Source organism: Hydrogenophaga sp., from assembly GCF_030656115.1.
GTDB lineage: Bacteria > Pseudomonadota > Gammaproteobacteria > Burkholderiales > Burkholderiaceae_C > Hydrogenophaga.
This window is the reverse complement of record NZ_JAUSOO010000152.1, coordinates 1-55500: the sequence shown is the minus strand read 5'-3', so window position 1 is coordinate 55500 and position 55500 is coordinate 1. Positions and strand designations below refer to the sequence as shown.

Sequence of the window (55500 nt, the reverse complement as noted above, 5' to 3'; positions counted from 1 at the left end):
TTCTCCCTGGCTCTACAACGTGCGCGCCAACCTGCGCGACGAGGTCCAGAAAATGGCCCAGCACCTGGCCACCATCGGCATCACCCGCCTGGGCGTGCTGCACGAAGACGGCCCCGGCGCCGAAGCGCTGGCCACCACCGTCGAAGGCATCGCGCGCGCCGCTGGCCAGCAGGTGCAACTGCGCGCCACCTACGCGGCCGGCACCACACGCGTCACCTCGGCAGTGGATACGTTCCTGGCCAAGCCCCCGCAGGCCATCCTCATCCTGGCATCGGGCGCAGCCACCGCCGCCTTCATTGAGGAATACCGCATTTCCGGCGGAGCGGCGCAACTGTTTGCCCAGTCCGGCGCCGATGTGGAACAACTCGCGCGCCGACTGGGCGAGGACACGCTGCGCGGTGTGGCCATTGCGCAAGTCACACCCAGCCCCTACCGCCTGGTGGGCCGGCTGGCCAAGGAGCTGTCCGACGCCGTGGGGGCGAACAAAGAGCTGGAGCCCATGGTCAGCTACGCCATGATGGAAGGCTACATCGCCGGCAAGGTCATTGCCGAGGCCGCCCGCCGCATGGGCGCCCAGGCCAGCCGCGAAGCCTTTGTGACCGCGCTGGACAGCATCGACGCTTACGACCTCGGCGGCTACCGCATCGGCTACCGCAACGGCCAGCACCAAGGCTCACGCTTCGTGGACATGACCATCCTCAGCGCCACTGGGCGGGTTCGGCATTGAGGTGGCGACAAGGCCTGTTCGGCCCCTCTCTCCACGATCCCAAACAGACAGCATGAATGGCTTGGGGCTGCGGAGGTTCAGGCGGACAAAGCCAGCTCGTTCAATTCCCGCCGTGCCTCCATCCACCCCGGGTAGTGCTGGTCAAGCAGTTCCACAAAACGGCCGCTGTGCGTCGGTACCAACAGGTGCAGCATCTCGTGCACCACCACGTATTCCAGCAAATCCTTGGGCTTCTTCACCAGTTCCGTGTTCAGCCGGATGTTGCCGGCCCGGTGGTTGCAACTGCCCCACTTGGTTTTCATGCGCTGTAGGTAGTAGCCGTTGACTTTCACGCCGAGCTTGTGCTCCCACTTGCTGATCAGGCCCGGCAATTCGGCGTGCAATATCGCCTTGTGCCATTCGTGCATAACCTCCGCTTTCTTGGCCTGATCTGCCCCCGGCCGAACAAACAGGTGGATGCGGCGGTGGTCCAGCTTCACGTAGGGTTTCACATCGGCCTCGGCCACGGTCAGCAGGTAACGACGACCCCAGACATGGTGGCTTTCCCGGGTCACAAACTGGCGTGGCTGCTCACGCTGCTGCTCGAAAAACAGCTTCTGCTGTTGCCGAATCCAATGCAGGCGAGAAATCGCGTAAGCCCTGGCCACCTCCGTGCGCGTCGTCAGCGGCGCCACCAAGGTCACCCGGCCATCGGGCGGATGCACCGTCAGGTGCACGTTCTTCACCCACTTGCGTGTGAGGCTGATGGTGATGTCGCCCAGTTCGAACACTTCGCTCATCAGTAACCTGGCTGGTTTTTGACGATCTCGAAAACGGCCAATACGACCGCTTTGTTTTTGCCCAGAATGGGTGCAATCGCGTTCAGCACCTGCGCCTCACGCGCCGGGTCGCCCTTCCAGCCTGCGGGCGCGTGTGCGCGAATCGCTTTGTCCAGCTTCAAGGCCAGGCCCAGACATTCGTTGCCCCAGCTTGGGATCGGCTCGGCAGCCATGTGTTCGGGCACGTTCGGCGCTGCAGCAGCCAGGACCGTGGGCAGGTTGTTGTAGAGCACCGTGGCCTCTTTGTTGCCGTGCAGCTCGGCGGGCACGTTGTTTTCCCCCCGGCCTTGGCCCAGCTGTTTGGCAAGCGCTTCCGCGTCCTTCAAGAACTGCTCGTAAGAGGCGGTGTCGCCACGTTTCTGCTGAATCAGGTCTTCCAGCAGCTGGGACATCTCCGCGTAAAACATCGGGTCCGTGAGCTGGTCGCGGATGATGGTCTTACGCACGTTGTTGATGATGGTCTCGGCGATGGCATTCTTTGACAGCTTGCCCTTCTCGTTCAGCTTCTTCGCGATCGCATCGTGGATGCCCGTGTGGATGATCAACTCGGTCAGCGACAGCTCGCTCAGGTCACCCAGCAAGTCCGCCGGATCGGCCTGGATGTAGGTGTTGATGAGGTGGCGCATGTCCGCCTCAAACGGCTTGATGTCCAGCTCTTCGCCCGCGTGGTTCTTGATGGCCGCGCGCACCTCGACGTAAAACTGCGTTTCTTGCTCAAAGACTTTCACCTGAGCAGCGCTGTAGCCCGCCTCTTCAAGATGGGCCGCCAAGTCGGCATAGGCGCGCACAAAAGCCGCCACCGCCTTGTAAAACGAGATGCGCAGCGGCTCCGTGTCGTTCAGCGCCGTGGGGTTGGCAACATCACCGCAGAAATACCGAATGTGTTGCTCCATGCCCTGCGGCTGCATCACCGGCGCACACAAATACATCAGCGCCTCGCGTGCTGCGTCCAATTGGGCTTTCCCCTCTTCGCGCCAGTCCTTGACGATCACATTGCCATCGTCGCCCACGGTCTCGGTGTCCAGCTCGTCCGAGGTGTAGACCGCGATCGCGTCCTGCACCTTGCTGAACAGCTCCTTGTAGTCCACCACATGGCCGTAGTCCTTGTCGTCACCGTCCAGCCGGTTGGTGCGGCAAATGGCCTGGAACAGGTTGTGGTCGCGCAGCGCGTTGTCCAGGTAAATGTAGGTGCAGCTCGGCGCGTCAAAACCCGTCAGCAACTTGCTCACCACAATCAGCAGTTTCAGGTTGGCAGGCTCTTCAATGAAGCGGCGCTTCATCTCGGTTTCGTACTGTGTGGTGGTCTGGTCTTTGGCCAGTACGTGCTGGGTGTAGGTGTCGAACTTGTAGCGCTCGTCGCTGTGGGGTGGCTCTTGCGAAATCGCGTTGTGGTTGGGTTCGTAAGACGTGATCAGCCCGCAGTGCACGCCCAGCGGCGTGTGCTGGAACAGCCGAAAGTAGTGGCAAGCGTCGTAAATGCTCGCCGCCACCAGAAGGGCCGTGCCGCGCCCGTTGTTCAGCCGGGGCAATACGCCGAAATCGTGGTTGATGTTGGCGATGATGCGTTGCTTGCGCTCGCCCGAACTCATCAGCTCTTCCATCGTCGCCCAGCGCTTGCGCAGCACCGACTTCTGAAAGTTGTTCAGGCCCTGGGTCTTGGTTTCGAACCAGTCGTCAATGGCCTGGCGCGAGGTCAGGCGCTGCGGCACATCGCGCGCCTCGTACTTCAAATCCAGCACCACCTTGTCAGCCACCGCCTCGTTGAACTTGTAGGTGTGAATAAAGGTGCCAAACACGTCGCGCGTGGTCTGCTTGTCGCGGCGCAGCAGCGGCGTGCCAGTGAAGCCGATGAAGATGGCGCTGGCCAGCCAGCGCTTCATCTGCTTGTTCATGTCACCACCCTGGGTGCGGTGGCATTCGTCCACAAACACATAGAAGCGGCCGGCGATCTTGGGCGGTTCGCCCTTCAGGTCGGCCACGTCGATCTTGTGGATCAACGCACACATCAGGCGCGGCGACGCCTGGCCCAGCTTCTCCACCAGATCCTTGCGAGAGGTGATGCGTGGCGATGGCGCATCGGCGCCAATCACCCCCGCGTTTTTCATCACGCCCACGATCTGCTTGTCCAGCTCATCCCGGTCGGTCACCACCAGGATGCGCGCCTCCGGGTCGTGCTCCAGCAACCACTTGGCAATCAGCACCATCAGGATGCTCTTGCCGCTGCCCTGGGTGTGCCAGATCACGCCGCCCTCATGGCGCTGAATGCGCTCCTGCGCGGCCTTCACACCCTCAAACTGGTGCAGGCGCGGCACCTTCTTCTGGCCGGCATCAAAGATCACGAAGTTGCGCACCAGGTCCAGCAGCCGCGCGGGCGCCAGCATCTGCGTCAGAGGCCCGTCCAGCAGCTCGCCCACGGCCAAGGTTTCATCGGCACTGCCTGGTTTGTGGTGCTTCCATTCCACGAAGAACTTTTCGGGCGTGCCCGTGGTGCCGTAGCGCAGGCCCTGGCTGTCGCTGCCCGCCAGCACCAGCTGCACCGTGCTGAAAAAGCCCTGGTTGAAGATCGCTTCCTGGTTGCTGATGAGCTGGCGGATGCCGTTGGCCACGTCCACCGAGCTGCGCTTGAGCTCCATCACCACCACCGCCATGCCGTTGATGTACAGCACGATGTCGGGCCGCCGCTCATGCCCGCCCGATGTGCCGCCCGAGTTGCCGTGTTTCAGCGTCACCTCTTCGGCCAGCGCAAAGTGGTTGTTCGTTGGCGTGTCCCAGTCGATCAGGTGCACCGTCTCGTGCGGCGCACCCGCCGCCACCTGCACCGGCACGCCATAGCGCAGCAGCTGGTAGGTGCGCAGGTTGGCCTGGTAGAGCGTGATGCCGGTCGCGTCTGCCACCGCCATCAGCTTTTGCAGCGCCTGGGCGATGTGGGCCGGGCTGTAGCCGCGCTGCTGCAGGTGGGCGCGCAACAGCTCGGGCTCAATGCAGCGGTTGCCCTCGCGCTGGCTCCAGTCTCCCATGTAGGCATAGCCCAAGCCGCCTTCGGCCGCAGTGGCGGTCAGGCGGGCAACCACACGGTTTTGGGTGGCGCGCTCTGGGCGCAATGATTGCGCTCACGCGCAAACCCCTTGTTTGTCAGTCAACATCGTCGCCTTCAAAAGCATCCCACAACGCGGCCTTAAACCAATGTGGCGCTTCATCGGTTTTCATTTCCAGCTCACAGCCATCCGTCACCTCGGCCAGCCACACCTTGTCTTCGCCCGAGTTGTCAAACACGTAGGCTCGGTCTGTGCAGGCCACAGCCTGACTGAGCAAGGCCAGGGAGCGGTGATAACGGCTGATGATTTTGTCTTTCGGCACCGGGTGCCCACCCGTCGCCACGCGGTGCTGCACCCGTGACACATTGATGTCGGGGTCCTCTGTGGCCACGAAATACAGATAGGTGCGAAAGCCTGACTTCTGCGCCTTGCACAAAAAGTCCACCTTGTCCTGCGACGACATCACCGTCTCGAAAGTGAACGAAGTCCCATCACTCAGCAGCTTGTGGCGAATAAAGTCAGCCAAGACCGAGGCGTGGTAAGAATTGACAGCCAAGGCTTGAAACAGCACGCGCCCACCTTGCAGCACCATGCGGTCGGCATCCGCCAGCAAACCCTGAGACCGCAGCAACGTGGACTGCGCCAAAAAGTCGCTCAATTCTGCTGCCGTGGCTTTAATCGAAAACTCACCCAGCGAGAGATAGCCATCGGCGCGGATGAGTTTTTCAATGTCATCGGCATTGACATAAACGCCCAACAAGCTCTCAGGCAATACATCTTTGAGCGTGCTTTTGCCAGAACCGTTGGGGCCAGCAAACACACGCAGTCTGGGTTGGCTGACGCTCATGCGCGTGTCACCTTGCGAACCCGCTTGACGCCTGCCTGCACCCGAAACGATGGCTCAACCGACTTGATCACACGCACCGTGCCTTCAGCGCTGAGCTCCACCAAGCACCCCTCAGACACCTGCAACACCTTGCCGCTCACGGCCAGTGCCTTTAAATGCGCTTGCGAAAACGCCGCCTGCGCCATCTGTGGAATGCGGGATTCCAGAGACTCCAGGGCCTTTTCAGAAAACTGTTTTTTGGGCTTCATGGTGTGTCCTTATTGAAGCTGGTGAGGGTGATTTTGCCTACTGGCGTCAGCCGATATCTTTGCTTGCTGCTTTGCGGCTTATCGGGAATGGTCATCTCCACCCAGCCCGCCGCCAGCGCAGGCAGCAGATAGCTGGCCATAAAACTGTCGCGGTGCTTGAGGCCCAGCAGCGCTTGCAGTTCGCTGCGGCTGTGCTCGGCCACCATGACGGCGAGCAAGCGCCGAACTTGCCCGGTGACTTGCCCGGTGACTTGCCCGGTGACTTGCGGGGTGTCTACCGAAGTCGCCGCCGAAGGCTGCGCCACCCGCCACACCACCGCCCGGAACTGGTTCGCTTCACGCTCGTCCACCAGATCGATCTTCGGCCAGGCTCCCAGCGCGCGCGGCACCCCGGTGCCCAGCCCCCGGTACGGCAGGATGTGCGCCGCGTGCTCGGCCAGCACCTTGTTGCGCCGGTTGGAAACGCCGGTGCGAATCTGCTCCGGCGTCAGGCTGTCGGGCAAATGGCCGGGGCTGATGATCTCAACCCGGTCGGTGAACACAAACAGGCGAATCGTGGCGCTGACAAAAAAGTCCCGGTGTACCAGCGCATTCACCAGCAGCTCCACAAACGCTTCTTCCGGCACCTCCAGCTGCCCCAGCGTGTTGAAGCCCCTGCCGGCTTGCACATGGTGCAGGCTGCGCTTGATGAAGGCCATGCCGCGCTGAAACTGCTCTTCCAGCGTGCCGTCGATGTTCTCGCTGTCCAGGTAGCGCGTGTCGCCCAGAAACGTGCCCGGGAACCACACCGCGCCGATCTGGCACACCTGCAGCAGCCGCTGCGGTTGCTTGCCAAACAGCAGCAGCCCCGCCAGGTTGGGCACGCCGTCCTGCGCCAGTTGCAGGTTCTCCATCAGCTGCACCACCGGCAAGCCCGCAGCGTCCAGGCTCTGCCCGTAGCGGCGCTCGAAGTAGCGGCCAAAAGCCCGCTCGTCAATGTCCGCCGCCGTGGCGTTGTGCACCGGCACCTGGTCGGCCTGCAACAGCCCCGCGCGCTGGAACATGCGCTGCATTTCCTCGCGCGCCGTCACATGCCGCTTGTCGGCCCCGCTCTTCACCCACACGCGGCCTTGCAGGTCCATGTAAGGCTTGTTCAGCCCGTCCGGCACCTGCACCACCATCACCAAGCCCTGCGCCGTCTGCACGTTGTGGCTCACTGGGGAGAGCGGCGGGCGCACATGCTGGCTGGCCGCGTTGCTGAGCAACTGGTTCAGCCGCCGCACGGCTGCGGCGTCCAGCCCCAGCACCGAACCATCGTCCGCCACGCCCAGCAACACACAACCACCCCCGCTGTTGGCCAGCGCCGCCAACTCGGCGGCCAGGCTGTCGGCGTTGCTGGCATCGCGCTTGAACTGGTGGCGGCTGTCTTCGCCACAGGCGAGCAGTTGGAGGAGTTCGGTTTCAGTCATTAAAAAAACCGCATATACAAAATTTGGTGCGGAGAGGGGGAATCGAACCCCCTGCATTCACTCTTGGACGGACACACAAATACATAAACGCTAATCCCTCGTTTGGGTTGGAATTTTCTCACCAGAGACTCCGCAGGAATGCACCAATTCCGCACCAAACACATGCCATTACCGAAGTAAATACAGCGAATGAATTTTTCATAAACACCTCCATAACGATTGCAATAAAGCCAAAGACAGAAGCGGAGACTTCCAACCCAAACAAGAAAACGACGTTTACTTCAATGTGTACCCGTACCTCCAAGCCTTTTGTGCTAGCAAAAATGTAGTGCCAGCTTAGAAATTGTCAAAATTAACGATATCAAAACCCCTTAAATATCAGCGAAATACCCAACCTTTGATTGACTTCACACCAAACGAGTCCTTCCCGTCAACAATTCCTGCATCATGCCCTGCTTGATGGCGCGGGTTTTGGCGAGGCGGGCTTCTAGGGCGGAGAGGTCGGTGTCCATGTCGAATAGAACGGTGGCGATGGCGGTTTGTTCTTCTTTCGCAGGGAAGCTGAACTCAAGCGACATGACACTTGCAGGCGACAAGTTGTTGATGCTTGAACCTGCCAGCAAATTGTTGATGTAGTCACGGTAGCGACCGGTTTGAAAAAGGTAGAAGACAAACCGGCGCTCAGCGACATCTGCGCGCCTGAACACGCCCATGAACGCCCCGAAGGTGTATTCAAAACCATCCTCGCGGTCAAAGTAACCAGCCTTGCCTACCAAGGACTTGCTGCCATTGGCCATGCAGATGAGCACATCCCCCGCGCGGAGAATTTGGTGTTCACTGACACAAGCGGCATTCACGAACTGGACATCTGTTGCGACGACCATTGCGTCTTGGACGTTGTTTGACCGAAGCAAGCGTTTGGTCTGCTCAGTGTCATGCGGAAACAAGTCTGCATCACCACGATAGGCAACGCCGCGCAGGCAATGGCCGACATCACCTAGCCGCTTTACTGTCCAAGCCCCACTGAACCCCGGCAGGCGGGTTTGGCCGGTCAGGAGTTGCTGCATCGCGGCCTGTTTGATGTTGCGCTTCTTGGCGAACAGCCGCTCCAGCCCGGCGATCAGGGCATCGACGTCGGAGAGGGCGGTGGCGATGGCGCGTTGTTCGTCAGGTGTAGGACGTGGGATAGGAACCGCAACAAACTTCTCTTTGGGGAGGTGCGCAATGCTGGTTTGAGTGACATAGTTTGCAAGTACCCCACGGCTTGCCCATAGCTGTAGAACGGCAAGCATCAGCCGCGGTTCGTATCCGCGAATCGGTCTCAGACGGTGTAATGCCTTCTGGTAGTAGCACTCGATGAGTGGGGCATCCCAAATAGCGGCTCTACCAACTTCCCCGCCTTCGCAGACCAGCAAGTCGCCAGACTGAAGGCGGAATTTCTCCAAATCGGCTCTGGACATGCGCATGGTCTGTGTCTCGGAGACCTCCACGCGGCCCCATTGCACGGCCTTGTTTCCAAGATACGGCTTTTCTATCCCCACATTCCGCTCAGCGTCCAACATTTTTCCCAACTGGACATTGAATTCGGCGCCAACTGTGGACAGGGTCCAATCGCGAGGGATTGGTCCGATCTCGGAGGGTTGGAAATCCATCTGCAGCAAATACTTCGCCGACGGCTCGCGAACATCCGTATTCATCGCCACGCCACCCCCATGCGCTGCAAGTGCGCTTCCACCCGGCCCGACAGGGCCTCCACCTCGTCCGCTAACTGCGGCAGCGGCGCGACGTAGCGCTCAGCCAGCTCCCGAATCCGCCGCGTCAGGGTCTGGCTCACGCGGTCCAGATCGGCTTGCAGGCTGGCGTTCAGGGCATGCAGCCAAAAGTGCAACGCAGCTTTGCACGATTTAAATTTGTGCGAAGCCTTCGCACAAATTGCCGCTGGCTGAGGCACCAGCTTGCGCGCCCCCATGCGAGGGTCTGCGCTGTGTGATGCTCCGACGTGGCGCAGGGGTGCCGCGTACAGGCCCAACATGTTGAGAAAACCACCATTTTTGATGCACGTCACCGCAACGCACATCAAAAAACCTTGTTTTTGGTGTGTGTTCATGGCGCTTCACCTCGCATCAAGCGCTCGCCTGCACCGTCGAGCAGTTCGTACAACTGCACGTTGAAGTAATAGTTGTCTTTGCCCAGCTTGTGCTTGCTGAGCAATCCGATTCCCACCAAGGCCTCTAGATAGCGTATGGCGGTGCTGCGATGCACCAAAAGGTCTTGTTCGACAAACTCAATCTTGGTGTAGGGGTGCTTGAACAGGTTGTTGACCAAGTCTTGGCTGTAGATTTTGGGCAGTTCACTGCGGATGCGCAGTTTGGTGCTTTGCATCTGGGCTTTGATTTGTGTGATCAACAGGGTGGTTTGTTGGGAGGTTTGGACGACGCCTTCGAGCATCCACAACAACCAAGGCTCCCAATCACCGGTTTCGCGTACGCTTTGCAGCAGCCGGTAATAGTCGGCTTTGTGGCGGTTGATGTAGCGCGACAGGTAGAGCACGGGCGTGTCTTGCAGGCCTTGTTGCACCAAATACAAGATGTTGATGATGCGGCCTGTGCGTCCGTTGCCGTCATAAAACGGATGGATGCTTTCAAACTGGTGATGAATGACGGCCATTTTGACCAATGGGTCCCAGTCGCACTGCTCGGGCTGGTTGATGAAAACTTCCAAATTGCCCATCAGCGCGGCAATGTCTTCGGGGTGTTGCGGTGGGGTGTAAATGGTTTCGCCGGTGTGGTCATTTTTGAGCGCAGTGCCCGGCAATTTGCGCAGGCCAGCGCGGTTGTGCTCGATGCCTGCCTGGATGTTGAGCACATCGTTGAGGGTGAGCAAGCCGGTGCGTTTGACTTGCTCAAACCCGTCACGCAATGCGGCGGCATAGTTGTGCACTTCTTTGGCGGCGTAGGTGGCAAATTGCTGTTTGGCAAAGTCGCTGCGGTACAGCTCGTCGTGGGTGGTGACGATGTTTTCAATTTCGGAGCTGTCTTTGGCCTCTTGCAATGACAGCGTACCCACCAAAATGCCTTGATTGGGCATGGAAGCAGCAACACCTTTGAGTTCGGCCAAAGCGGCATGCGCTTTGGGTAAGAGCTTCAAAACGGCGCGGGTTTCCACATCGCCCAAGGCGTGCGGCAACAGGGGCAGGCCAGCCCTGCTGTTGCTGCTGGTGTTCAGTGCCATACCACCCCCATGCGCTTGAGGTGTTCTTCCACCCGGGCCGACAGGGCTTCCACCTCGCTGGCCAGTTGCGGCAGCGGCGCGGCATACCGCTCAGCCAGCTCCCGAATCCGCCGCGTCAGCGTCTGGCTCACGCGGTCCAGCTCGGCTTGCAAATCTTGCCCCAGCCGGGCCAGCCATTTGTCGTGGATCGTCAAGACTTGGATTTCCACCAGGCTGAGGCGGGCGTACTGCTCAAAGGCTTGGCGGTCCAGCTGTGCATCGAGTTCTTTCACGGCTTTCTTCAGGGCGGCTTCATCGGCGCTGAGCTTGAGCCATTGCTTCAACACCTTCAGCTCGTCGGCGGCTTCCGGGTCGGCGGCAACTTCTTTGATGCGCTCTTTCACGCTGGCGGCGTTCACTTTGTCCAGGCTGGCGAATGCGCCTTCGTCGCCGGTGTGCTCTTCTTCCAGCTCGGCCAGTTGGCTGCTCACCACGTCCAGCGCGGCCTGTTGGGCTTCCAGTGCGGCCTGCTCGGCGGCAAAGTAGCGCGCCACCACGTAGGACTTGGGCAGCAGGTCGCAGGCCCAGCCCTTATCTTTCTGTTTGCCTTTCTTGTCGGTTTCCACCACGCGCTGGGGTTTGGCCACCCAGCCGTCCAGGGCGATCAGGTAGGCGTCGTCCTGCATGGCCTCGGCCCAGTAGTCCATGAGCTGCTGGTACACGGCGTATTCGTCCACCAGCGGCGCGGCCTTGAAGCTGGCCAGCAGGTCTTCGGCCAGGGCTTCCACCAAGGCCTTGGGGTGGTCGCCTTTTTTGAAGGCCATGAGGCGCGGGGTGTGGCGGGTGCGCCAGTCGTCAAACAGGCTGGTGGCTTGGGCGTGGAAGGCGGTGAATTCGGCATGGCCCAGGATGGCTGCCTTCACCTCGGTTATGGGTTGCTGCAGTTGGCTGTAGCCGGGGCGCAGGGGTTTGAAGAGCGTGGCGCGCACGCTGGGCATGACCTGCCAGTAGGCGGCCAGCGCGTCCAGGTCGCGGGTGGGGATGCCGCCTTGCAGGTGGGCCGTCAGGTCTTGAATGTCTTCGGGCTCGCTGCTGTCGATGTAGCGCGGCAGGTTGAGGTTGAAGTCGTTTTTGTCGCTGGCCATCTCGTCCAGCGGCACGAGGCGGGCATAGCCGGGCACGTCTTCGCCTTTGCGGAACGCGTCCACCATGCGGTGGATGTCTTGCTCGCGCAGGCGGTTTTTGTTGCCGTCTTTGATGAAGCCTTTGCTGGCGTCGATCATCATCACGCCCTTGCGGGCGGCGGCGTTGTCTTTGTCCAGCACCAGGATGCAGGCGGGAATGCCGGTGCCATAGAACAGGTTGGCGGGCAGGCCGATGATGCCTTTCAAGATGCCGCTGCTCACCAGCTGCCTGCGGATGACGGCCTCGGCATTGCCGCGAAACAGCACGCCGTGCGGCAGGATGCAGGCGGCTTTGCCATTGGCTTTCATGCTGCGCACGATGTGCAGCAGGTAGGCATAGTCGCCCTGTTTGGCGGGCGGCTCGCCCCAGGTGAAGCGCTGAAACGGGTCAGCGGCGGGGGTGAGGCCGGTGCTCCAGGCTTTGTCGGAAAACGGGGGGTTGGCCACCACGTAGTCGTAGGCACGCAGGTGTTGGCCGTCCAGAAACTTCGGGTTGCTCAGCGTGTTGCCGCTGAGGATGTTGGCGGTGGGGAAGTCGTGCAGGATCATGTTCATTCGCGCCAGGCCAGCGGTGGTCACGTCCTTTTCCTGCCCTTCCAGCGTGATCTTGTTGCCGGCCTCAGCGGCCACTTTGAGCAGCAGCGAGCCCGAGCCGCAGGTGGGGTCGTAGGCGGTGGTGCTGGCCTTGGTGTTGCGGGGGCCAATGCCGATCACCTTGGCGATCACGCGGCTCACTTCGCTGGGTGTGTAGAACTGTCCCTTGCTCTTGCCGCTTTCGGTGGCGAAGTGGCGCATGAGGTACTCATACGCATCGCCCAAGATGTCGTCGTGCTCAGCGCGGTTGTCTGAAAAGTCCAGCTCGGGTTTCTGGAAGATGGCCACCAGATTGGTGAGCCGGTCCACCATCTCCTTGCCCTGGCCGAGCTTGTTGGGGTCGTTGAAATCGGGGAAATCGCTGCGCGCCAGTCGGGCGTTGGCGTCGATCAGCGGCTGGATGATCTGGGTGTTGATCTTGTCGCCGATGTCGCCCTTGCCTTTGAGGGTCACCATGTCCTGGAAGCTGGCGCCCTGGGGGATGATGACCGGCGGCGCGAAGTCGTCGGAGTTGGCGTATTTGTCGCTGATGTATTTGATGAACAGCATGAACAGGACGTAGTCCTTGTACTGGCTGGCATCCATGCCGCCGCGCAGTTCGTCGCAACTGGCCCACAGGGAGGAATAAAGATCTGACTTTTTGATGGCCATTGGAAAAGCTCGGTAGCGCAGGCGTGTTGGGCAAAATTTTGCTGACGCTTGACGATAGCAGAGCACCCGACGCCCTTTTGGGCACACAAAAAGACACGGCGTTCAGGCCGGATTGTGCCGACCTGAGCGCACCCTCCCCCTCACCCCAACATATCAAACCCCTGCGTTTCCACCGCCAGAAACGCCCGCGTGAACCCCGCGAGTGCGGCGTAAAACCTGGCTTTGGGATGAGCGGCCACGGTGTCGCACATGGCGCTGACCCAGGGTTGCATGTGCACGGTAAAGAATTTTTGTTGTTGGCTGAGGTTGGCCACTTCGACGTCTTCGCCTGCAATGAGGTAGCGCATGACTTCGCACAGGTAGGCGAAATGGTCTTCGGTTTCTGACATGGTGTCGTCGCGGCCCAGGCCAAGGGCGGCCAGGTCGGTGCGCAGGGCGGCCAGGGGTTTTTCGTTCAGGAAGCCGCTGAGGTAGTGCGAGCCGAACAGGTAAATCTCGGGCTTGCCGACGCCACCAAACAGGGCGTCGAATTCCGCAGCCACGGCAGCGTCGCTCACGGCGCGGGCGGCGGCCACCACCTCGCGCCAGGGTTCTTCCAGAAAGCCGCCGGCGGTAGGCGCTTCGGTGACGGCCACGCGCAGCTGCGCCATGAGTTCGGGCGTGGGTGGCGCGTAATACAGCGCGGCCAGCAGGCCGTAGACCTCGGCGCGGGCGGTTTCTTCGTCGAGGGCGGAAGAGACGGGGATGGAGTCGTTCATGGTCACAGATCGCTGATGCGGGTTTCGCCCGGATTGGAATAGATGTCCACCACGCGGCAGTCGCCGCACATTTTCAGGCGCTCCAGCGCTTCGCCTTTGAACATGGCGTGGCCGGCGAGCTTGCCCAGCATCACTTCAATGCCTTTGAGCGTGCCAAAGGGTTTGCTGCAGCGGATGCACTGGTAGGGCTGGGCTTCGTTGAGCACGCGCAGTTGTTTGCGCTGCTCGCTCAGCAGCAGGCGCGGCGTGAGCGTGATGGCGTTTTCGGGGCAGGTGCTGGCGCACAGGCCGCACTGCACGCAGTTTTTCTCGATGAAGCGCAGCTGGGGGCGTTCGGTGTTGTCTTGCAGGGCGCTGGCCGGGCAGGCGCTGACGCAGCTCAGGCAGAGCGTGCAGGTGTCTGGGTTGACAGCGATGGTGCCCAAGAGCGAGGCGGCGGGCAGCGCCAGCGCTTCGCCGGCCTGGGCGCGCTGCGGATGGGTGGCGCTGTCTTGCAGCAGGTGGTCAATGGCGAGTTCGACGGTGGCGCGTTTTTCGGCTTGCACGGCAAAGCTGGCGCGGCGTTTCACGCCTTGTGCCGGGGCTTGGCCCAGGGCAGCGTCGAGCGCCATGAGGTCGCGGGCGTCGCGGGCTTCGATGAGCTGGAAGTGCTGGCCGCTGTAGCCCAGGCCGCTGACGATGGCTTGGGCCACCGCCATGTGCTCAACCACGGCGTCGCGGTATTGCGGCGCTTCGTCGCCGGTCATGAGCACCCACACTTGCGAGGCGCCGTAGGCGAAGGCGGTGAGCCACACATCGAGCCCGACCGAGGCGGTGTGCCACAGCGGCAGCGGGATGACGCGGGCGGGCACGCCGCGCACGGTTTTGTCCAGCGCGGCGGCGCGGCCCAGGTCGCTGATGAGGGCGGCGCCGGCTTCCTGGCTGTGCAGCAGCAACGCGGCGTTGTGGCCGCCGGCTTTGGCGTAGGTGGCGAGCAGGGTGCGCAGTTTCACGCCCTGCTCGCTGGCGCGGGGGTAGGCGTAGCTGAGCGCGCCAGTGGGGCACACGGTGGTGCAGGCGCCGCAGCCCACGCACAGGTTGGGGTTGACGGCAATCTGGTTGCGCTTCACGTCGCTGCTGATGGCCAGCGCCGAGCAAATCTCGACACAGGCGTTGCAGCCCACGGTTTCGTTGCGGCTGTGGGCGCAGATTTTTTGTTTGTAGGTGAAAAACTTGGGCTTTTCGAACTCGCCCACCAGGTCGCGCAGTTGGATGAGCACCTGCATGGCGGCCGCGTCGGTCAGGCCGCCGGGCAGGTGCACGTAGCCTTGCGGGTGCGCGTGCTGGCTGAAAGCCGGCCCGTATTGGCCCCCAACCCTGGCTGCGCCAGGCCCCCCGAGGGGGTGCCGTCGGTCTTGGGGCGGCCCGGCGACCGACGGACGCAGGTCCAGCACCAGGTCGAATTTTTCGCTGTGGCTTTGGGGCGCGCGCTGGAAGTTGATGGCGCCCACGGCTTCGCAGGCTTTCACACAGGCGCGGTGCGACTGGCAACGGCCCATGTCGATCTGGTAGTCCAGACCGATCGCGTCTTCGGGGCAGGCGGCCACGCAGGCGTTGCAGCGGGTGCACAGGTCCAGGTCGATCGGGTTGCGGGTGGTCCATTGCACGTCAAACGCGCCGAGCCAGCCGCGCACCTGGGGCAAGTCGCCCGCAATGACCGGAAAACGCCGGGCCTGCATGCCGGCGCCGCCGGTGGCGAACAGGGTCACGTCGAGCACGTCGGCCACCAGGGCGGCGGCGCGCTCGGCGTCTTCCAGCGCGCCGATGATGAGCAGGCGCCCGGCGCTCTTGTACGTGACGGTGGGCACGGGCTCGGCGTCGGGCAGGCGGGCTGCGGCCAGCAGGGCGGCCATTTTGGGCGTGGCCTGGGCGGCTTCGCGGCCCCAGCCGCCGGTTTCGCGGATGTTGACAAACCGGATGGGCCGCACGTCGAGCGACACGGCGCCCTCGGTTTGTTCGGACAGTTCGGTGAACAACCGGCTTTCTTGCGTGCAGGCCACGACCAGGTCGTCGCTGCTGCGGCAGGCCTTTTGAAAGGCCGGCGCGTCGCGGCGGCACAGCGTGGTGTGCAGCGTCAGGTCTTCATCCAGCGCCTCGCCCAGGGCTTTCGGATTCAGGGGCATGGTCTGGTTGCAGTTGCAGATCAGCGTGGTCATCGTGGTGTTGGGGTTGTGCCGGCGCGGTGGCTGCGCCGGTGGTGGGGTCGGGTGCGGTGTCGTCGGCGGCTTCGGCATGCGCAGGCGGTGCCACAGCGGCGGGGTCGGTCTGGGGTGCTTCGGTGGCTTCGGCCACCCCGGCGGTGGGCACTGCGGCGGGTTTGGCTTCGTTGGGGTCGTCCACCAGTTTCAAAAACTGCGCGCCCACCATTTTGGCCATCATGGCGGCCGACAAGGGGCTGGGCTGGGAGTAGTCGTCGATGTAGATGTCGAGCCCGTCCATCACGTTGTAGTGTGGATCGGTGAACAGCTTTTTCATGGCGGCGTTGCGCACCTCGGCGGGCACCTGGCGGCCCACGAAGGGGCTGAAGTCGGCTTCGCGGGTGAGCTGGGCCACGTCGTCGAGCGTGAGCACGGGCGGCTTTTCAGGCTCGGGGGGGGCCGGGTTGGGGGCGGGCTGGGGGGCTGCGGACGTGAGCAGCGGCGACGGCGCGCCGGTCACCGCCACCGGCGGCGCGGGCACGGGCGGCTCAGCGGGCAGGGCTTGCCCGGTGCGCACCTGCGCCTTGCGGCGCGACCAGCGCGAGAAGAAGTTGTTGTCGTCGGTCATCGGGTTCTTGGGGGCAACGGCACACCGGCGTGCACCACGGACGCGCCGCTTTGGTGGCGGTCGGCACGCGCACGCGCCGCGCGCAGAAAATCCATCATCATGGGGCCGCTGTCGAGCAAGCCCTGGGTTTCATCCACGGGCGACAGGTGGAATTCGGGGTGCCACTGCACGCCCAGCACATAGCCCGGCCCGTCGTGGCGAATGGCTTCGATGATGCCGTCTTGCGGGCAGCGGGCTTCCACCCGCAGGCCCTCACCGAGCCGGTCCACGCACTGGTGGTGGATGCTGGTGACGCGGTGCGCAGTGCAGCCATAGAGCCGGTGCAAGCTGGAGCCTTCTTCAAAATGCACGTCGTGCAGCAGGCGGTCGTAGTGGACGGTGTCTTGGTGCGGCACAGCACCCGGGCGCATCGAAGGAATGTCTTGCACCAGACTGCCCCCGAAGTACACGTTGATGAGCTGGGCACCGCGGCACACGCCCAACACCGGCTTGCCGGCCTGGATAAAGCCATTCAGCAGGGACAGTTCGTAGCGGTCGCGGATGGCATCGCCCGCCCAGGCCGGGTCGCGCAAGGTGTCACCGTAGGCTTCGGGGCAGATGTCGATACCGCCTTGCAGCACCAGGCCGTCGAGCAAATCGACGATCTCGGTCATGGGCGCCCGGTTGGCCGACAAGGGACTTTCCTCGTCGATGAAGGGCACCATCAGCGCAATGGCCCGGTGGGCCATGATCCAGTGCGCCATGGTGCTTTCCAGAAACTGCAGCCGCTTTTGCGGCAGACCCAGCCCGTTGGGCGGGTGGTGCAACAGGCGGGCGCTGATGCCAATGCGAAGCGTCATTTTTTGGGGCCTGTGCCGTGTTTTTCAGTGGAAATGCGCACCGGTTGGCCAAAGCGGTCGGTGAGGGGTTTGAAGCTGTCGGGGCGCTTGCGGCGTTTGGGTTCGGGCTGGTAGGTGGCGTCCACAAAGGTGCGCAGCCAGTCCACCGCTTCTTCTGGCGCCGCCACCTGCTCCACACGCTCTTGGGCGTCGAGCCAGCGCCCGGCATCGTGGTAGCTCAGCGTCACGGTTTGCGGTACGGCCAGCGGTTCGCCTTCCACCAGCAGGGCTTCGTCGGGGCGCCACACCACCCAAAAGCAGGGGCTGGGGCTGCTCAGGTTCAAAAAATAGCCTTCCGCGTCGTCGCGGAACAGCGCCACGCGAAAACGCGGGAACAGCCAGTGGGTGGAGCCGTCGGGGCTGGGGCCGTCGATGGGTTCTACCGCTTGCGGCGTGTGCTGCTCGTCGGGTGCCAGGGCGGTGGTTTCTTCGGGGGTGTGGCGCAACAACACGTCGGCCAGCACCCAGCGCCAGGCTTGCCAGCGGCTCATGGGGCCGCTGACCGGTTCGCGGCGCATGACCACATCAACCTCAATGGCGGGACGGTTCTGGGTCATGGGTTGTGGGGATGTCGGGTCGTGGCAGAAAGACCGCAATGTAAGCCATCGCAGACCGTGGGGTCTGTCCGCCGTGGGTTTCCCCGCTGACAACCATGCTTTCAGAGGGGAAACCCTGAGAACGTGCGGGCGATCTGACCGGGAGCGCCCACAGACGCCCGGGCTCAGCTGAGCCAGCGCACGTTGAGCATCACTTCGTCAAAGAAGGCACGCAGGGTGGCGGTGCTCATGCTGTAGGGGTCGAAATCGGCCTTGCTGGAGTATTTGAGAAACAGCTGGCGGTTTTCGGCGGTGGCGGCCACCAAGCCCATGGACCAGTCGCCAAAGCGGCGCGAGGCGATTTCGCTGAAGTCCAGGATCTGCGTGTCGGTGTGCCGAGGGTCTTTTTCAATATGGTGGTAGAGCTTGTTCACCGCCGCCCGATCGCCTTCGAGTTGCTGCAGAAAAATACCGTTGGTGAGGCACAGCGCGCCCGTCACGCCCGCGGCGGTGTTGTTGCGCTGCGAGCTGCGCAGGATGTCTTTGACATCGCCAGGGCCAAGAATGTGGGCGGTGCGGCTGGCGTAGGTCAATTGAATCAGCATGGTGGGTTCCTGTGCATAAGAAAGCGCTGAATTAGAAACCGGTGCCCACACCGTCGATCGCTTGAACCCAGAAACCGCCCATCTCGCAGGGACATTTGAGGCCGACAGGGGCTTGGACCCGGCCCCGTTCTGTCAGTAGGTTTCCAGGTGCAAGCGGCCTTCGCGCTTGAGCGCGGCGCCCAGGATGTCCCAGTCCAGCCCGGCGTTTTGCGCCGCGTCGCGCAGGGCCAGCACCACGCCCTCTTCCATGCTTTTGAGGCCGCAGACGTAGAAGTACGCGTTGGGGTCTTGCAGCAGGGGCACCAGATCGGCGGCGCGCTCGCGCATGGCGTCTTGCACGTAGCGCTTGGGGCTTCCCGGGGTGCGGCTGAAGGCGAAATTGATGTCGATGAAGTCTTTGGGCAGGTTCTGCAGCGGGCCGAAGTACGGCAGTTCTTCCTGTGTGCGGGCACCGAAGAACAGCATGAGCTTGCCGCCTTCGAACTTGCCCGAGGCGCGCTGGCGGCGGCGCCATTCGGTCATGGCGCGCATGGGGGCGCTGCCGGTGCCGGTGCAGATCATGACGATGCTGGACTTGGGGTGGTTGGGCATCAGGAAGCTGCTGCCGAACGGGCCGATGACGTCGACCTTGTCGCCCACCTGCAGGTCGCACATGAAGTTGCTGGCCACGCCGCGCACCGGCTGGCCCTGGTGGTCTTCGAGCACGCGCTTGATGGTGAGTGAGAGGTTGTTGTAGCCGGGGCGCTCGCCGTTGCGCGGGCTGGCAATGGAGTATTGGCGGGCGTGGTGCGGCCGGCCCTTGTCGTCGGCGCCGGGCGGAATGATGCCGATGGACTGGCCTTCGAGCACCGGGAACGGCATGCTGCCGAAGTCGAGCACGATGTGGTGCGTGTCGTAGTCGTGGCCGGCTTGTTTGCCGACTTCGGTCACGCGCACGTTGCCGACCACGGTGGCGGTGACGGTTTTCTGGGCGGCCTTGGGGCCGTAGAGGTTGGTGTAGGCGTGGGCTGCGCTCCAGGGTGGCACGGTGGCGCCGAAGGCGGCGGAGTTGAACGCGGTCTGGCCGGTGGTGTCGGCCTGGGCCACGGGCTCGGCGGCCGGTTCTGGCGTGGGTTCGCCAGCGCTGTCACCAGCGAGGGCTTGGCGTTCTGCGGCCGAGAGTTCTGCGGGCAGTTCGTCCCAGGTGAGCTGCTCGGCCAGCGAATAGGCCTTGATGCGCGGCATGGTCCGGTAGTTGTCGATCGAACCGGTGGGGCACGGCGAGATGCAGTCGTTGCACCAGTTGCATTTTTCGGCGTCCACCACGTAGTTGCGCGAGTCGTGGGTGATGGCCTGCACCGGGCAGATGGCCTCGCAGGTGTTGCAGCGGATGCAGATTTCGGGGTCGATCAGGTGTTGCTTGATGAATACCAGTTCGGCGGGTGCGTTCATGGGGGTCTCCGGCTTCTCGTGGGGATGCTTTGGTCTGGATTGTCGTGACTTCGTGGTGCCAATGCGTGGGCGGGGGCCAAGGTCTGCAATTGTGTCTCGTGTGACGTCAACGTGGCACCGCACGGGTCGGGGCGACCGGCTCCTCCTTTACCTCACTGCGCCGGCCACCCCGATCCGTGCTCAGCCGTGCGGAAAAAGGAACGCCCCGGGGTTTCCGGGGCGTAAGGGACCCAGCCCAGGATGCCGTAGAACTGGCTTTGCCAGGCCGCAGGCATCGCCCCCTGGGGGGGGTGACGCGCCCTTAGGCGCGGCGCGGGGGGTCAACAGTTCAAGCGAAGCGGACGTACTCAAAGTCCACCGGCTGGCGGTTGATGCCCATGACTGGGGGTGCGATCCAGTTGGCGAACTTGCCGGGATCGACCACGCGGCCCATCAGGCTGGCCACAAAGGCGCGGTCGCCCTCGCTGGGCAGCCAGTTGTCGCGGTTGGCAGCCCACTCGGACTCGGACACCACGCGGCCATCAGGAGCCACCTTCACACCCTTGAGCAGGCCGATGTTGCGGTGGAAGGCCTTGTGGGGCACGGTCAGGCGGAACGGGATGCCGGCCTTCTCGATCACCTTGTTCCAGCGCTCCACGCCACCGATGCTGTCCTTGATGTAGTCGTCGCGCAGCACTTCGTTGAGCGCATTGAGCATGGGCACTTCTTTTTCGACCAACTGGCCATTCTGCACATTGAGCACCTTGTAGAACTGGCCGCGCAGCTGGTGGTCGTCGGTGCGTTTGCCTTCTTCAAAGCGGCCCTTGAGACCGGTGCTGTAGAAGGTGGCGGCGTTGCTGGATTCGTCGGCACCGAACAGGTCGATGGTCACCGAGAAGTGGAAGTTCAGGTAGCGCTGGATGGTGGGCAGGTCGATCACGCCGGCGGCGCGCAGCTTGGCCGGGTCGTCGGTCTTCAGTTCGTTCATCACCTGGCAGGTGCGGTTGATCACGCGGCTCACGCCCGACTCGCCCACGAACATGTGGTGGGCTTCTTCGGTCAGCATGAACTTGGTGGTGCGGGCCAGCGGGTCGAAGCTGCTCTCGGCCAAGGCGCAGAGCTGGAACTTGCCGTCGCGGTCGGTGAAGTAGGTGAACATGAAGAAGCTCAGCCAGTCGGGCGTCTCTTCGTTGAACGCTTCCAGAATGCGCGGGTTGTCGGCGTTGCCACTGTTGCGTTCCAGGAGGGCTTCACCTTCTTCGCGGCCGTCTTTGCCGAAATACTTGTGCAGCAAATACACCATGGCCCAGAGGTGGCGGCCTTCTTCCACGTTCACCTGGAACAGGTTGCGCAGGTCGTACTGGCTCGGGCAGGTCAGGCCCAGGTGGCGCTGCTGCTCAACCGATGCCGGCTCGGTGTCGCCTTGCGTGACGATGATGCGGCGCAGGTTGGCGCGGTATTCGCCGGGGATGTCTTGCCAGGCGGCTTCGCCTTTGTGGTCACCGAAGTGGATCTTGCGGTCCTGCTCGGCCGGGTTCAGGAAGATGCCCCAGCGGTAGTCGGGCATCTTCACGTGGCCGAACTGCGCCCAGCCTTGTGGGTCCACACTGACGGCGGTGCGCAGGTACACATCAAAATTTTGGCTGCCGTCCGGGCCCATGTCGTCCCACCACTTCAGGTAGTTGGGCTGCCACTGCTCCAGCGCGCGCTGCAGCGTGCGGTCTTCGCTCAGGTTGACGTTGTTGGGGATCTTGTCGCTGTAGTCGATGGTGGACATGTTTGTGCTCCTGCGGGTTTTTCGTACGGTGGACTGTCGTTCGGTTGCGGCTGGCTCCACCGGGAAACCCACCGCACAACAAGACTCAAGAGATCAGACGGGCAATCAGACGCGGTTCATGTCGAACTGCGCTTTGTCGCCTTTGCCGTAGACCTTCAAGGCGCCTTTTTCGCCGACGGCGTTGGGGCGCTGGAAGATCCAGTTCTGCCAGGCGGTGAGGCGGCCGAAGACGCGGGTGGCCATGTTTTCTTTTTGCGCAAAACGCAGGTTGGCTTCCAGGCCGGTCAGGGCATCGGGCGACATGGCCGCGCGCTCTTCCAGCGCCAGGCGCACTTCGTCGGCCCAGTCGATGTCGTCGGGCGCGGCGGTCACCAGGCCCAGGGCGAAGGCGGCGTCGGCGTCGAGTGCCTTGCCGATGACACCGCGCACGGCTTCCATCGGAGCCGCTTCTTCATAGAAGCGGCGCTGCAGGCGCGACTGGTCGTTCACCATGGGCAGGAAGCCGAAGTTGAACTCGCTCAGTTGCAGCTTGGGTGCTTTGTCGGCGTCGTCCGGCAAGGCCAGCATGTAGGCGCGGTCGGCGCAGAAGGCCAGTTCGGCCAGCGTGCCGGCGAAGCAGGAACCTTCTTCGATCAGCGCAAACAGGCTGCGCGACGACACGTCGAGGCGGGCAAAGGTGCGGCGCAGCGCACCGATGGTCTCGCGCACAAACCAGTGGTCTTGGTGCGCCAGCATCAGGGCGTCGTTGGCCAGCACGGCGGCGGCGTCGCCTTCGGTTTTCAGAATCCAGGTGCCGATGTCGAGTTCGTTGGTGCGCAGGTTGAGGATGGCGTCGTCCAGCTCGCGGGCCATCTGCAGCGGGTACCAGGCGGCGCCAGCGGCTTCAATGCCGGCCAGGTCGGTGGGCTGCGCACCGCTCGGGGCTTTCAGGGTGAGGGTGGCGTGGCGCTTGGCACGGTCAATGGCCACGTTCACATAGGTGTAGGCAATACCGTCGGCGCTGTCGGTGCGCTCCACGCGGGGCAGGCTCACGCCTTTCGCATCGGCCGGGCGGTCGCTCTGGGCGGCCAGTTGGGCGGCGCGCTCGCTCACGGCGGCGGCGAACTGCTGCGGCTTGGCCACGGCATCCACCAGGCGCCAGTCCACGGCCTTCTGGCCCCGCACGCCTTCGCTGGTGGTGCAGAAAATGTCGGCCAGGTCGTGGCGCACATGGCGCTTGTCGGTCACGCGGGTCAGGCCGCCGGTGCCGGGCAGCACGCCCAGCAGGGGCACTTCGGGCAGGCTCACGGCGCTGGAGCGGTCGTCCACCAGCAGAATTTGATCGCAGGCCAGGGCCAGCTCGTAGCCGCCGCCGGCGCAGGCACCGTTCAGGGCGGCCAGGAACTTCAGGCCACTGTGTTTGCTGGTGTCTTCAATGCCGTTGCGGGTTTCGTTGGTGAACTTGCAGAAGTTCACCTTCCAGGCGTGGGTCGACACACCGAGCATGAAGATGTTGGCGCCCGAGCAGAACACGCGGTCCTTGCCGCTGGTGACCACCACGGTCTTGACCTCGGGGTGCTCGAAGCGGATGCGGTTCAGCGCGTCGTGCAGCTCAATGTCCACACCCAGGTCGTAGCTGTTGAGCTTGAGTTTGTAGCCGGGGCGGATGCCGGCGTCTTCGTCGATGTCGATGGCCAGGGTGGCCACGGCGCCATCAAAGGCCAGCTTCCAATGACGGTACTGGCTGGGTTCGGTGCGGTAATCGACGGCGTTCGGGTTCATGGAGGTCTCCTGTTTGTTGGGCTGCGCGGGGTAACAAAAGGGTGCCGACCTGCATTGCATCACCGGGGGCACCGAGTGATGTGAATAATATTGCATCTTTTCAAAACCGTCAATGCATTTTTGTGCATGTTACGAAATACCCAACACCTCCCTCACCTGGGTACGCAGGGCATCAAAAGCGTCGTCGAGGCGGTAGGCACTGGTATTGAAGTGCAGGTCGGCCTTGGAATAAAAGGCCGAACGCCCCGCCAGAATGCGCTTCAAATCTTCCATGGCCTCGCGGCTGGCGGCCATGGGGCGCATATCGCCCTGGGCCGCCACGCGGCCCATGTGGTCGGCCGGGTCGGCCTGCAGCCAGATGGTGGTGCAGTGGCTCAGCAACAGGTTGAAGTTGGCCGCGTCCGACACCAGGCCACCGGGCGTGGCAATCACCACCTCGGGGTAGATTTGTATGGCCTCTTCCAGGGCGCGGCGCTCGTAGCGGCGGTAGGCCGGAGTGCCGTACAGCGCGTGGATTTCGTTGATGCTGCAGCCGGCAAATTTTTCAATTTCGCGGCTGAGTTCAATGAAGGCGTAGCCCAGGTCGTCGGCCAGGCGCTGGCCCAGCGTGGACTTGCCCGCACCGCGCAGGCCAATGAGGGCGATGCGCGCGCTGCGCCCCGCATCGCCACCCGCCGCCGCGCCGCCGCCCAGCAGGCTGCCAATGGCCACGCGGGCGCGGCGCAAATCGGCCTCGTTGCGGTGCTCCAGCAGTTCGCGAATCAGCAACCACTCGGGCGAGCTGGTGGTCACGTCGCCCAGCAGCTCGGTGAGCGAGCACTGCAGCGCCTGCGCCACCTGCAGCAGCACCAGCACCGAGGCGTTGCCGGTGCCGTATTCCAGGTTGGCCAGGTGGCGCTCGGACACGTCGGCCGCCACCGCCACGGCCTTGCGCGTCATGCCCCGGCGCGAGCGCAGGGTGCGCACGCGTTCGCCCAGCGCCACCAGAAATGGGTGTCGCTGCGCTTCGTCAGCACCGGGCGCAGCGGGGGCCACAACGCCCACCACCGGTTCTTCTACCGTGGCCAGTTGGTTCATAGAGGTGTTCATCGGTTCAGGGAAAACCCTTGTTAGACTTGCCATCCGGCAAAACATGCACTTTAATGCATGATGCATGAGGCGCAAGATAATGCATTTATAGCGCCAATCCCGGGCGGCGACCAGCCCTCTTCGATACCCCTACCCTGCGAAACCCCATGAATACCACGCCCCTGCTCCCCAACTTTTTCGCTGGCCGCTGGCAAACCGGCGCCGGCAACGGCACCACCCTGCTCGACCCGGTGCTGGGCACGCCCTTGGTGCGCGTGAGCAACACCGGCCTGGACCTGGCCGAGGGCTTTGCCTTTGCCCGCGAACAAGGCGGCCAAGCCCTGCGCGCACTGTCTTACCAACAACGCGCCGGCTTGCTCAGCGCCATGGTGAAGGTGCTGCAAGCCAACCGCGACGCTTACTATGAAATGGCCACCGCCAACTGCGGCACCGTGACCAAAGATTCGGCGGTCGACATCGACGGCGGCATCTTCACCCTGGGTTACTACGCCAAACAGGGCGAGGCCCTGGGCACCGCCACCTGCCTGCTCGACGGTGAGCGCATCCGCATGGGCAAAGACCCGCTGTTCCAGACCCAGCACGTGCTGAACCCCACGCGCGGCGTGGCGCTGTTCATCAACGCCTTCAACTTCCCGAGCTGGGGCCTGTGGGAAAAAGCCGCGCCAGCGCTGCTCTCGGGCGTTCCGGTGATCGTGAAACCCGCCACCGCCACCGCCTGGCTGACCCAGCGCATGGTGCAGGACGTGGTGGACGCCGGCATCTTGCCGGCGGGCGCGTTGTCGGTCATCTGCGGCTCGTCGGCCGGGCTCATGGACCAGCTGCAACCGTTTGACGTGGTGAGCTTCACCGGCTCGGCCGAGACGGCGCGCATCATCCGCAGCCACCCCGCCGTGGCCCAGCGTTCGGTGCGCTGCAACATCGAAGCCGACAGCCTGAACAGCGCCCTGCTCGACCCCGCCGCCACCGAAGGCAGCGAAGCCTTCAACCTGCTGGTGGCCGAAGTGGCCCGCGAAATGACAGGCAAAAGCGGCCAGAAATGCACCGCCATCCGCCGCATTTTGGTGCCACGCGCGCTGTTTGACGCCACGGCCCAGGCCATTGGCGCCAGGCTGGCGAAAACCACCGTGGGCAACCCGCGCAACGAATCCACGCGCATGGGCTCGCTGGTGAGCCGCGAGCAGTTTGACAGCGTGCTGGCCGGCATAGCCCACCTGAAAACCGAAGCCGAGGTGCTGTTTGACGGCAACGGCGCTGCGCTGGTGGACGCCGACCGCGCGGTCGCTGCCTGCGTGGCCCCGGTGCTGCTGGGCCACCGCCAGCCCGCGCAAGCCCAGGTGCTGCACGAGGTGGAGGTGTTCGGCCCGGTGGCCACGCTCATGGCCTATGACGATGAGGAACAGGCCTACGCGCTGATCCGCCGCGGCGAAGGTTCGCTGGTGGCCTCGGTCTACAGCGCCGACCCCGCCTTCATGGCCCGCGCCGCACTGGCCCTGGCCGACAGCCACGGCCGGGTGCACATGATCAGCCCCGACGTGGCCACCAGCCAGACCGGCCACGGCAACGTGATGCCCATGAGCCTGCACGGCGGCCCCGGCCGCGCCGGTGGCGGCGAAGAGCTGGGCGGCCTGCGCGCCCTGGGCTTTTACCACCGCCGCAGCGCGGTGCAGGCCAGCAGCGTTGCGCTGGATGTGCTGGCGGCTTCAGGCACACCGTTGAAGTATTGACCCCCCGGACGGAACACCCCCCGCGCCGCCTGCGGCGTCACCCCCAGGTGGCGATGCGAGTGGCCCGGCCAAGCCGGTTCCACCGCATCCTGGGCTTCGGCCCTTCTCACCGGACATCCCCCCGCACCCGCCAGCCCCACCCAGAAAAAACAGGAGACACACCATGAACACCACCGAACCCAGCGCCCCGCCCGAGCGCTTCAACTTCGCCCGCCACCTGATCGCGCTCAACGCTGGCCGAGAAAACAAAACCGCGCTGATCGACGACGCCGGCTCGCTCACCTACGGCCAGCTCGCCGACCAGGTGCAGCGCTTCTCAGCCGCCTTGCAGGCGCTGGGCCTGCAGCGCGAAGCGCGCGTGTTGCTGCTCATGCACGACAGCAGCGACTGGGTGGTGGCTTTTCTGGGGGCGCTGCACGCGGGCGTGGTGCCGGTGGCGGTGAACACGCTGCTGACCGCCAAAGACTACGGTTACATGCTGGCCAACAGCCGGGCACAAGCGGCTTTGGTGTCGGCCGCGCTGCTGCCCACGTTGCAGACAGCGCTGGAGAGCGGCGGCCACGAGGTGAAGCACCTCGTGGTGTCGCGCGCCCAAGCGCCCCTGCCTGCGGACGCGCACGACTTCGCCGCACTCACCGCCGCCCACCCACCCGGCAGCGGGGCCGACACCCACGGCGACGAGCCCGCCTTCTGGCTGTATTCGTCCGGTTCCACCGGCAGCCCCAAAGGCACGGTGCACACCCAGGCCAACCTGTACTGGACGGCCGAGCTGTACGGCAAAGCGGTGCTGGGTCTGAAAGAAAGCGACGTGGTGTTTTCCGCCGCCAAGCTGTTCTTTGCCTACGGCCTGGGCAACGGCCTGAGCTTTCCGCTGAGCGTGGGCGCCAGCGTGGTGCTGATGGCCGAGCGGCCCACGCCACAGGCCACCTTCAAGCGCATGGTGGACCACCAGCCCACCGTGTTTTACGGCGCCCCCACCGGCTACGGTGGCATGCTGGCCTCGCCCGACCTGCCGGCCCAAAACCAGGTGGCGCTGCGCCTGTGCTCGTCGGCCGGCGAGGCCCTGCCGCGCGACATTGGTGAGCGCTGGACGGCCCATTTCGGCTGCGAGATCATCGACGGCATCGGCTCCACCGAAATGCTGCACATCTTCTTGTCCAACCGCCCGGGCGATGTGCGCTACGGCACCACCGGCAAGGCGGTGCCCGGCTACGAGGTGCAACTGCGCAACGAAGACGGCAGCGTGATCACCGGCCACAACCAGATTGGCGACCTCTACATCCAGGGGCCGAGCGCGGCGCTGATGTACTGGAACAACCGGGCCAAGTCGCGCGACACCTTTCAAGGCGCCTGGACCAAGAGCGGCGACAAGTACACCCGCGACCCCGACGGCTACTACACCTACGCCGGGCGCAACGACGACATGCTCAAGGTCAGCGGCATTTACGTCAGCCCGTTTGAAGTGGAGGCCACGCTGGTACAGCACCCCGCCGTGCTGGAAGCCGCCGTGATCGGCAAGACCGACGACGACGGCCTGACCAAAACCAAGGCCTACGTGGTGCTCAAAACCGGCGCCCAGGCCACCGAAGCCGAGCTGCAGGCCTTCGTGAAGGAGAAGCTCGCGCCCTACAAGTACCCGCGCTTCATCGAGTTCATGGCCGAGCTGCCCAAAACCGCCACCGGCAAAATCCAACGCTTCAAGCTGCGCGATCTGGAAACGCAGCGGCGGTTCGAGCGCTGAAAGAAGCTGAAAAGGCGGGTGTGGGGGCAGGCGCGTGCCAGCCGTTGCGACCCATGTTCACGTCCCCACGCATTGAGCGCCCAGATGAGACCCTCTGCAGCCGCACGCAGCCCAAGCGTCCGGCGCGGGGGGATCGCTAAAATGAACCTCCTTCTTCTGAGCACCGACCATGTCCTTCTTCGCCCGCCCGCACTATTCCTCCGACACCACCGACTTCATCAACAAGCTCAAGGTGGACCACCCCACCCTGGAACAGGAGCAGCGCCAGGGCCGTTCGTTGCTGTGGGACAAGCAGATTGACCGCAGCTTTCAAGCCGCCGCCGAATCGGCCAAGGTTGCCCAGCAACCCTACGTGTACCAAACCGGTTCTGACCACGCCTGAACCGGTTGCCGCGCGCACCGCACATGAGCCCAGAGACCCCGGTCCTCGATGCGGCACCACCGGGGCTGGACGATGTGCTGCCCCATGTGGTGGACCACGTTGCCCTGGCCCGGCTGTACGGCGAACCGCTGTTCACCATGCCGCGCGACCTGTACATTCCGCCCGACGCGCTGCGGGTCTTTCTGGAAGCGTTTGAAGGCCCGCTCGACCTGTTGCTCTACCTGATCCGCAAGCAAAACTTCAACATCCTCGACATCCCGATGGCCGCCGTCACGCGGCAGTACATGGGCTACGTGGATGAAATTCGCGCCAGCAACCTGGAGCTGACCGCCGAATACCTGCTCATGGCGGCCATGCTGATCGAGATCAAGTCGCGCATGCTGCTGCCACCCAAAAAAGTGGCCGAAGGCGAAGAAGCCGAAGACCCCCGCGCCGAGCTGGTGCGCCGCTTGCTCGAATACGAACAAATGAAACGGGCGGCCCAGCGGCTGGCCGATCAACCCCAATTTGGGCGTGACTTTCTGCGTGCGCAGGTGCACATAGAACAGGCCCTCGTGCCCCGCTTTCCAGACGTGACGCCGCTGGACCTGCAGTCTGCCTGGCGCGACATTCTGAAACGCGCCCGGCTGGTGCAACACCACAAAATCAGCCGCGAAGAACTCTCGGTGCGCGAGCACATGGGCATCGTGCTGCGCCACCTGCGGGGCCGCAAGTTCGTCGAATTTGGCGAACTGTTCGACCCGGCCAAAGGCCAACCGGTCCTGGTGGTGACCTTCATCGCCATGCTGGAGCTGGCCAAAGAAACCCTCATCGAACTGACCCAGGCCGAGGCCTTTGCCCCCATCTACGTGCGACTGGCCTACACCCCGGTAAGCTCGTGACAGTTGCCACCACGCTGCGCCCCGCAGCGTATTTACAAGCCACACCCACATGACCAGCATCCTCGAATTTGACGTTCTCATCATTGGCAGTGGTCTCGCCGGCCTGACGGCTGCGCTGAACCTCTGCGCCACCCACCGGGTGGCCGTGGTCACCAAACGCGGGCTCAGCGACGGCTCCAGCATGTGGGCCCAGGGCGGCATTGCCGCCGTGCTGGCCGAGGGCGACAGCTTTCAGTCGCATGTGGACGACACGCTGGTGGCCGGTGCCGGCCTGTGCGACCTGGACGCCACCCGCTTCACGGTGGAACACGCCCCCGCCGCCGTGGCCTGGCTGCAAGAGCTGGGCGTGCCGTTTTCCACCGAACACGGCGAACTGCACCTGACCCGCGAAGGCGGCCACAGCCACCGCCGCATCGTGCACGCCACCGACGCCACCGGCGCCGCCGTGCAAGCCACCCTGCTGCAGCGGTTGAAAAACACGCCCAGCATTGCGGTGTTCGAGCACCACATGCTGGTGGACCTGATCACCGACCGCAAACTGCCCGGCCACAGCAAGACCGCAGCATCCACCCGCTGCCACGGCGCCTACATCCTGGACGAAGAACGCGGCGAAGTGCTTACCTTCAGCGCCGCCCACACCGTGCTGGCCACCGGCGGCGCGGGCAAGGTGTACCTCTACACCACCAACCCCGACACCGCCACCGGCGACGGCATCGCCGCCGCCTGGCGCGCCGGTTGCCGCGTGGGCAACATGGAATTCATCCAGTTCCACCCCACCTGCCTCTACCACCCGCACGCCAAAAGCTTCCTCATCACCGAAGCTGTGCGCGGCGAAGGCGGGCGCCTGCTCTTGCCCCCGCACCTGGGCAGCCACCGCTTCATGCCCGACCACGACCCGCGCGCCGAACTGGCCCCGCGCGACGTGGTGGCCCGAGCCATCGACTTCGAAATGAAAAAACACGGCCTGGACTGCGTGCACCTCGACATCTCGCACCAAAGCCCCGCGTTTCTGCACGAGCACTTTCCCAACATCCTGGCCCGCTGCGCCGAACTGGGCATCGACATCACCCAAGAGCCGATCCCTGTGGTGCCCGCCGCGCACTACACCTGCGGTGGCGTCGTCACCGACCTGGCCGGACACACCGACCTGCAAGGCCTGTACGCCGTGGGCGAAACCACCTGCACCGGCCTGCACGGTGCCAACCGGCTGGCCAGCAATTCGCTGGTGGAATGCATGGTGTTTGCCCAAGGCGCGGTGGCCGCCATTCGCAACGCCCAACCCGGGCAGAAACCCACCATGCCGCAGTGGGACGAAAGCCGCGTGACCGACGCCGACGAACAGGTGGTGATCTCGCACAACTGGGACGAACTGCGCCGCTTTATGTGGGATTACGTGGGCATTGTGCGCACCAACAAACGGCTGGAACGCGCCGCCCACCGCATCACCCTGCTGCAACGCGAAATCCACGAGTTCTATTCACAATTCCACGTCACCCGCGACCTGCTGGAATTGCGCAATCTGGTGCAGGTGGCCGACCTGATTGTGATGAGCGCCATGATGCGCCACGAAAGCCGGGGCCTGCACTTCAGCCGCGACTACCCCGATTTGCTGCCCGAAGCCAAACCAACGGTGTTGGTGCCACCGGTGCGGTGAGCCAGTAGCCGGCGCTTCCAGCTCCGGTTTCCTCTGGAGCGGGAAGCTCCAGCCACTTCAGCATCCCATCAGCAGCGGTGCGGCTGTTGCACTCAAGCCGCGCCAATGTTCGGCACCAACGTCCCCGCATCCTGCCCCCCGCGCTGCGCGGCGGTGAAGGTCAGCATGCGGTCAATCGGCTGGCGGGCGCGGGGAATCAGCGCCGGCTCCACGTGGATTTCATTCAAACCGTGTTCGAGCACCTGGGCCACACCGGCCAGGCCGTTCATGGCCATCCAGGGGCAGTGGGCGCAGCTTTTGCAGGTGGCGCTGTTGCCGGCGGTGGGGGCTTCTATGAACACCTTGCCGGGGTTTTGCTGGCGCAGCATGTGCATCATGCCGTTGTCGGTGGCCACAATGAATTCGGGCGCGTCCAACTCGCGTGCAGCCTTCAAAATGGCCGAGGTGGAGCCCACGGCATCGGCCAGGGCCACCACGTCGGCCGGGCTTTCCGGGTGCACCAGCACCTTGGCCAGGGGGTGCTGCTTTTTCAGGGCTTGCAGCTCAAAGGCTTTGAACTCGTCGTGCACGATGCAGGAGCCGGTCCACATCACCATGTCGGCACCGGTTTCGCGCTGGATGTAGCCACCCAGGTGCTTGTCGGGGGCCCACAAAATCTTGTGGCCTTTGTCTTTGAGCGCACGCACGATGTCCAGCGCACAGCTGCTGGTAACGAGCCAGTCGGACCGCGCCTTCACAGCCGCGCTGGTGTTGGCGTACACCACCACGGTGCGGTCGGGGTGGGCATCGCAAAACGCGCTGAACCCGTCAATGGGGCAGCCCAGGTCGAGCGAGCAGTTGGCGTCCAAGTCGGGCATGAGCACGGTTTTTTCCGGGCTCAAAATTTTCGCGGTCTCGCCCATGAAACGCACGCCGGAGACGACCAGGGTTTGTGCGGCGTGGTCGCGGCCAAAGCGGGCCATTTCCAGCGAATCGCTGACGATGCCACCGGTTTCCACGGCCAGGTCTTGCAGGTCGGGGTGCACGTAGTAGTGCGACACCATCACCGCGTTGCGCTCTTTCAGCAGCCGCCTGATGCGCTCTTTCAGCTCGGCGCGTTGCTTGGGGCCGGGCTCCACCGGCACGCGCGCCCAGGCGTGTTGGGTCGGGCAGGCGGGCTGTTCGTATTCGACGTCGATCACGGGGGCTCGGGTGTCTGCGGTGGTGTCTGGGGTGTTCATGGCGGTGGGTTTCAAAACGGCAGCGGGCGCCTGGCTGGGGTTTTAGAGGGCTTCAAAGCGCATGGAGAAGTCAACGGCCTTCACGTCTTTGGTCAAGGCGCCAATGGAGATGCGGTCCACCCCGGTTTCTGCAAGCGCGCGCACGGTCTGCAAGTTCACACCGCCCGAAATTTCGAGCACGGCACGGCCTGCGTTGCTGAGCACCGCGGCCTGCAGGGTGGGAATGTCCATGTTGTCCAGCAGCACCATGGTGGCGCCACAAGCCAGCGCCTCGTTGAGTTGGGGCACGGTTTCCACTTCAATTTCCACAAACCGTGCCTGGGGCGCGGTGTCTTTCACCCGCTGCAGCACGGCAGCCACGCCACCGGCGGCGGCAATGTGGTTTTCCTTGATCAGCACGGCGTCGTACAGGCCAATGCGGTGGTTCACACCGCCGCCGGTGGTGACCGCGTATTTTTGCGCCAGCCGCAGACCGGGCAAGGTTTTGCGCGTGTCCACAATCTGCGCCCGGGTGCCCGCCACCGCAGCCACATAGGTGGCGGTTTTGGTGGCCACGGCCGACAGCAGTTGCAAAAAGTTCAGCGCGGTGCGCTCGGCCGTCAGCAGCGGCTGGGCCATGCCTTCGATCTCCAGCACCACCTGGTCTGCGCTGCAGCGCTGGCCCTCGGCCACATGCCAGGTGAGTTGCGCCCGGGGATCGAGTGCCCGCACGGCAGCCTCGACCCAGGGCGTGCCGCATATCACGGCCTCTTCGCGCGCCAAAATGCGCGCCCGGGTGCGCCGGGTCGCATCGACCAAGGCTGCGGTGAGGTCACCGGTGCCCACGTCTTCGGCCAACGCGCGGGCCACATCGGCGCTGGCCAGTACCGCCAGATCGGAGGGAGTAAATTCAGACAGGTGTTTCATGGGACGCAAGCATAACGGGATCGAATATAGTGCCCCCATTCTGAAAGCCATGCCACCAACCCGAGGGACACCGACATGAGCACCCCCCAATCCGCCGCCCCCATGGCCACGCCTTACGGCACCTTGCCGGCCGCTTCGCCGCTGCCGCAGCGCAAACCGGTCAGCCTGCCCCGGCTGATGGAAATGCGCGAGCGTGGTGAAAAAATCACCATGCTCACCGCCTACGACGCCACCTTCGCGGCGGTGGCCGATGCGGCGGGGGTGGAATGCATTCTGGTAGGCGATTCGCTGGGCATGGTGTGCCAGGGCTTGTCGAGCACGGTGGGCGTGACGCTGGAGACCATGCGCTACCACACCGAAAGCGTGGTGCGCGGCCTGCAGCGCGTGCAGGCCACGGCCTGGGTCATTGCCGACCTGCCCTTTGGCAGCTACCACGAGAGCAAAGAACAGGCGCTGCGCAGCGCCGCCGAACTGATGCGGGCGGGCGCCCACATGGTGAAGCTGGAAGGTGGCGGCTGGACGGCGCCGACGGTGCAGTTTCTGGTGGAACGCGGCATTCCGGTGTGCGCCCACCTGGGTCTCACCCCACAAACCGTGCACGCGCTGGGTGGCTACCGGGTGCAAGGGCGCGGCGATTCGGCAGCGCTCACCCTGCGGCGCCACGCGTTGGAACTGCAGGACGCGGGCGCCACCATGCTGGTGCTGGAAATGGTGCCGGCCACGGTGGCCACCGAGATCACCGCCGAACTCAAGACCTGCCACACCATCGGCATTGGTGCGGGCAAAGGCACGGCCGGCCAGGTGCTGGTGATGCACGACATGCTGGGCATCAACCTGGGCAAGAACCCCAAGTTTGTGCGCAACTTCATGGACGGTGCCAGCAGCGTGCGCGAGGCGATGGCCGCTTATGTGGCCGCCGTCAAAAACGGCAACTTCCCCGACGACCAGCTCCACGCCTGGTAGCTGAACCACCCCACCCGCGCTCCGCGCGACCCCTTCAAGGGAGCAACACCCGCCGCCTGGCACAGCCAACCCGGCGCGGCTCCCTGACCACTTCGTTCATCTCCCCTCATGCACATCGTTCACACCCTCAACGACCTGCGCGCGGCCCTGCAACCGTTCGACGCCCCTGCTTTTGTGCCCACCATGGGCAGCCTGCACAACGGCCACCTGGACTTGGTGCGCACCGCCAAGCCGCTGGGCGATGTGACGGTGGCCAGCATCTTTGTGAACCGCTTGCAGTTTGCCCCGCACGAGGACTTTGACACCTACCCACGCACCCTGCAGGCCGATTGCGACAAGCTGGCCGCAGAAGGCTGTGACGTGGTGTTTGCCCCGTCGGAAAAAGAGCTGTACCCCGAACCCCAGGGCTTCAAGGTGCAACCCCCCACCGAACTCGCCGACATTCTGGAGGGCCACTTCAGGCCCGGCTTTTTTGTGGGTGTCAGCACCGTGGTGATGAAGCTCTTTCAATGCGTGTTTGCCCAAGCCAAGGGGCCGCGCTACGCCGTGTTTGGCAAAAAAGACTACCAGCAACAAATGGTGATTCGCCGCATGGTGCAGCAGTTTGCCCTGCCCATCACCGTGGTGGGCGCTGAAACCCAGCGGGCGCCCGACGGCCTGGCACTGAGTTCGCGCAACAGCTACCTGAGCGAAGCTGAGCGGGCTGAAGCGGTGCAGTTGTCGCTGGCGCTGCGTGCGCTGGCCCGCGACGCGCTGGCCGCAGCCGAGGGCCTGCCCGCACACCGCGCGGGCCTGGAAGAGCGGGCCATGCAGGCGCTGGCAGGCCGTGGCTGGAAACCCGACTACCTGACGGTGCGCCGCCGGGTTGACCTGCAGCCGCCCACCGCAGCCGACGCCACCACCGCGCAGTCGCTGGTGGTGCTGGGCGCTGCGCGCCTGGGCCATACGCGGTTGATCGACAACTTCGAGGTCTGAGAGGCTGAGAAATCCCCCCGCGCCGCCTGCGGCGTCACCCCCAAAGGGGCAGATGCTGGCGGCCCGGCGAAGCCGGTTCCGAGGAGGCTACACCGTCTCGTCTTTGGGATCGCGCCCCATCAGCGCGGCCACCGCTTGTGCGGGTTTCAGCTGGCCGTCGAGCAAGGCCACCACCGCTTCGCTGATGGGCATGTCCACACCCAGCCTGCGGGCGCGCTGCACCACCGTGCGGGCGCTGTACACGCCTTCGGCCACATGGCCCAGCGAATCCACCGCCTGTTGCAAGCTCAGGCCCTGCGCCAGCAGCTGGCCCACCTTGCGGTTGCGAGACAGATCGCCGGTGGCGGTGAGCACCAGGTCGCCCAGCCCCGAAAGCCCCATGAACGTATCGGCCCGCGCACCGAGCGCCAGGCCCAGGCGGGTCATCTCGGAGAGCCCCCGGGTGATCAGCGCCGCGCGGGCGTTCAGGCCCAGATTCAAGCCATCACACAGGCCGGTGGCAATGGCCAACACGTTTTTGACCGCACCGCCCACCTCCACACCCACGATGTCTTCGTTGGCGTACACACGCAGCGTGGGGCTGTGAAAAGCCGCCACCAAGGCGGCACGCACGCTGGCGTGTTCGCTGGCCGCCACCAGGGCGGTGGGCTGGCCGCGCGCCACCTCTTGCGCAAAGCTGGGGCCGCTGAGCACACCGGCTTGCAGGTGGGGCGCCACATCGGCCCGAATCTCGTGGCCCATGAGTCCCGTGGTGCCGGTACCGCCTTGGGGCGCCTCGAACCCTTTGCACAACCAGGCCACCGGGGCCGGGTGGTCGCGCAAGCGCTCCAGCATGCCACGCAGCCCCGCCATGGGCGTGGCCACGATCACCAGGTCGGCACCCTGAGCGGGCGACTCTGCGCTGCCCAACGCGGCGTGTGAAACCTGCAAGCCGTCTGGCAACGCAAAGCCGCGCAGGTAGCGCCGGTTTTCACGTTGCGCCTGCAAGTCGGCGGCTTGCGCCGCATCGCGGGCCCACAGCGTGACGCGATGCGAGGGCCCAGAAGCTCGGGCCGCGCTGATGGCCAGCGCCGTGCCCCAGGCACCGGCACCGAGCACGGCGATGCTCAGCGGTGCGGCTGCGCCCACAACCACGTTATTGCGTGACGATGCGGGGCGCGTCTTCGGCGGCCTGCGCCTGCTGCTGCTCGTACATGGCCTGGAAATTGATCTCGGCCAGGTGCACGGGCGGGAAGCCGCCACGCTGGATCAGGTCGGCCACGTTGCTGCGCAGGTAGGGGTACACGATCTGCGGGCAAGCGATGCCCATGATGGGGCCCATTTGCTCTTGCGGCAGGTTGCGAATTTCAAAAATACCGGCCTGCTTGGCTTCGACCAGAAACACGGTCTTGTCCTTGATCTTGGTCTGCACGGTGGCGGTGACACAAATCTCGAACACGCCGTCGGCCACCGGGTTGGCTTCCACGCCAAGCTGGATGTCCACCGAAGGCTGTTCCTGCTCCAGCAGGATGGCCGGCGAATTGGGCTGCTCCAGTGACGCTTCTTTCAGGTAGACGCGCTGGATCTGGAAAACGGGGTCTTGGGTATCGGCCATGTTGGAGTCTCGAAATAGTCTTGAAAAACGAAACCCGCCGGGGAATAGCGTTCCCACAGCGGGCACCGATGGTGATTATGTCAGCCCCGTCACCCAGGGCTGAGCGGGCTCAGCCCTGCAGCATGGGCACCAGGCCGCCCTGGGCGTCCAGCGCATGCAGATCGTCGCAACCGCCCACATGGGTTTCACCAATGAAGATTTGCGGCACGCTGGTGCGCCCGGTGAGCGTTTTCATGTGGGCACGCAGCTCGGGCTGTCCGTCCACAAACAGCTCTTCAAGCTGGGTCACGCCACGGGCCTGCAGCAAGGCCTTGGCGCGGCTGCAAAAAGGGCAATAAGCGCTGGTGTACATCTTCACGGGGGTCATGCGGAATCCTGGAAAAGGGTTGCGGGAAAAAGTGGGCTGGGATGATCAGGCTTTTTCGACCGGCAGGCTGGCCGAGCGCCAGGCACCCATGCCACCCGACAGGGAATGGCTGTTCTCGTAGCCCAGTTTCTTCGCAATGGCCACCGCGCGCTTGGAACGCATGCCCGAAGCACACACCAGAATGACCGGCGTGGCCTTGTTTTTCACCGCACCCGCCAACTTGGCTTCCAGGTCGGCCAGCGGGATGTTTTTGGCACCCACCACATGCCCGGACGCAAACTCGTCGGCACCACACACATCGATCACCGCCGCCTTTTCACGGTTCATCAACTGCACCGCCTGCGCCGGATTGAGCGAGTCGGCACCGCCCCCGGCGGTCAGGGCCGGGAACATCAACATGGCACCCGCGCTGAACGCCACGGCAATCAAAATCCAGTTTTCAATAAAAAAACTCACGGGGACACCTTTCAGTTAAGCCTGCGATTTTAGAATGTCTGGCTGGACTGTGTGGGCCTTGCTGCGCCACACGTCAGCCCGGTCCCGCCTTGCGCAGTGCTGTCACCCTGGTTTTGCGCGCACCAACGCCCTTCTCTACCCATGTACAAACTCGTTCTGATCCGCCACGGTGAATCCACCTGGAACCTTGAAAACCGCTTCACCGGCTGGACCGATGTGGACCTGACGCCCACCGGCGTGTCCCAGGCCATGTCGGCCGGTAAATTGCTCAAGGCCGAAGGCTACGACTTCGACATCGCCTACACCAGCGTGCTCAAGCGGGCCATTCACACCCTGTGGTACACGCTGGACGAGATGGACCGCACCTGGCTGCCCGTGGTGAAAAGCTGGCGCCTGAACGAGCGCCACTACGGTGCGCTGCAAGGTCTGAACAAGGCCGACATGGCCAAGCAATACGGCGACGAACAGGTGCTGATCTGGCGCCGCAGCTACGACACGCCGCCGCCCGCGCTGGAGGCCACCGACCCCCGCTGCGAGCGCAGCGACCGCCGCTATGCCCTGCTGCAACCCGACCAGGTGCCCCTGACCGAGTGCCTGAAAGACACGGTGGCGCGCGTCATGCCGTTCTGGAACGAGGCCCTGGCGCCCGCCATCAAGGCCGGCAAACGGATCGTGGTGGCTGCCCACGGCAACAGCATCCGGGCGCTGGTGATGTACCTGGAAGGCATCAGCGAGGCCGACATCGTGGGTGTGAACATTCCCAACGGCATTCCGCTGGTCTACGAACTGGACGCCGATCTCAAGCTCATCAAGCGTTACTACCTGGGCGACGCCGAGGCCGCTGCTGCGGCGGCGGCCGCTGTGGCCGCACAAGGCAAGGGTTGAGAAGCCACGCATCTTCCGCTCATGCCCTGTTCACCAGCCAAGACTGCCGTTTGAAGCGGTCTGCCGTGGCACCAAAGGCTTTGTGGAACTGAAATACCCGGCCTTGCTCCAAGGTGTATATTGCTTTGCGGCAGGGGCCTTCGGCCCCGTCCAGGTTTGTTTTAAGGTATTTCCATGGGTAAATTTGTGGGTCAAAAGCTGAAAATTGCAGGCTGGGTTGCTATTGGCGCTGTGGCGGGCGCACTCACCACCGTGCAACTGCAGGCGGTGGCCCGGGGCACGCTGGCACCGCTGCCTCTGGAAGAACTGCAACAGCTCGCCGCAGTGTTCGGCATGGTCAAGAGCGACTACGTGGAGCCGGTGGATGAGAAAAAACTCATCTCCGAGGCCATCACGGGCATGGTCGCCAGCCTGGACCCGCACTCCCAGTATTTCGACAAGAAGTCGTTCAAGGAATTCCGCGAAGGCACCAGCGGGCGTTTCGTGGGTGTGGGCATTGAAATCACCATGGAAGACGGCTTGGTCAAGGTGGTGTCGCCCATTGAAGACTCACCCGCCTTCCGGGCCGGACTCAAAACCGGCGACCTGATCACCAAGATCGACGACACCGCCGTCAAAGGTTTGAGCATCAACGAGGCCGTCAAGCTCATGCGCGGTGAGCCACGCACCAAGGTGTTGCTCACCATTTTCCGCAAAGACGAAAACCGCAGCTTCCCGGTGACGATCACGCGCGAAGAGATCAAAACCCAGAGCGTGAAAACCAAGGTGGTTGAACCGGGTTATGCCTGGGTTCGGGTGTCGCAGTTCCAGGAGCGCACCATTGAAGACTTTGCCCGCAAAGTGGAGGACATTTACAAGGCCGACCCCAAGCTGAAAGGCCTGGTGCTCGATTTGCGCAACGATCCAGGCGGCTTGCTGGATGCGGCGGTTGCGCTGTCTGCGGCTTTCCTGCCTGAAAACGTCACGGTCGTATCCACCAACGGCCAGCTGGAAGACAGCAAATTTGTCTACAAAGCGATTCCGCAGCACTACCTGCGCCGCAGCGGCACCGACCCGATCAAGCGCCTGACCGACGCGACCCAGGGCGCACTGAAAAAAGTGCCGCTGGTGGTGCTGGTCAACGAAGGCTCGGCATCGGCGAGCGAAATCGTGGCCGGCGCTCTGCAAGACCACAAGCGCGCCACCATCATGGGCAGCCAGACGTTTGGCAAGGGTTCGGTGCAAACCGTGCGCCCATTGGGGCCCGACACCGGTCTGAAACTGACCACCGCACGCTACTACACGCCCTCAGGCAACTCCATTCAGGCCAAAGGCATCGTGCCCGACGTGATGGTGGACGAAACCCTGGAAGGCAATGTGTTTGCTGCCCTGCGCACCCGCGAGGCCGATTTGCAAAAGCACCTGGGCAATGGCAAAGAAGCCGAACCGCCCATGACCGATGCGCGCCGCGTCGAAGAACAGCAGCGCGAAGAAGCCCGTGAGCAAGCCCGCAAGCGGCTGGAAGAAGAAGCCAAAAAGAACCCGGGCCAGCGCCTGGTGCCTGAATTTGGCAGCGACAAAGACTTCCAGCTGCAACAAGCTCTCAACCAGCTCAAAGGCCAGCCGGTGGTGGTCAGCAAGACCCTGACCGTGCGCACCGCTGAAGAGAAAAAAGACAACTGATCTGGTGGCGGCCCTGCCGCACCAGCCACCGACCGTGAACGACGCCCAGCTCTTGCGCTATTCGCGCCACATCCTGCTCAACGAACTTGGCGTTGAAGGGCAGGAACAGTTGCTGGCATCGCACGCACTGGTCATTGGCGCGGGCGGGCTGGGCTCACCGGTGGCCTTGTATTTGGGCAGCGCGGGCGTGGGCCGCATCACGGTGGTGGACCACGATGTGGTGGACGAAACCAACCTGCAGCGCCAGATTGCCCACAACCTGGCCCGGGTGGGCATGGCCAAGGCGCTCTCGATACAGCAGGCCATTGCCGCCATCAACCCCGACGTGGTGGTGACACCAGTGGTGCAACGTGCCGACGCAACCTTGCTGAACGCACTGGTGGAACAAGCCGACGTGGTGCTGGACTGCACCGACAACTTCGCCACCCGCCACGCCATCAACCGCGCTTGCGTCCAACACAGCAAACCCCTGGTGTCGGGCGCGGCCATTCGCATGGACGGCCAGCTCAGCGTGTTTGATGCCCGGGTGCCCGGTAACCCGTGCTACGCCTGCGTGTTCCCCGAAGACAGCGGCGTGGAAGAAACCCGCTGCGCCACCATGGGTGTGTTTGCGCCGCTGGTGGGCATAGTGGGCACCCTGCAGGCCGCCGAAGCGCTGAAGCTGCTGACCGGCCTGGGCTCGCGCCTGACCGGGCGCCTGCTCATGCTGGACGGGCGCGACATGGCGTTCAACGAAATCGCCCTGCCCCAAAACCCGCACTGTGCGGTGTGCGGTGTGCGGTAAGCCGCGCGCCTGAAACCCAAGCCGCAAGCGATGCGCTTCAAGGCATGGGGCATGGTCCATGCCGGCGCCTAAATTCGTGCGGCATCTCTGCGCCGTCCAACCCAAAAATGCCTTTGCGCTCAGCGCGTGCCTGTGCCTCTTCGGCCGCGTAAGGCCCCTGGCTGCGCCGCCAACGCGATGACCAGGCATGGCCCCCACGCACCAAGGCTGCCGCCAGGTCTTCACCACCGACGCTGACCTTCGCCAAGCCCCGGTCATAGCTGTCCAAGGCGCGCACGCGCACTGTCACCACCTGGTCCAGCACGCGCGAAGCCAGTGCCTCGCGGGCGGCTGGGCCGCCGCTCTGGCATATCTCGGGCGCATCCACGCCGTCCAACCGCAACTTCTGGTAACGGCCACCCGCCAACGGCTTGACCCACAACGTGTCGCCATCAGACACGCGGGTGACGCGGGCGGTGTAGGTCAGCGGCAGTGATGCGTGTTCAGCAGACAACGGCACGCTCTGGCTCTGTGCCTGCGCGTCGGGCTGTGCCCAGGCTGTGGCAGGCCCGGCCAGCACACAGGCCAACCCAAGCAGCACAACCCCGTGATGCAGGCACCCGCTGTCGGCAGATTTGAAAAACAACATACCGGGAGTCTGCCAGTTCCGGCTTGCGCCAACGGTTGCCCCATTCAACACAGGCACCCCGTCACACCACTCACACCGCCATGTAACGCCCCGGGCGGTGGTTGATCGCCAGCGTCATGTTGAGCACCACAGCGCCCAGCACCGACCAGAGAATCTGCGTCCAGTCCACCACGGCCGTGGCGGCCAGCACAATGGCGCAATCGAACGCCATTTGCACGTGGCCAGCGCGCCAGCCAAAACGCTCTTGCAGGTACAGCACCAACACGTTGAAGCCCCCCAGGCTGGCGCGGTGGCGAAACAGCATCAACATGCCAGCGCCCATGAGCAGGCCGCCCGTCACGGCGGCAAAACCGGTGGACAGCGCTCCAAAGGTGATGCCTTGCGGCACCCACTGCACAAAGAGCGCCAGCAGCGCCACAGCGGCAAAGGTCTTGAGCGTAAACACCCAGCCCATGCGCTGGAAAGCCAAGCCGTAAAACGGCAGGTTGATGGCGAAAAACACCAGGCTGAAGTTCCAACCCGTGGCGTAGTGCAGCAGAAATGCCAGCCCCGCCGTGCCGCCGGTGATCAGGCCGGTGTGGCGAAACATGACCACCCCCAGCGCCACAAACAACGTGCCCGTGAGCAGGGCCTGTATGTCTTCGTGCGGTTTGTGGCGGCTGGACGGCACAGCGGCCTGGCCCGCCATGGGAACAGGAACGGATCGAAAACGAGACAACCAAGTGGACACAGGCGGGCACCGAATCAAAAAATGGGCCAACGCAGCGCGGCCACAGCGCCGCAGTGTCGCTGATAGCGGTGGTTGCGTGCTTGATGCAGGTCAGACCTGCACGCGACCAGCGGTTGTCGGCCAGTCTTTCCGCTCAGCTTTTTTTTGCGCCGGCGAGCAGCAAAGCGCCACCCACCACGATCGCGCCCACGCCCACCCACATGGGCACGTTGACCGTTTCCTTTTCTTTCACGGACAGCTCCACCGGCCCGAGCTTGATCACCTCGGTGTCTTTGGTGTAGCTGAAGCTGCCATACAGCAGCCCGGCCACACCGGCCGCGATGCACAGGATGCCGGCCAGTTTGATTGCATTCATGAGATTGTCCATTCCATCATTGGCAGTGCAACCCGAGCCCGAAAAGACCCGGACGCCCTACCGTGGCCCATGATGCACCAAAGCAGCCGATCAGGCTGTAACGATCCAGCCTTCCAGGGAATCGAATGGGGGCAGACCCCAGCACGGGTGCCCGGCACGGTGCTGGGCCTGAGCCCAGGCTGCCTGCAGCAGGCAGAGCACCGCGTCCAGGCTGTCGCCGCTGGCGTCGTCGGCCAGCGCATCGCGCTGCGCATGGCTGAGCTTGAGACGCAGTTGTGAAGCATGCAGCAGCGGCACCAAGCCACTTTCCAGTGCGTTGATGAGCGTCTTGCGGGCAATCAGGCGCTCGGGCGTTTGCCGCGCCTTGTCGTCGCTTTTGTAGGAGGTGTTGCCCAGCACGCTGCGCGCCAGCAGACCGGGATAGGCTTCCAGGGCGACCCGGTTCGGATCGCCAGCGTGCAGGCCCGGCAACGTGACGCCGGCATCGATCAGGCGTGGCACACCCGCGTGCAACATGAACGCCACCGGTGGGTTGACCCATTTCATGCTGGGACTGGAACCTGCCGGGCCGTCGGTGGCGCGGTGGGCGAACTTGCCACCCGCCGGGCGCGCATCGCAGAAGGCCACAAAGGTATCGCGGATGGTGGCGCGTTCCAGGCTGGCGTAGTGGGCCATACAGGCACGCCAGTCGGTGGGCCAGCCCAGCGTGGTCACCAGTTCGCGGGGCAATCCAAAAGGCAGGTCAAAACCGCCGACCCAAGCTTCGGCCCGGCCCAGGCGGTCGCTCCAGGCTGCCAAGGTCTCCCAGCGCTCCATACCATTCAACACCACACGCCCCCGGTCAACGTGGCCGACCGCGAGGGTGATGGGTTTGCGGCGGCTGGGTGCGCTGGTGAAGTCGCAACCCAGCAGGGTGGTCGTCACGCCCTGTCAGCCCATGAACACCGGTCGGGCAGGCACGCGATGAACCCCGTTCATCAAGCGCGACCGATGATGCTGGCCGTGGCCATCAGCTCTTCCAGCAGCGCCAGAGACACCTTGCCAGACACGGCGTACGGGTCGAATTCAGGCCGCTCGGAGTACTTCAGCACGATCGAGGTGTTGAGCTTGGACAGGTTGACCTGCCCCATGGTCCAGCCACCAAAACGGCGCTCGGTGATTTCTTCGTAATGCAGCAACACCGCATCGGTGTGGCGCTTGTCGGCCACGATGTGGTTGTAGAGGTTGTTCACTGCGGTGCGCCCACCTTCAATGGCCTGCAAAAACACACCGCCGCCATAGCACAGCACGCCGGTGATGCCGTTGCCGATGTTGTGCGAGCGGGATGCCTCAAGAATGGATTCGATGACGCGGGGGCTGTCTTTATCGACCGCGCGACTGACATAGAGCAGGCGTACGAGCATAGGGGCCTTCTGATGAAACGGGTGGGCAACGCAGGGCGGGTCTCGGCGCTGATGGCGAGGTTCAGCGGGGAATCAGCGAAAGGAATTCGCGCCGCAGGTTCGGGTCTTTGAGAAACACGCCGCGCATGACCGAGTTGATCATTTTGCTGTCCATGTCTTTCACGCCACGCCAGGCCATGCAATAGTGGCTGGCTTCCATGACCAGGGCCAAGCCATCGGGCTGGGTTTTTTCCTGGATCAGATCGGCCAGCTGCACCACGGCCTCTTCCTGGATTTGCGGGCGGCCCATGATCCATTCGGCCAGACGGGCGTACTTTGACAAGCCGATCACATTGGTGTGTTCGTTGGGCATGACACCGATCCAGATACGACCAATCACCGGGCAAAAGTGGTGGCTGCAAGCACTGCGCACGGTGATGGGACCCACGATCATGAGCTCGTTCAGGTGCTCGGCATTGGGAAATTCGGTGACCGCCGGACCTTTCACATACCGGCCGTTGAACACCTCTTTGATGTACATCTTGGCCACGCGACGCGCGGTATCGCCGGTGTTGTGGTCGTTGTCCAGATCGATGACCAGGCTCTCCAGCACGCCCTGCATCTTGTCGGCCACCTCGTCGAGCAATTTCTCCAACTCGCCTGGCTGGATGAAGTCGGCGATGTTGTCGTTGGAATGAAAGCGCTGCCGTGCGGCTTTGACGCGCTCTCGGATCTTGACCGACACAGGCACGCCCTGGTCGTCATCGGCGGGGAGGGCTGGGGTCATGTCAGATTCGGTTTTCATGAACATGGGTCATGCTAACACCGCCCCCTGGCACGCACCGCCCGGCTCAAATAACTCGAAAAACCCTGGGGTTTTGCTTCGCACAGGGCTGTCGCCGCCCAGCACGCTGCACCGCCCCTGCGCTCAGTAACGGTGCCCCGTGATGAACAACACCACGCGCATGGTGCCAAAGGCGATGCGGTCAAGCACCCGCTGGTGCCACGGGCGCTGGCTCAGGGTGTGGGCATGCAGCTGTTGTCCGCTGCGGGTGACGAGGCTGTCCAGGCAATCGTGCAGCAGCGCTGCAAACCGGCGGTCGGTGGTCATGACGTTGGCCTCACGCGCCAGCAGCAAAGACAAAGGGTCCAGATTGGTGGAACCCACCGTGGCCCAGCGGCGGTCCAGCACCGCCACCTTGGCATGCAGCGCGCTGGGCGCGTACTCATGGATTTCAATGCCCGCGTTCAGCAGGATCTGGTACACCGGGCGCGCTGCACGGTACTGGAAAAAATGCTCGTACTTGCCTTGCAACAGCAAACGCACCCGCACACCACGCCCCACCGCCAGCATGAGCGCGCGCCGCAGCTTGCGCCCGGGAATGAAATAGGCGTTGGCAATCACGATGTCGTGCCGGGCCTCGCCAATGGCTTTCAGGTAAGCACGCTCAATGTCGTGGCGATGGCTCACGTTGTCGCGCAACAGCAAAGCCGCGCGCGCTCCGTCCACGCCCAGGGGGGCAGGCCCGGTTTCATCGGCATCAAACGCCGCAACACCCGGCAAATCCAAACCGGTGCGCGCCTCAAAGGTGGCCAACAAGCGCGAAAAATCGCCCACCGGTCGGGTGGAACGCAAGGCCTGCCAGGCAGCACCAAATTCGCGCTGGCGCGCCTTTCGAACAGCCTGCAGACGCCACCACAACTGGTCCATGGTCTCGACCATGTCGTCCACCAGCGGCCCCGCCACCCGCAAGGAAAAATCCAGCCGGGGCGCGAGCAAGCGCCCCAGCGCCACATCGTCCTGGTCGTCAATGATGTTGATGCCGCCACAAAATCCGACCGTGCCGTCCACCACACACAGCTTGCGGTGCAAACGCCGCCAGCGGCTGGGCAACAGCAGCCCCAGGCGACCCAGCGGCGCATACACCCGCCAGCGCACGCCCGCTACGGCAAAACGCTGCACCCACTCGACAGGCATGCGCGGCGTACCTACCCCGTCAATCACCAGCCGCACCACCACGCCGCGCTGCGCCGCACGCTCCAACGCCTCGGCCACGCTGAGTGCCGAACCGGCAAACTCAAAAATATAGGTTTCCAGGTGCACCACCGAACGCGCGGCGTCCATGGCCGCCACCAAAGCAGGGAACAGCGCTGCGCCGTTTTGCAGCAAAACCAGCTGGTGTCCGCCCTTCATGGCGCCAGCACCGCGCCGCAGGGGCACAACAGTGTCTTGCAGCGGGCCCTCGCTCACAACTCCAGCTCGGCAATGAGCGGCAGATGATCGGACATGCGCGTCCAGGCGCGCCCATGGGGCACATGGGCCGACACGGGCCGGAGCCCCCGCACAAAGATGCGGTCCAGGTGCAGCAGTGGCAAGCGCGACGGGTAGGTGGGCAAACGAATGCCGTCAAAGGTGCGCAAGTCCAGATCGGCCATGGGCTTGAGCAGCTGCGCGCCCCAGTCGTTGAAATCGCCAGCCACGATCAGCGGCGCATCGGCCGGTAACTCGGTGGCAATGTACTGGCCCAGGCGCTGCACCTGGCGTTCGCGCCCGGCATGGATCAACCCCAGGTGCACCACCACCACATGCACAGACACGCCCTCCACCAGCAGCTGCACATGCAGCAGCCCGCGCTGCTCGAAGCGGTGGTCGGAGACATCTGAATGCTTGCTCTCCAGAACCGGCCAGCGCGACAGCAGCGCGTTGCCGTGCTCGCCGTGGCGCGTCACCGCGTTGGTGCGGTAAACCGCCTCGTAGCCGTCGGGCGTGAGGTAATTCGCCTGGTCCAGATCGGGCCAGCGGGTGAACTGCTTTTCCAGCTTGCGGTTGTGGCTGCGCACCTCTTGCAGGCACACAATGTCGGCGTCAAATTGCTCCACCGCATGCGCCAGGTTGTGGATTTCCAGCCGACGCGCAGGGCCCAGGCCTTGCACGCCTTTGTGGATGTTGTAGGTAGCGACACGAACGATGCTCATGCGCAAATCATGCCACCAATAGCAGCGGTCTACCGGACGGTCATTGCGGCGACTGCCGGTGCGGCAGCTGCAGAACAGCCTCGGCGTTGGACGGCGAAAAACACCGCTCAGCCGCCTCAACCCAAGGCAGCCAGATCTGCGCCCGGTGCTCCCTCGGACTCAACGTGACCGGCAGCGGCCGCGGAATACACAGACCAAACAGCCGCTCGGTGTTGCGGACAACACCGGGTGCATAGCGGTGGCGCCACTGTGGGTAAATTTCGTACACATTTTCCAGGCCCCAGTCGGTCAACACATGGCCCGGTGCGCGGGTATCCAGCCCGGTTTCCTCGAACACCTCGCGCGCAGCGGTGGTTGCAAACGCCTCATCCTCGGTATCTTTGGAACCTGTTACCGACTGCCAGAAACCCGGGGCATCGGCCCGCTCAATCAACAGCACATCCAGCGCCGGGGTGTGGATGACCACCAGCACGGATTGTGGGATTTTGAAAGTGCGGATGTCGATCGTCATCGGATTGGAACGAAAAAAGGGCGCTGAACCAGCGCCCTTTCATCCTAGCCGAAGCCCGCGATCAGGCCGTCTTGGCCAAATCCACATTGCGCAGCCGGATGTGCAGTTCGCGCAGTTGCTTCTCGTCCACCAGGCTGGGCGCTTGTGTCAGCAGACACTGGGCACGCTGGGTCTTGGGGAAGGCGATCACGTCGCGGATCGAGTCGGCGCCGGTCATCAGCGTGACGATACGGTCCAGGCCGAAGGCCAGGCCGCCATGCGGCGGAGCGCCGTATTGCAGCGCGTCGAGCAGGAAGCCGAATTTGAGCTGGGCCTCTTCAGGCGTGATCTTCAGCGCGTCAAACACCTTCTGCTGCACGGCAGCGGTGTGGATGCGCACCGAACCGCCACCGATTTCCCAGCCGTTCAGCACCATGTCATAGCCCTTGGCGATGCACTTCTCGGGCGCGGTGACCATCCAGTCTTCGTGGCCGTCTTTCGGTGCCGTGAAGGGGTGGTGCACGGCGGTCCAGCGGTCGGCTTCTTCGTCGTGTTCGAACATGGGGAAGTCCACCACCCACATCGGCGCCCAGCGGCTTTCGAACAGGCCGTTTTTCTTGCCCAGCTCGCTGTGACCGATCTTGATGCGCAGTGCACCGATGGCGTCGTTCACCACCTTGGCCTTGTCGGCGCCGAAGAAGATGATGTCGCCGTCTTGCGCGCCCGTGCGCTTCAGGATTTCGGTCACGGCCGCGTCGTGCAGGTTCTTCACGATGGGGCTTTGCAGGCCGTCTCGGCCCTTGGCCACTTCGTTGACCTTGATCCAGGCCAGGCCCTTGGCGCCATAGATCTTGACGAAGTCGGTGTAGGCGTCGATCTCGCTGCGGCTGATTTCGGCGCCGCCGCGCACGCACAGGGCGACCACGCGGCCATTCTTCATGGTGGCGGGCGCGCTGAAGACCTTGAAGTCCACGTCGGCCATCACGTCGGTCAGCTCGGTGAATTCAAGCTTGACGCGCAGGTCGGGCTTGTCGGAGCCGAAGCGGTGCATGGCTTCGCTGTAGGCCATGACCGGGAACTCGCCCAGGTCCACGCCCAGGGTGTTCTGGAACACGGTCTTGATCATGCCCTGGAACATGTCGCGGATGTCTTCCTCGGTCAGGAACGAGGTTTCGATATCGATCTGCGTGAACTCGGGCTGGCGGTCGGCGCGCAGGTCTTCGTCCCGGAAGCACTTGGTGATCTGGTAGTAGCGGTCAAAGCCGGCCACCATCAGCAGCTGCTTGAACAGCTGGGGCGACTGCGGCAGGGCGAAGAAGTGGCCGTCGTGCACGCGGCTGGGCACGAGGTAGTCGCGCGCGCCTTCGGGTGTGCTCTTGGTCAACATCGGGGTTTCGATGTCGATGAAGCCGTTGGCGTCGAGGAACTTGCGCACTTCCATGGCCACGCGGTAGCGCAGCATGAGGTTGTTTTGCATGTACGAGCGGCGCAGGTCGAGCACGCGGTGCGTGAGGCGGGTGGTTTCGCTCAGGTTGTCGTCGTCCAACTGAAACGGCGGCGTGACCGATGGGTTCAGCACCTTGAGTTCGTGGCACAACAGTTCCACCTTGCCGCTCTTGAGGTTGTCGTTGGTGGTGCCTTCGGGGCGCGCACGCACCAGGCCGGTGATCTGCACGCAGTATTCGTTGCGCACGTCTTCGGCCACCTTGAACATGTCGGCGCGGTCGGGGTCGCACACCACTTGCACATAGCCTTCGCGGTCGCGCAGGTCGACAAAAATGACGCCGCCGTGGTCGCGTCGGCGGTTGACCCAGCCGCACAGCGTCACGGTCTGGCCCAGCAGGGCTTCGGTCACAAGACCGCAATAGTGGGAACGCATAGCCATGGCAATTTTTCTTTCAACAGTGTCGCCACCGAAGTGGCTGGGGAACATTCAGGACGGGGTGTTCGTGGTGCTGGCCGCAGCCGCTTGAGCCACTTGGATGTGGCCATTGTTCGGCCCGCCGGGCACGATCACGCCCATGGAAACGATGTAGGTCAGCGCGGCATCCACGCTCATTTGCAACTCCACACAGGCGCTTTTGCGCACGAGCACAAAATAGCCGCCGGTGGGGTTGGGCGTGGTGGGCACGAACACGCTGTGGAACTCGTCTTGCGCACCGGCACCGCCGGGTTGGGCCTGCAATTGGCGCAGCACATCGCCCGAGGGGGCGCCCGTCAGGAAGGCAATGGTCCACATCCCTTCGTGCGGCCACTGCACCAGCAACGCCTTGCGAAAGGCGTTGCCTTTTTCAGAAAACAGGGTGTCGGAAATCTGCTTGACGCCCGAATAAATGGAGCGCACCACCGGAATGCGGTGCAGCAGTGCGTGCCACCAGTGCACCAGCTTGTTGCCAATGATGTTGGAAGCCAGCGCACCAATGGACAGCACCACCGCCAGCGCAAACACCACGCCCAGACCGGGCACGTGCATGCCCAACAACTGATCGGGCTGCCAGTTGACGGGCAAGATGTGCAACGTCTGGTCCAGCGTGGTGACCACCCAGTCGAGCACCCACAAGGTGATGATCAGCGGCACCAGCACCAGCAGGCCGGCCAGCAGCCATTTGCGCAAAGAAGGCATCCGGGCGTTCTCAGGTGGACGGTGTCGAGCCTGAGGATGGCGCAGGCGATGCGGCTGGAGCCGCCGCCGGTGCGGGCACCGACTCAGCGGCAGGCTTGCCTGCACTCTCGGCAGTGGGAGCTGCACCATCGGCCACCACCGCGGGTGCGGTGGTTGTGGTGTTGCCGCCGCGGAAATCGGTGACGTACCAGCCGGAACCCTTGAGCTGGAAACCGGCAGCGGTCACCTGCTTGCGAAAGCTGGGCTGACCGCAGGCTGGGCAAACGCTCAGTGGGTCATCGGACATTTTTTGCAGCACGTCCTTGGCATGGCCGCAGGACTCGCACTTGTAGGCATAGATGGGCATGACGTGAACCTGTATGTGGACTTGGGGAGAGGTCGATCTGCGGAACGCTGGAGCCAGCGACCCGACAGACCCGCCCCAGAGGGAAGTGAAACGAAACCCGACATTATAAATTGGGGTGCGGTGTTGCATGCCCACCAGCCGAGCCGCTGCAACCCCTCACCACAGGCGCACGCGCACCAGCAACTGCATCACCAGCAGGCCCAGCAAAAAGCCCAGCCCGCCATACAAAATGGCCTGCAGCAGGCGGTTGGTGCGGCGCTGCTCGGTCAACAGGCTGTCGAGTTCGCGGCGCAGTTCGTGGGGTTTGTGCTGCAAATAATCGTGCAGCAGGCGCGGCAGTGCGGGCAAGAGCTTGGCGTATTGCGGCGCTTCGGCCTTGAGCTGCTCCAGCAGTTTCTTCGGGCCCACCTGCTCCACCATCCAGGTTTCCAGGAACGGCTTGGCGGTGTTCCACAGGTCCAGTTCGGGGTCCAGGTCGCGGCCCAGGCCTTCAATATTGAGCAGCGTTTTCTGCAGCAACACCAGCTGCGGCTGGATTTCCACCTGGAACCGGCGCGAGGTCTGGAACAAGCGCATCAGCACCATGCCCAGAGAAATTTCTTTCAGGGGCCGATCGAAATACGGCTCGCACACGGAGCGGATGGCCGACTCCAGTTCGTCCACCCGCGTGTCACCGGGCACCCAGCCCGACTCAATGTGCAGCTCGGCCACGCGCTTGTAATCGCGCCGGAAAAAAGCGGTGAAGTTTTGAGCCAGGTACTCTTTGTCGAACTCGGTGAGCGTGCCCACGATGCCGAAGTCCAGCGAGATGTAGCGCCCAAAGGTCGCCGGGGCCACGCTGACCTGGATGTTCCCCGGGTGCATGTCGGCATGGAAAAAGCCATCGCGGAACACCTGGGTAAAAAAGATCGTGACGCCATCGCGCGCCAGCTTCGGAATGTCCACCCCCAGGCGGCGCAACGCATCCACCTTGTTGATGGGCATACCGTGCATGCGCTCCATCACCATCACCTCGGTGTGGCAATAGTCCCAGAACATTTCGGGAATCAGCACCAGGTCCAGGCCCTGCATGTTGCGGCGCAGCTGGGCCGCGTTGGCGGCTTCGCGCACCAGGTCCAGCTCATCGTGCAGGTATTTGTCGAACTCGGCCACCACCTCGCGCGGTTTCAGGCGCTTGCCGTCGGCCGACAAGGCGTCCACCCAGCCGGCCATCATGCGCATGAGGCTCAGGTCTTTGTCGATCACCGGCAGCATGTTGGGCCGCAGCACCTTCACCGCCACCTCGCGCCCGCTGTGGCGGCCATCGCGCAGGGTGGCAAAGTGCACCTGGGCGATGGACGCACTGGCCACGGGCACCTGCTCGAAGTGTGAAAACACCGCGTCCAGGGGCTTGCCAAACGCGCGCTCAATGGTGGCCACCGCCACCGCACTGGGAAACGGCGGCACGCGGTCTTGCAGCCGGGCGAGCTCGTCGGCAATGTCGGGTGGCAGCAGGTCACGCCGGGTGGACAGCACCTGTCCGAATTTGACAAAAATGGGGCCCAGCCGCTCCAGCGCTTCGCGCAGGCGCTGACCGCGCGGTGCATCCAGGTTGCGGCCGATGGAAACCAGGCGCGTCAGCAGCCGGATGCCCCGGCCCCGGAAGCTGGAGAGCACGAGCTCGTCCAGCCCATAGCGCAAGACCACCCAGACAATGAACGCGCCGCGAAACAAGCGGCTCATGCGGCGGTTCCGTCAGCACCCGGGGCGGTTGCAGCCGCAGAAGCATCGGCAGGCGCCGATGGAGCACCTGCTGAAGCGAAAGGTGGCCGGGAAAAACCGTCGGGCTTGCGCGCCACGAACGATTTGACAGCCTGCGCCGCCGAGCGGGCGAAACGGGTCAGGGTGTGGGCCGGTGCATCGCCCACGAAACGGGACAGGTCTTCTTCCGGGTCCCAGCGCACGTTGTCCACCAGCCAGGCCACTTCGGCCGCCAGTTGCACGTCGCCCTGAATATCCACCCCGGGCTTGTCGCCGGCCAGCACGGTTTGCGCCAGGGCCAGGGGCGAGGTTTGAATCAGGGTGACCCGCAGTTCAGGCTGGGCATCGGGCGCCGCGCGCTCCAGCAGACCCGCAGCGGTGGGCGTGAGCGTGAGATGAAATTCACCCCATTGCATCTTCACCGGCTTGCCTTTTTGGCGCCGCAGGCGGTCTTGTGCGGCTTTTTCCTGCATGAGGACATGGTTGAGAAACAGAACGATACGGTTCTGCAACTCATCCACCACCCATTCAGGCGGCCTGATGGAACCCAGCAGGGACTGCAAAAAGCTCAGGGGAGAACCGTCCTTGGACGGTCCAGACGAAAAAACGGGTGGTTCAATTTTCATGGCCACCCGATTTTGACGGATAAAGCCAGGCAAGACGGCGGTACGGGGCTCTCGTTTGAGCAGGCAGCTTACTGCAGTGCCTGCACACCGGCCACCAGCCAACCGCCCGAACCGCTCTTGGGTCGGGTGATGTTCCAGACCTCCCGGAAGGGGTTGGGGCCCGCCGAGACGTCTTCGCGAATCAGCCCTGAGAACTCAACACTGGCCATGTAACCGGTGTCCATTTCTTCGATGCCCAGCAAATGGGCGTCCAACATCACCACCTCGGTCTTGTTGGCCGTGCCACCGCCCGAGCGCTCACGATCGGCCAGTTGGTTTTGAATCTGCTCCAGCATGCCGTCGGTCATCATGGCGCGCAGGCTGGGGATGTCGGAGCGGTCCCAAGCATCTTGCAGGCTGCGAAAGTTGGCTTTGGAGGCTTTCAGGAAGCCCTCTGCATCAAACCCCGCCGGAATGCTCAAACCCTGCACCCCAGACAAGGCAAAACCGGTGCGCGCACCCCCTGCAGCCTGAATCTGTGCAGCCTCAAACGAACCGGTGTTGCGCTCCCAAGGCCGGGCTGATGCGTCGTTGCCCACGTTCTGCGGGCTGTACCCCCCTGGACTCTCTGAACCAACTGAATCGGCTTGAGAATGCCCACCAACCGCCACGGCCTGGTAAGCGAGCCCGGCAGAAGGTGTAGTGCTGGTGCGGCGGCGCAAGACCCTACCCACAACAAGCGCAAGCGCCACAGCGAGCAAAGCCAACAACAACAATGGGGCGAAACCGTCACCCAAACCCAGGGTTGAGGCCAGCCAAGCCAGCCCCAGGCCAGCGGCCAAACCACCGAGCACGCCACCCCAGGGGCGCTTGGGCGCCACCGCTGCGGCTGTGTTGGATGGTTCTGGACGGGCTGTTGCGCTTTGTGTGAGCGCCTGGGGCGCTGCTTGCTGATGCAGCGAACCGGTTCGCTGCATCACGTTGCCCGACTGATTGCCAAAAGACAGGCCGCCACCGAGGCGCTGGGCCCAGATGTCCTGCGAGCCCAAGACCATGGCACAAACCAACGCCGCCGACCACCATTTGTTGTTCATCATTGTTTGTCCCCCCGAATCAAAAACACCCTCAGATCAACACTTGATCCCCAAGTGCAAGGCCACCACGCCGGCCGACAGGTTGTGCACGTCCACATGGCCAAACCCGGCCGTCTTCATCATCTGCCGCAGCTCTTCCTGCCCGGGGTGCATGCGGATGGATTCGGCGAGGTAGCGGTAGCTGTCCTCGTCGTTGGCCACCCACTTACCCAGTTTGGGCAGGATGTTGAACGAATACCAGTCATAAGCTTTTTCAAGCGGCTTGGCCACCCGGGAAAACTCCAGCACCAGCAATTTCCCACCCGGCTTCAGCACCCGCTGCATCTCAGCCAAGGCGCGGTCTTTGTGTGTCATGTTGCGCAAACCAAACGCCACCGACACAAAGTCGAACGCGTTGCTTTCAAACGGCAATTGCTCAGCGTCGCACACCAGCGTGGGCAACACCACGCCCAGATCAAGCAAGCGGTTGCGCCCTTCGCGCAACATGGCCTCATTGATGTCGGTGTGCACCACGCGCCCGGTAGACCCCACCTTCTTGGCAAAAGCCAGCGACAGATCGCCCGTGCCGCCGGCAATGTCCAGAACCTGGTCGCCGGGTTGCGGGTTGGCGACCGTCAAGGTGTACCGCTTCCAGACGCGGTGCAGACCGGCCGACATGAGATCGTTCATCACGTCGTAGCTGGGTGCCACCGAGTCGAAGACGCTGCGCACATGCTGCGCTTTTTCGCGTTCGTCAACCGACTTGAAACCAAAGTGTGTAGAGGCCATGAAAAGAATCCTAAGCGGTTAATGGCTGCCGCAGGCGCTCCCGGCCTTCGGTGCCATGGGCGCATCGCGCTCCATACCGGCAGATTGCAGGCGCGCGTTGTAATCAGCCCACAGTTCGGCCTGCTTGGAACCCAGGAAATACAGGTAGTCCCAAGAAAAGATGCCGCTGTCGTGCCCGTCGGAAAACGTGGGTTGCACCGCGTAGTTGCCCACCGGCTCCAGCGCAATGATGCCAACCTCGCGTTTGCCGGTCTGCAACACCTCTTGGCCCGGGCCATGGCCCTGCACCTCGGCCGACGGCGAGTACACGCGCATCAGCTCAAACGGCACATGAAATTCGCTGCCATCAGAAAACCCGATCTCCAGCACCTTGGACTGCTGGTGCAAGGTGATCGATTGCGGCGTGGGGGTGTTTTTGTCAAGTCCGGCCATGGGTTGCTCCTGATTCAAGAATTGAGGGAAAGCGCCAGTACCCAGGGCACCGCCGGGCCAGCTTTGCTGGACGGCCAGTGCCGCCCCCTTGAGGGGGCGACGCTGAAAGCGGTGCAGGAGTGATTCAAATTCACACCAGCACGCGTTCAATGCCGCCTTGGTTGGCCTTGGCCACGTATTCGGGCAACCAGTCCTTGCCCAACATCTGGTTGGCCATTTCGACCACGATGTAGTCGGCTTCCAGCAGGCCGTTGTTCAGGTCGTCGCCATAACGCGTCAGGCCCTGCAGGCAGCTCGGGCACGAGGTCAGCATCTTGATGTTGTCCTTGGCGCCCACGGTGCCGGCGGCGCGCAGCACGGCTTCGCCCTTCTTGATCTCTTCTTCCTTGCGGAAACGGATCTGCGTGGAGATGTCGGGCCGGGTCACGCCCAGCGTGCCCGACTCGCCGCAGCAGCGCTCGGTTTTGAGCACTTTGGGCCCGAGCAGCGCCTTCACGGTTTGCAGCGGCTCTTGCAGCTTCATCGGGCTGTGGCAGGGGTCGTGAAACAGGTAGCTGCCGTCGGTCTTGGGCAGGGTGATGCCTTTTTCGAGCAGGTATTCGTGGATGTCGATGATGCGGCAGCCGGGGAAGATCTTGTCAAACTCGTAGCCCTGCAACTGGTCGTAGCAGGTGCCACAGCTGAGCACCACGGTCTTGATGTCGAGGTAGTTCAGCGTGTTGGCCACGCGGTGGAACAACACCCGGTTGTCGGTGA

54 protein-coding genes (1 of these 54 only partly in view) are annotated in these 55500 nt (G+C 63.6%); 11 read left to right on the top strand and 43 right to left on the bottom strand.

Annotated features, from left to right (window positions below; translation table 11 throughout):
- Nucleotides 1-727 carry the 3' portion of an ABC transporter substrate-binding protein gene (locus tag Q7J58_RS20150; RefSeq protein ID WP_304831548.1) on the top strand. The gene continues 401 nt to the left of window position 1, outside the view, so only the last 727 of its 1128 coding nucleotides appear in the window; the start codon falls outside the window, past its left edge; its stop codon occupies nucleotides 725-727.
- 77 nt (nucleotides 728-804) lie between these two features.
- On the opposite strand, the gene Q7J58_RS20145 is transcribed toward Q7J58_RS20150, so the two are convergent.
- The 19 genes from Q7J58_RS20145 to Q7J58_RS20055 form a co-directional block, all read right to left on the bottom strand.
- A complete protein-coding gene (locus Q7J58_RS20145) occupies nucleotides 805-1506 on the bottom strand; it encodes a SprT family zinc-dependent metalloprotease (protein WP_304831546.1) in 702 nt (233 codons plus the stop codon).
- On the bottom strand, nucleotides 1506-4616 hold the full coding sequence (locus tag Q7J58_RS20140) for an HsdR family type I site-specific deoxyribonuclease (protein ID WP_304831545.1): 3111 nt from the start codon (nucleotides 4614-4616) through the stop codon (nucleotides 1506-1508). Before Q7J58_RS20140 ends, Q7J58_RS20145 begins: the two co-directional genes overlap by 1 nt.
- Nucleotides 4617-4677: 61 nt before the next feature.
- Nucleotides 4678-5427 carry a zeta toxin family protein gene (locus Q7J58_RS20135; RefSeq protein ID WP_304831543.1) on the bottom strand — a complete coding sequence of 250 codons (750 nt, stop codon included), beginning with the start codon at nucleotides 5425-5427 and terminating at the stop codon, nucleotides 4678-4680.
- The gene (locus Q7J58_RS20130; RefSeq protein WP_304831541.1) at nucleotides 5424-5675 is read right to left on the bottom strand and encodes a hypothetical protein; all 252 of its coding nucleotides are present in this window, start codon (nucleotides 5673-5675) and stop codon (nucleotides 5424-5426) included. The genes Q7J58_RS20135 and Q7J58_RS20130 overlap by 4 nt, the downstream gene beginning before the upstream one ends.
- Nucleotides 5672-7123, bottom strand: coding sequence for an RNA-binding domain-containing protein (locus Q7J58_RS20125; RefSeq protein WP_304831539.1), 1452 nt, complete (start codon nucleotides 7121-7123; stop codon nucleotides 5672-5674). The genes Q7J58_RS20130 and Q7J58_RS20125 overlap by 4 nt, the downstream gene beginning before the upstream one ends.
- A 407-nt stretch (nucleotides 7124-7530) precedes the next feature.
- Entirely contained in the window at nucleotides 7531-8820 is a 1290-nt protein-coding gene (locus tag Q7J58_RS20120; RefSeq protein WP_304831537.1) for a restriction endonuclease subunit S, read from the bottom strand.
- The gene (locus Q7J58_RS20115; protein ID WP_304831536.1) at nucleotides 8817-9011 is read right to left on the bottom strand and encodes a hypothetical protein; all 195 of its coding nucleotides are present in this window, start codon (nucleotides 9009-9011) and stop codon (nucleotides 8817-8819) included. The genes Q7J58_RS20120 and Q7J58_RS20115 overlap by 4 nt, the downstream gene beginning before the upstream one ends.
- Nucleotides 9012-9226: 215 nt before the next feature.
- On the bottom strand, nucleotides 9227-10354 hold the full coding sequence (locus tag Q7J58_RS20110) for a Fic family protein (RefSeq protein WP_304831534.1): 1128 nt from the start codon (nucleotides 10352-10354) through the stop codon (nucleotides 9227-9229).
- Nucleotides 10345-12762, bottom strand: a complete 2418-nt coding sequence (locus Q7J58_RS20105; protein ID WP_304831533.1) for an N-6 DNA methylase — start codon at nucleotides 12760-12762, stop codon at nucleotides 10345-10347. Before Q7J58_RS20105 ends, Q7J58_RS20110 begins: the two co-directional genes overlap by 10 nt.
- Nucleotides 12763-12902: 140 nt before the next feature.
- Complete coding sequence (locus tag Q7J58_RS20100; RefSeq protein WP_304831531.1) at nucleotides 12903-13520, bottom strand: molecular chaperone TorD family protein; 618 nt, start codon at nucleotides 13518-13520, stop codon at nucleotides 12903-12905.
- A 2-nt stretch (nucleotides 13521-13522) separates the two neighbouring features.
- Complete coding sequence (locus tag Q7J58_RS20095) at nucleotides 13523-15715, bottom strand: 4Fe-4S binding protein (RefSeq protein WP_304831529.1); 2193 nt, start codon at nucleotides 15713-15715, stop codon at nucleotides 13523-13525.
- Entirely contained in the window at nucleotides 15642-16325 is a 684-nt protein-coding gene (locus Q7J58_RS20090) for a DUF3306 domain-containing protein (protein WP_304831527.1), read from the bottom strand. The genes Q7J58_RS20095 and Q7J58_RS20090 overlap by 74 nt, the downstream gene beginning before the upstream one ends.
- On the bottom strand, nucleotides 16322-17164 hold the full coding sequence (locus Q7J58_RS20085) for a gamma-glutamyl-gamma-aminobutyrate hydrolase family protein (protein WP_304831525.1): 843 nt from the start codon (nucleotides 17162-17164) through the stop codon (nucleotides 16322-16324). The genes Q7J58_RS20090 and Q7J58_RS20085 overlap by 4 nt, the downstream gene beginning before the upstream one ends.
- Nucleotides 17161-17760 (bottom strand): DUF3305 domain-containing protein, encoded by a 600-nt coding sequence (locus Q7J58_RS20080; protein WP_304831523.1) that lies wholly within the window; start codon nucleotides 17758-17760, stop codon nucleotides 17161-17163. The genes Q7J58_RS20085 and Q7J58_RS20080 overlap by 4 nt, the downstream gene beginning before the upstream one ends.
- 164 nt (nucleotides 17761-17924) lie before the next feature.
- On the bottom strand, nucleotides 17925-18344 hold the full coding sequence (locus Q7J58_RS20075; protein WP_304831522.1) for a BLUF domain-containing protein: 420 nt from the start codon (nucleotides 18342-18344) through the stop codon (nucleotides 17925-17927).
- A 132-nt stretch (nucleotides 18345-18476) separates the two neighbouring features.
- Nucleotides 18477-19775, bottom strand: a complete 1299-nt coding sequence (boxA, locus tag Q7J58_RS20070; protein WP_304831521.1) for a benzoyl-CoA 2,3-epoxidase subunit BoxA — start codon at nucleotides 19773-19775, stop codon at nucleotides 18477-18479.
- A 328-nt stretch (nucleotides 19776-20103) separates the two neighbouring features.
- On the bottom strand, nucleotides 20104-21531 hold the full coding sequence (gene boxB / locus Q7J58_RS20065; protein WP_304831519.1) for a benzoyl-CoA 2,3-epoxidase subunit BoxB: 1428 nt from the start codon (nucleotides 21529-21531) through the stop codon (nucleotides 20104-20106).
- A 105-nt stretch (nucleotides 21532-21636) separates the two neighbouring features.
- Nucleotides 21637-23292 carry a 2,3-epoxybenzoyl-CoA dihydrolase gene (gene boxC / locus Q7J58_RS20060; RefSeq protein ID WP_304831518.1) on the bottom strand — a complete coding sequence of 552 codons (1656 nt, stop codon included), beginning with the start codon at nucleotides 23290-23292 and terminating at the stop codon, nucleotides 21637-21639.
- 129 nt (nucleotides 23293-23421) lie between these two features.
- On the bottom strand, nucleotides 23422-24369 hold the full coding sequence (locus tag Q7J58_RS20055; protein WP_304831516.1) for a helix-turn-helix transcriptional regulator: 948 nt from the start codon (nucleotides 24367-24369) through the stop codon (nucleotides 23422-23424).
- 158 nt (nucleotides 24370-24527) lie between these two features.
- Here Q7J58_RS20055 and Q7J58_RS20050 point away from each other — a divergent pair, with 158 nt between their 5' ends.
- The 5 genes from Q7J58_RS20050 to nadB all read left to right on the top strand — a co-directional run bounded on the left by Q7J58_RS20050 (nucleotide 24528) and on the right by nadB (nucleotide 30763).
- Entirely contained in the window at nucleotides 24528-26105 is a 1578-nt protein-coding gene (locus Q7J58_RS20050; RefSeq protein ID WP_304831514.1) for a 3,4-dehydroadipyl-CoA semialdehyde dehydrogenase, read from the top strand.
- A 163-nt stretch (nucleotides 26106-26268) separates the two neighbouring features.
- Entirely contained in the window at nucleotides 26269-27846 is a 1578-nt protein-coding gene (locus Q7J58_RS20045) for a benzoate-CoA ligase family protein (RefSeq protein ID WP_304831512.1), read from the top strand.
- Nucleotides 27847-28015: 169 nt separating this feature from the next.
- Nucleotides 28016-28228 carry a DUF3460 family protein gene (locus Q7J58_RS20040; RefSeq protein WP_304831510.1) on the top strand — a complete coding sequence of 71 codons (213 nt, stop codon included), beginning with the start codon at nucleotides 28016-28018 and terminating at the stop codon, nucleotides 28226-28228.
- A 23-nt stretch (nucleotides 28229-28251) separates the two neighbouring features.
- Nucleotides 28252-29109: a ScpA family protein gene (locus Q7J58_RS20035; protein WP_304831508.1), complete on the top strand. Its 858-nt coding sequence runs from the start codon at nucleotides 28252-28254 to the stop codon at nucleotides 29107-29109.
- A 49-nt stretch (nucleotides 29110-29158) separates the two neighbouring features.
- A complete protein-coding gene (gene nadB, locus Q7J58_RS20030) occupies nucleotides 29159-30763 on the top strand; it encodes an L-aspartate oxidase (protein WP_304831507.1) in 1605 nt (534 codons plus the stop codon).
- Nucleotides 30764-30855: 92 nt separating this feature from the next.
- Here nadB and nadA read toward each other — a convergent pair whose 3' ends face one another.
- Both nadA and nadC read right to left on the bottom strand, forming a co-directional pair.
- Nucleotides 30856-31983, bottom strand: a complete 1128-nt coding sequence (gene nadA / locus Q7J58_RS20025; RefSeq protein ID WP_304831506.1) for a quinolinate synthase NadA — start codon at nucleotides 31981-31983, stop codon at nucleotides 30856-30858.
- 42 nt (nucleotides 31984-32025) lie between these two features.
- Nucleotides 32026-32889: a carboxylating nicotinate-nucleotide diphosphorylase gene (nadC, locus tag Q7J58_RS20020; protein WP_304831505.1), complete on the bottom strand. Its 864-nt coding sequence runs from the start codon at nucleotides 32887-32889 to the stop codon at nucleotides 32026-32028.
- Between the two features lie 75 nt (nucleotides 32890-32964).
- Between nadC and panB the strand changes: the two genes are divergently transcribed.
- Nucleotides 32965-33852, top strand: coding sequence for a 3-methyl-2-oxobutanoate hydroxymethyltransferase (panB, locus tag Q7J58_RS20015; RefSeq protein ID WP_304831504.1), 888 nt, complete (start codon nucleotides 32965-32967; stop codon nucleotides 33850-33852).
- A 108-nt stretch (nucleotides 33853-33960) separates the two neighbouring features.
- Nucleotides 33961-34827, top strand: coding sequence for a pantoate--beta-alanine ligase (gene panC / locus Q7J58_RS20010; protein ID WP_304831503.1), 867 nt, complete (start codon nucleotides 33961-33963; stop codon nucleotides 34825-34827).
- Nucleotides 34828-34914: 87 nt separating this feature from the next.
- On the opposite strand, the gene Q7J58_RS20005 is transcribed toward panC, so the two are convergent.
- The 4 genes from Q7J58_RS20005 to Q7J58_RS19990 all read right to left on the bottom strand — a co-directional run bounded on the left by Q7J58_RS20005 (nucleotide 34915) and on the right by Q7J58_RS19990 (nucleotide 37244).
- Entirely contained in the window at nucleotides 34915-35937 is a 1023-nt protein-coding gene (locus tag Q7J58_RS20005) for an NAD(P)H-dependent glycerol-3-phosphate dehydrogenase (protein WP_304831571.1), read from the bottom strand.
- Nucleotides 35938-35962: 25 nt separating this feature from the next.
- On the bottom strand, nucleotides 35963-36421 hold the full coding sequence (gene secB, locus Q7J58_RS20000; protein WP_304831502.1) for a protein-export chaperone SecB: 459 nt from the start codon (nucleotides 36419-36421) through the stop codon (nucleotides 35963-35965).
- Nucleotides 36422-36530: 109 nt separating this feature from the next.
- Complete coding sequence (gene grxC, locus Q7J58_RS19995) at nucleotides 36531-36788, bottom strand: glutaredoxin 3 (RefSeq protein ID WP_304831500.1); 258 nt, start codon at nucleotides 36786-36788, stop codon at nucleotides 36531-36533.
- Nucleotides 36789-36833: 45 nt separating this feature from the next.
- Nucleotides 36834-37244, bottom strand: a complete 411-nt coding sequence (locus Q7J58_RS19990; RefSeq protein ID WP_304831498.1) for a rhodanese-like domain-containing protein — start codon at nucleotides 37242-37244, stop codon at nucleotides 36834-36836.
- 141 nt (nucleotides 37245-37385) lie between these two features.
- Between Q7J58_RS19990 and gpmA the strand changes: the two genes are divergently transcribed.
- The 3 genes from gpmA (at nucleotide 37386) to moeB (ending at nucleotide 40575) form a co-directional block, all read left to right on the top strand.
- Nucleotides 37386-38129, top strand: coding sequence for a 2,3-diphosphoglycerate-dependent phosphoglycerate mutase (gpmA, locus tag Q7J58_RS19985; RefSeq protein WP_304831497.1), 744 nt, complete (start codon nucleotides 37386-37388; stop codon nucleotides 38127-38129).
- A 186-nt stretch (nucleotides 38130-38315) separates the two neighbouring features.
- Nucleotides 38316-39791 (top strand): S41 family peptidase, encoded by a 1476-nt coding sequence (locus tag Q7J58_RS19980; protein WP_304831570.1) that lies wholly within the window; start codon nucleotides 38316-38318, stop codon nucleotides 39789-39791.
- 34 nt (nucleotides 39792-39825) lie between these two features.
- Nucleotides 39826-40575 carry a molybdopterin-synthase adenylyltransferase MoeB gene (gene moeB, locus Q7J58_RS19975; protein ID WP_304831495.1) on the top strand — a complete coding sequence of 250 codons (750 nt, stop codon included), beginning with the start codon at nucleotides 39826-39828 and terminating at the stop codon, nucleotides 40573-40575.
- A gap of 37 nt (nucleotides 40576-40612) precedes the next feature.
- On the opposite strand, the gene Q7J58_RS19970 is transcribed toward moeB, so the two are convergent.
- The 18 genes from Q7J58_RS19970 to Q7J58_RS19885 form a co-directional block, all read right to left on the bottom strand.
- Nucleotides 40613-41203, bottom strand: a complete 591-nt coding sequence (locus tag Q7J58_RS19970) for a thermonuclease family protein (RefSeq protein ID WP_304831493.1) — start codon at nucleotides 41201-41203, stop codon at nucleotides 40613-40615.
- 70 nt (nucleotides 41204-41273) lie between these two features.
- Complete coding sequence (locus Q7J58_RS19965) at nucleotides 41274-41891, bottom strand: YitT family protein (RefSeq protein ID WP_304831491.1); 618 nt, start codon at nucleotides 41889-41891, stop codon at nucleotides 41274-41276.
- Nucleotides 41892-42066: 175 nt separating this feature from the next.
- Nucleotides 42067-42288 (bottom strand): hypothetical protein, encoded by a 222-nt coding sequence (locus Q7J58_RS19960; RefSeq protein ID WP_304831489.1) that lies wholly within the window; start codon nucleotides 42286-42288, stop codon nucleotides 42067-42069.
- Nucleotides 42289-42378: 90 nt separating this feature from the next.
- A complete protein-coding gene (locus Q7J58_RS19955; protein ID WP_304831487.1) occupies nucleotides 42379-43212 on the bottom strand; it encodes a DUF429 domain-containing protein in 834 nt (277 codons plus the stop codon).
- A gap of 53 nt (nucleotides 43213-43265) precedes the next feature.
- On the bottom strand, nucleotides 43266-43691 hold the full coding sequence (locus tag Q7J58_RS19950; RefSeq protein ID WP_304831486.1) for a BLUF domain-containing protein: 426 nt from the start codon (nucleotides 43689-43691) through the stop codon (nucleotides 43266-43268).
- 61 nt (nucleotides 43692-43752) lie between these two features.
- Nucleotides 43753-44481, bottom strand: a complete 729-nt coding sequence (gene folE / locus Q7J58_RS19945; protein ID WP_304831484.1) for a GTP cyclohydrolase I — start codon at nucleotides 44479-44481, stop codon at nucleotides 43753-43755.
- Nucleotides 44482-44598: 117 nt separating this feature from the next.
- On the bottom strand, nucleotides 44599-45864 hold the full coding sequence (gene clsB, locus Q7J58_RS19940; protein WP_304831482.1) for a cardiolipin synthase ClsB: 1266 nt from the start codon (nucleotides 45862-45864) through the stop codon (nucleotides 44599-44601).
- A 53-nt stretch (nucleotides 45865-45917) separates the two neighbouring features.
- Nucleotides 45918-46646 (bottom strand): endonuclease/exonuclease/phosphatase family protein, encoded by a 729-nt coding sequence (locus Q7J58_RS19935; RefSeq protein WP_304831480.1) that lies wholly within the window; start codon nucleotides 46644-46646, stop codon nucleotides 45918-45920.
- Between the two features lie 40 nt (nucleotides 46647-46686).
- Nucleotides 46687-47157 carry a dihydroneopterin triphosphate diphosphatase gene (gene nudB / locus Q7J58_RS19930; protein ID WP_304831478.1) on the bottom strand — a complete coding sequence of 157 codons (471 nt, stop codon included), beginning with the start codon at nucleotides 47155-47157 and terminating at the stop codon, nucleotides 46687-46689.
- A 61-nt stretch (nucleotides 47158-47218) separates the two neighbouring features.
- Nucleotides 47219-49021, bottom strand: coding sequence for an aspartate--tRNA ligase (aspS, locus tag Q7J58_RS19925; RefSeq protein WP_304831476.1), 1803 nt, complete (start codon nucleotides 49019-49021; stop codon nucleotides 47219-47221).
- 48 nt (nucleotides 49022-49069) lie between these two features.
- Nucleotides 49070-49759 carry a DUF502 domain-containing protein gene (locus Q7J58_RS19920; protein WP_304831474.1) on the bottom strand — a complete coding sequence of 230 codons (690 nt, stop codon included), beginning with the start codon at nucleotides 49757-49759 and terminating at the stop codon, nucleotides 49070-49072.
- A gap of 10 nt (nucleotides 49760-49769) precedes the next feature.
- Nucleotides 49770-50105, bottom strand: coding sequence for an FmdB family zinc ribbon protein (locus Q7J58_RS19915; RefSeq protein WP_304831472.1), 336 nt, complete (start codon nucleotides 50103-50105; stop codon nucleotides 49770-49772).
- A 156-nt stretch (nucleotides 50106-50261) separates the two neighbouring features.
- Nucleotides 50262-51827, bottom strand: a complete 1566-nt coding sequence (ubiB, locus tag Q7J58_RS19910; RefSeq protein WP_304831470.1) for a ubiquinone biosynthesis regulatory protein kinase UbiB — start codon at nucleotides 51825-51827, stop codon at nucleotides 50262-50264.
- A complete protein-coding gene (locus tag Q7J58_RS19905; RefSeq protein WP_304831468.1) occupies nucleotides 51824-52471 on the bottom strand; it encodes a hypothetical protein in 648 nt (215 codons plus the stop codon). The genes ubiB and Q7J58_RS19905 overlap by 4 nt, the downstream gene beginning before the upstream one ends.
- 68 nt (nucleotides 52472-52539) lie before the next feature.
- Entirely contained in the window at nucleotides 52540-53547 is a 1008-nt protein-coding gene (locus Q7J58_RS19900; protein WP_304831466.1) for a Tim44-like domain-containing protein, read from the bottom strand.
- Nucleotides 53548-53580: 33 nt separating this feature from the next.
- Nucleotides 53581-54312, bottom strand: coding sequence for a bifunctional demethylmenaquinone methyltransferase/2-methoxy-6-polyprenyl-1,4-benzoquinol methylase UbiE (gene ubiE, locus Q7J58_RS19895; RefSeq protein ID WP_304831464.1), 732 nt, complete (start codon nucleotides 54310-54312; stop codon nucleotides 53581-53583).
- An 18-nt stretch (nucleotides 54313-54330) separates the two neighbouring features.
- Nucleotides 54331-54744: a DUF971 domain-containing protein gene (locus Q7J58_RS19890; RefSeq protein ID WP_304831462.1), complete on the bottom strand. Its 414-nt coding sequence runs from the start codon at nucleotides 54742-54744 to the stop codon at nucleotides 54331-54333.
- A 130-nt stretch (nucleotides 54745-54874) separates the two neighbouring features.
- On the bottom strand, nucleotides 54875-55500 hold a 626-nt coding region (locus tag Q7J58_RS19885), incomplete at its 5' end, for a DUF3400 domain-containing protein (RefSeq protein ID WP_304831460.1).

What these genes read in the sequence shown, in the direction of transcription:
- Q7J58_RS20145 (WP_304831546.1), bottom strand. Translation starts at nt 1,506, where the DNA reads ATGAGCGAAGTGTTCGAACTGGGCGACATCACCATCAGCCTCACACGC.
- Q7J58_RS20135 (WP_304831543.1), bottom strand. Translation starts at nt 5,427, where the DNA reads ATGAGCGTCAGCCAACCCAGACTGCGTGTGTTTGCTGGCCCCAACGGT.
- Q7J58_RS20130 (WP_304831541.1), bottom strand. Translation starts at nt 5,675, where the DNA reads ATGAAGCCCAAAAAACAGTTTTCTGAAAAGGCCCTGGAGTCTCTGGAA.
- Q7J58_RS20125 (WP_304831539.1), bottom strand. Translation starts at nt 7,123, where the DNA reads ATGACTGAAACCGAACTCCTCCAACTGCTCGCCTGTGGCGAAGACAGC.
- Q7J58_RS20120 (WP_304831537.1), bottom strand. Translation starts at nt 8,820, where the DNA reads ATGAATACGGATGTTCGCGAGCCGTCGGCGAAGTATTTGCTGCAGATG.
- Q7J58_RS20110 (WP_304831534.1), bottom strand. Translation starts at nt 10,354, where the DNA reads ATGGCACTGAACACCAGCAGCAACAGCAGGGCTGGCCTGCCCCTGTTG.
- Q7J58_RS20105 (WP_304831533.1), bottom strand. Translation starts at nt 12,762, where the DNA reads ATGGCCATCAAAAAGTCAGATCTTTATTCCTCCCTGTGGGCCAGTTGC.
- Q7J58_RS20100 (WP_304831531.1), bottom strand. Translation starts at nt 13,520, where the DNA reads ATGAACGACTCCATCCCCGTCTCTTCCGCCCTCGACGAAGAAACCGCC.
- Q7J58_RS20095 (WP_304831529.1), bottom strand. Translation starts at nt 15,715, where the DNA reads ATGACCACGCTGATCTGCAACTGCAACCAGACCATGCCCCTGAATCCG.
- Q7J58_RS20090 (WP_304831527.1), bottom strand. Translation starts at nt 16,325, where the DNA reads ATGACCGACGACAACAACTTCTTCTCGCGCTGGTCGCGCCGCAAGGCG.
- Q7J58_RS20085 (WP_304831525.1), bottom strand. Translation starts at nt 17,164, where the DNA reads ATGACGCTTCGCATTGGCATCAGCGCCCGCCTGTTGCACCACCCGCCC.
- Q7J58_RS20080 (WP_304831523.1), bottom strand. Translation starts at nt 17,760, where the DNA reads ATGACCCAGAACCGTCCCGCCATTGAGGTTGATGTGGTCATGCGCCGC.
- Q7J58_RS20075 (WP_304831522.1), bottom strand. Translation starts at nt 18,344, where the DNA reads ATGCTGATTCAATTGACCTACGCCAGCCGCACCGCCCACATTCTTGGC.
- boxA (WP_304831521.1), bottom strand. Translation starts at nt 19,775, where the DNA reads ATGAACGCACCCGCCGAACTGGTATTCATCAAGCAACACCTGATCGAC.
- boxB (WP_304831519.1), bottom strand. Translation starts at nt 21,531, where the DNA reads ATGTCCACCATCGACTACAGCGACAAGATCCCCAACAACGTCAACCTG.
- boxC (WP_304831518.1), bottom strand. Translation starts at nt 23,292, where the DNA reads ATGAACCCGAACGCCGTCGATTACCGCACCGAACCCAGCCAGTACCGT.
- Q7J58_RS20055 (WP_304831516.1), bottom strand. Translation starts at nt 24,369, where the DNA reads ATGAACCAACTGGCCACGGTAGAAGAACCGGTGGTGGGCGTTGTGGCC.
- Q7J58_RS20050 (WP_304831514.1), top strand. Translation starts at nt 24,528, where the DNA reads ATGAATACCACGCCCCTGCTCCCCAACTTTTTCGCTGGCCGCTGGCAA.
- Q7J58_RS20045 (WP_304831512.1), top strand. Translation starts at nt 26,269, where the DNA reads ATGAACACCACCGAACCCAGCGCCCCGCCCGAGCGCTTCAACTTCGCC.
- Q7J58_RS20040 (WP_304831510.1), top strand. Translation starts at nt 28,016, where the DNA reads ATGTCCTTCTTCGCCCGCCCGCACTATTCCTCCGACACCACCGACTTC.
- Q7J58_RS20035 (WP_304831508.1), top strand. Translation starts at nt 28,252, where the DNA reads ATGAGCCCAGAGACCCCGGTCCTCGATGCGGCACCACCGGGGCTGGAC.
- nadB (WP_304831507.1), top strand. Translation starts at nt 29,159, where the DNA reads ATGACCAGCATCCTCGAATTTGACGTTCTCATCATTGGCAGTGGTCTC.
- nadA (WP_304831506.1), bottom strand. Translation starts at nt 31,983, where the DNA reads ATGAACACCCCAGACACCACCGCAGACACCCGAGCCCCCGTGATCGAC.
- nadC (WP_304831505.1), bottom strand. Translation starts at nt 32,889, where the DNA reads ATGAAACACCTGTCTGAATTTACTCCCTCCGATCTGGCGGTACTGGCC.
- panB (WP_304831504.1), top strand. Translation starts at nt 32,965, where the DNA reads ATGAGCACCCCCCAATCCGCCGCCCCCATGGCCACGCCTTACGGCACC.
- panC (WP_304831503.1), top strand. Translation starts at nt 33,961, where the DNA reads ATGCACATCGTTCACACCCTCAACGACCTGCGCGCGGCCCTGCAACCG.
- secB (WP_304831502.1), bottom strand. Translation starts at nt 36,421, where the DNA reads ATGGCCGATACCCAAGACCCCGTTTTCCAGATCCAGCGCGTCTACCTG.
- grxC (WP_304831500.1), bottom strand. Translation starts at nt 36,788, where the DNA reads ATGACCCCCGTGAAGATGTACACCAGCGCTTATTGCCCTTTTTGCAGC.
- gpmA (WP_304831497.1), top strand. Translation starts at nt 37,386, where the DNA reads ATGTACAAACTCGTTCTGATCCGCCACGGTGAATCCACCTGGAACCTT.
- Q7J58_RS19970 (WP_304831493.1), bottom strand. Translation starts at nt 41,203, where the DNA reads ATGTTGTTTTTCAAATCTGCCGACAGCGGGTGCCTGCATCACGGGGTT.
- Q7J58_RS19965 (WP_304831491.1), bottom strand. Translation starts at nt 41,891, where the DNA reads ATGGCGGGCCAGGCCGCTGTGCCGTCCAGCCGCCACAAACCGCACGAA.
- Q7J58_RS19960 (WP_304831489.1), bottom strand. Translation starts at nt 42,288, where the DNA reads ATGAATGCAATCAAACTGGCCGGCATCCTGTGCATCGCGGCCGGTGTG.
- Q7J58_RS19950 (WP_304831486.1), bottom strand. Translation starts at nt 43,691, where the DNA reads ATGCTCGTACGCCTGCTCTATGTCAGTCGCGCGGTCGATAAAGACAGC.
- folE (WP_304831484.1), bottom strand. Translation starts at nt 44,481, where the DNA reads ATGTTCATGAAAACCGAATCTGACATGACCCCAGCCCTCCCCGCCGAT.
- clsB (WP_304831482.1), bottom strand. Translation starts at nt 45,864, where the DNA reads ATGAAGGGCGGACACCAGCTGGTTTTGCTGCAAAACGGCGCAGCGCTG.
- Q7J58_RS19935 (WP_304831480.1), bottom strand. Translation starts at nt 46,646, where the DNA reads ATGAGCATCGTTCGTGTCGCTACCTACAACATCCACAAAGGCGTGCAA.
- nudB (WP_304831478.1), bottom strand. Translation starts at nt 47,157, where the DNA reads ATGACGATCGACATCCGCACTTTCAAAATCCCACAATCCGTGCTGGTG.
- aspS (WP_304831476.1), bottom strand. Translation starts at nt 49,021, where the DNA reads ATGGCTATGCGTTCCCACTATTGCGGTCTTGTGACCGAAGCCCTGCTG.
- Q7J58_RS19920 (WP_304831474.1), bottom strand. Translation starts at nt 49,759, where the DNA reads ATGCCTTCTTTGCGCAAATGGCTGCTGGCCGGCCTGCTGGTGCTGGTG.
- Q7J58_RS19915 (WP_304831472.1), bottom strand. Translation starts at nt 50,105, where the DNA reads ATGCCCATCTATGCCTACAAGTGCGAGTCCTGCGGCCATGCCAAGGAC.
- ubiB (WP_304831470.1), bottom strand. Translation starts at nt 51,827, where the DNA reads ATGAGCCGCTTGTTTCGCGGCGCGTTCATTGTCTGGGTGGTCTTGCGC.
- Q7J58_RS19905 (WP_304831468.1), bottom strand. Translation starts at nt 52,471, where the DNA reads ATGAAAATTGAACCACCCGTTTTTTCGTCTGGACCGTCCAAGGACGGT.
- Q7J58_RS19900 (WP_304831466.1), bottom strand. Translation starts at nt 53,547, where the DNA reads ATGATGAACAACAAATGGTGGTCGGCGGCGTTGGTTTGTGCCATGGTC.
- ubiE (WP_304831464.1), bottom strand. Translation starts at nt 54,312, where the DNA reads ATGGCCTCTACACACTTTGGTTTCAAGTCGGTTGACGAACGCGAAAAA.
- Q7J58_RS19890 (WP_304831462.1), bottom strand. Translation starts at nt 54,744, where the DNA reads ATGGCCGGACTTGACAAAAACACCCCCACGCCGCAATCGATCACCTTG.